Annotated in this window: 51 protein-coding genes and 3 tRNA genes; 45 read left to right on the top strand and 9 right to left on the bottom strand. The window is 37.4% G+C overall.

Annotated features, from left to right (window positions below; translation table 11 throughout):
• The first annotated feature begins 171 nt into the window (after positions 1–171).
• The 8 genes from WC906_01960 to WC906_01925 all read left to right on the top strand — a co-directional run bounded on the left by WC906_01960 (position 172) and on the right by WC906_01925 (position 9175).
• The gene (locus tag WC906_01960) at positions 172–795 is read left to right on the top strand and encodes a DedA family protein (protein ID MFA5777178.1); all 624 of its coding nucleotides are present in this window, start codon (positions 172–174) and stop codon (positions 793–795) included.
• Positions 796–813: 18 nt separating this feature from the next.
• A complete protein-coding gene (gene tpiA, locus WC906_01955; GenBank protein ID MFA5777177.1) occupies positions 814–1578 on the top strand; it encodes a triose-phosphate isomerase in 765 nt (254 codons plus the stop codon).
• Positions 1579–1704: 126 nt separating this feature from the next.
• Positions 1705–2568, top strand: coding sequence for a class II fructose-bisphosphate aldolase (locus WC906_01950; GenBank protein MFA5777176.1), 864 nt, complete (start codon positions 1705–1707; stop codon positions 2566–2568).
• 282 nt (positions 2569–2850) lie between these two features.
• A complete protein-coding gene (locus WC906_01945; protein ID MFA5777175.1) occupies positions 2851–5031 on the top strand; it encodes a PBP1A family penicillin-binding protein in 2181 nt (726 codons plus the stop codon).
• Positions 5028–5594 carry a SprT family zinc-dependent metalloprotease gene (locus tag WC906_01940; protein ID MFA5777174.1) on the top strand — a complete coding sequence of 189 codons (567 nt, stop codon included), beginning with the start codon at positions 5028–5030 and terminating at the stop codon, positions 5592–5594. Before WC906_01945 ends, WC906_01940 begins: the two co-directional genes overlap by 4 nt.
• Before the next feature lie 40 nt (positions 5595–5634).
• The gene (locus tag WC906_01935; GenBank protein ID MFA5777173.1) at positions 5635–6603 is read left to right on the top strand and encodes an NADH-ubiquinone oxidoreductase-F iron-sulfur binding region domain-containing protein; all 969 of its coding nucleotides are present in this window, start codon (positions 5635–5637) and stop codon (positions 6601–6603) included.
• Between the two features lie 130 nt (positions 6604–6733).
• Positions 6734–8464 carry a [FeFe] hydrogenase, group A gene (locus WC906_01930; protein MFA5777172.1) on the top strand — a complete coding sequence of 577 codons (1731 nt, stop codon included), beginning with the start codon at positions 6734–6736 and terminating at the stop codon, positions 8462–8464.
• Positions 8465–8653: 189 nt separating this feature from the next.
• Positions 8654–9175: a hypothetical protein gene (locus WC906_01925; GenBank protein ID MFA5777171.1), complete on the top strand. Its 522-nt coding sequence runs from the start codon at positions 8654–8656 to the stop codon at positions 9173–9175.
• 189 nt (positions 9176–9364) lie between these two features.
• On the opposite strand, the gene WC906_01920 is transcribed toward WC906_01925, so the two are convergent.
• The gene (locus WC906_01920; protein MFA5777170.1) at positions 9365–9541 is read right to left on the bottom strand and encodes a L28 family ribosomal protein; all 177 of its coding nucleotides are present in this window, start codon (positions 9539–9541) and stop codon (positions 9365–9367) included.
• A gap of 205 nt (positions 9542–9746) precedes the next feature.
• Between WC906_01920 and WC906_01915 the strand changes: the two genes are divergently transcribed.
• The 28 genes from WC906_01915 (at position 9747) to map (ending at position 27895) form a co-directional block, all read left to right on the top strand.
• The gene (locus WC906_01915; GenBank protein ID MFA5777169.1) at positions 9747–10445 is read left to right on the top strand and encodes a site-2 protease family protein; all 699 of its coding nucleotides are present in this window, start codon (positions 9747–9749) and stop codon (positions 10443–10445) included.
• Positions 10446–10530: 85 nt separating this feature from the next.
• A complete protein-coding gene (gene rpsL, locus WC906_01910; GenBank protein MFA5777168.1) occupies positions 10531–10953 on the top strand; it encodes a 30S ribosomal protein S12 in 423 nt (140 codons plus the stop codon).
• 5 nt (positions 10954–10958) lie between these two features.
• Complete coding sequence (rpsG, locus tag WC906_01905; protein MFA5777167.1) at positions 10959–11426, top strand: 30S ribosomal protein S7; 468 nt, start codon at positions 10959–10961, stop codon at positions 11424–11426.
• Between the two features lie 12 nt (positions 11427–11438).
• Positions 11439–13520, top strand: a complete 2082-nt coding sequence (fusA, locus tag WC906_01900) for an elongation factor G (GenBank protein MFA5777166.1) — start codon at positions 11439–11441, stop codon at positions 13518–13520.
• A 177-nt stretch (positions 13521–13697) separates the two neighbouring features.
• A complete protein-coding gene (gene tuf / locus WC906_01895) occupies positions 13698–14891 on the top strand; it encodes an elongation factor Tu (protein ID MFA5777165.1) in 1194 nt (397 codons plus the stop codon).
• A 60-nt stretch (positions 14892–14951) separates the two neighbouring features.
• Complete coding sequence (gene rpsJ / locus WC906_01890; protein MFA5777164.1) at positions 14952–15305, top strand: 30S ribosomal protein S10; 354 nt, start codon at positions 14952–14954, stop codon at positions 15303–15305.
• Between the two features lie 105 nt (positions 15306–15410).
• A complete protein-coding gene (gene rplC / locus WC906_01885) occupies positions 15411–15980 on the top strand; it encodes a 50S ribosomal protein L3 (protein MFA5777163.1) in 570 nt (189 codons plus the stop codon).
• Between the two features lie 8 nt (positions 15981–15988).
• The gene (rplD, locus tag WC906_01880) at positions 15989–16642 is read left to right on the top strand and encodes a 50S ribosomal protein L4 (protein MFA5777162.1); all 654 of its coding nucleotides are present in this window, start codon (positions 15989–15991) and stop codon (positions 16640–16642) included.
• Positions 16643–16717: 75 nt separating this feature from the next.
• The gene (gene rplW, locus WC906_01875) at positions 16718–17125 is read left to right on the top strand and encodes a 50S ribosomal protein L23 (protein MFA5777161.1); all 408 of its coding nucleotides are present in this window, start codon (positions 16718–16720) and stop codon (positions 17123–17125) included.
• Positions 17126–17146: 21 nt separating this feature from the next.
• Positions 17147–17977, top strand: a complete 831-nt coding sequence (gene rplB, locus WC906_01870) for a 50S ribosomal protein L2 (GenBank protein MFA5777160.1) — start codon at positions 17147–17149, stop codon at positions 17975–17977.
• 105 nt (positions 17978–18082) lie between these two features.
• Complete coding sequence (gene rpsS / locus WC906_01865) at positions 18083–18427, top strand: 30S ribosomal protein S19 (protein MFA5777159.1); 345 nt, start codon at positions 18083–18085, stop codon at positions 18425–18427.
• A 23-nt stretch (positions 18428–18450) separates the two neighbouring features.
• Positions 18451–18999, top strand: coding sequence for a 50S ribosomal protein L22 (gene rplV, locus WC906_01860; GenBank protein ID MFA5777158.1), 549 nt, complete (start codon positions 18451–18453; stop codon positions 18997–18999).
• Positions 19000–19113: 114 nt separating this feature from the next.
• Positions 19114–19758: a 30S ribosomal protein S3 gene (rpsC, locus tag WC906_01855; protein ID MFA5777157.1), complete on the top strand. Its 645-nt coding sequence runs from the start codon at positions 19114–19116 to the stop codon at positions 19756–19758.
• An 18-nt stretch (positions 19759–19776) separates the two neighbouring features.
• Positions 19777–20184, top strand: coding sequence for a 50S ribosomal protein L16 (gene rplP / locus WC906_01850; GenBank protein ID MFA5777156.1), 408 nt, complete (start codon positions 19777–19779; stop codon positions 20182–20184).
• Between the two features lie 11 nt (positions 20185–20195).
• Positions 20196–20393, top strand: a complete 198-nt coding sequence (gene rpmC / locus WC906_01845) for a 50S ribosomal protein L29 (protein ID MFA5777155.1) — start codon at positions 20196–20198, stop codon at positions 20391–20393.
• A gap of 18 nt (positions 20394–20411) precedes the next feature.
• Positions 20412–20642 carry a 30S ribosomal protein S17 gene (gene rpsQ / locus WC906_01840; GenBank protein MFA5777154.1) on the top strand — a complete coding sequence of 77 codons (231 nt, stop codon included), beginning with the start codon at positions 20412–20414 and terminating at the stop codon, positions 20640–20642.
• A 4-nt stretch (positions 20643–20646) separates the two neighbouring features.
• Positions 20647–20952, top strand: coding sequence for a 50S ribosomal protein L24 (gene rplX, locus WC906_01835; protein ID MFA5777153.1), 306 nt, complete (start codon positions 20647–20649; stop codon positions 20950–20952).
• A 118-nt stretch (positions 20953–21070) separates the two neighbouring features.
• Positions 21071–21436, top strand: coding sequence for a 50S ribosomal protein L14 (rplN, locus tag WC906_01830; protein MFA5777152.1), 366 nt, complete (start codon positions 21071–21073; stop codon positions 21434–21436).
• Between the two features lie 2 nt (positions 21437–21438).
• Positions 21439–21984 carry a 50S ribosomal protein L5 gene (gene rplE / locus WC906_01825; GenBank protein ID MFA5777151.1) on the top strand — a complete coding sequence of 182 codons (546 nt, stop codon included), beginning with the start codon at positions 21439–21441 and terminating at the stop codon, positions 21982–21984.
• 108 nt (positions 21985–22092) lie between these two features.
• Complete coding sequence (locus WC906_01820; GenBank protein ID MFA5777150.1) at positions 22093–22278, top strand: type Z 30S ribosomal protein S14; 186 nt, start codon at positions 22093–22095, stop codon at positions 22276–22278.
• 115 nt (positions 22279–22393) lie between these two features.
• Entirely contained in the window at positions 22394–22807 is a 414-nt protein-coding gene (gene rpsH, locus WC906_01815; protein MFA5777149.1) for a 30S ribosomal protein S8, read from the top strand.
• Positions 22808–22936: 129 nt separating this feature from the next.
• On the top strand, positions 22937–23479 hold the full coding sequence (gene rplF / locus WC906_01810; protein MFA5777148.1) for a 50S ribosomal protein L6: 543 nt from the start codon (positions 22937–22939) through the stop codon (positions 23477–23479).
• A gap of 91 nt (positions 23480–23570) precedes the next feature.
• Complete coding sequence (gene rplR / locus WC906_01805) at positions 23571–23915, top strand: 50S ribosomal protein L18 (protein MFA5777147.1); 345 nt, start codon at positions 23571–23573, stop codon at positions 23913–23915.
• 83 nt (positions 23916–23998) lie between these two features.
• Positions 23999–24484, top strand: a complete 486-nt coding sequence (rpsE, locus tag WC906_01800) for a 30S ribosomal protein S5 (protein MFA5777146.1) — start codon at positions 23999–24001, stop codon at positions 24482–24484.
• Positions 24485–24495: 11 nt separating this feature from the next.
• Positions 24496–24915: a 50S ribosomal protein L15 gene (rplO, locus tag WC906_01795; protein ID MFA5777145.1), complete on the top strand. Its 420-nt coding sequence runs from the start codon at positions 24496–24498 to the stop codon at positions 24913–24915.
• A gap of 179 nt (positions 24916–25094) precedes the next feature.
• Complete coding sequence (gene secY / locus WC906_01790) at positions 25095–26366, top strand: preprotein translocase subunit SecY (GenBank protein ID MFA5777144.1); 1272 nt, start codon at positions 25095–25097, stop codon at positions 26364–26366.
• Positions 26367–26479: 113 nt separating this feature from the next.
• On the top strand, positions 26480–27121 hold the full coding sequence (locus tag WC906_01785; protein ID MFA5777143.1) for a nucleoside monophosphate kinase: 642 nt from the start codon (positions 26480–26482) through the stop codon (positions 27119–27121).
• A gap of 6 nt (positions 27122–27127) precedes the next feature.
• Complete coding sequence (gene map / locus WC906_01780; protein MFA5777142.1) at positions 27128–27895, top strand: type I methionyl aminopeptidase; 768 nt, start codon at positions 27128–27130, stop codon at positions 27893–27895.
• 49 nt (positions 27896–27944) lie between these two features.
• On the opposite strand, the gene WC906_01775 is transcribed toward map, so the two are convergent.
• Entirely contained in the window at positions 27945–28373 is a 429-nt protein-coding gene (locus tag WC906_01775) for a hypothetical protein (protein MFA5777141.1), read from the bottom strand.
• Positions 28374–28437: 64 nt separating this feature from the next.
• Between WC906_01775 and ruvX the strand changes: the two genes are divergently transcribed.
• The 7 genes from ruvX (at position 28438) to WC906_01740 (ending at position 35128) form a co-directional block, all read left to right on the top strand.
• Positions 28438–28860 carry a Holliday junction resolvase RuvX gene (ruvX, locus tag WC906_01770; GenBank protein ID MFA5777140.1) on the top strand — a complete coding sequence of 141 codons (423 nt, stop codon included), beginning with the start codon at positions 28438–28440 and terminating at the stop codon, positions 28858–28860.
• A 104-nt stretch (positions 28861–28964) separates the two neighbouring features.
• Positions 28965–29186: a preprotein translocase subunit SecG gene (gene secG, locus WC906_01765; protein ID MFA5777139.1), complete on the top strand. Its 222-nt coding sequence runs from the start codon at positions 28965–28967 to the stop codon at positions 29184–29186.
• Between the two features lie 73 nt (positions 29187–29259).
• Complete coding sequence (locus WC906_01760; protein ID MFA5777138.1) at positions 29260–30918, top strand: ABC transporter substrate-binding protein; 1659 nt, start codon at positions 29260–29262, stop codon at positions 30916–30918.
• Positions 30919–30935: 17 nt separating this feature from the next.
• Entirely contained in the window at positions 30936–31544 is a 609-nt protein-coding gene (locus WC906_01755; GenBank protein ID MFA5777137.1) for a glucose-6-phosphate isomerase family protein, read from the top strand.
• 79 nt (positions 31545–31623) lie between these two features.
• Positions 31624–33006 carry a mannose-1-phosphate guanylyltransferase/mannose-6-phosphate isomerase gene (locus tag WC906_01750; protein ID MFA5777136.1) on the top strand — a complete coding sequence of 461 codons (1383 nt, stop codon included), beginning with the start codon at positions 31624–31626 and terminating at the stop codon, positions 33004–33006.
• Between the two features lie 111 nt (positions 33007–33117).
• Positions 33118–33201 (top strand) — tRNA-Leu (locus WC906_01745).
• A gap of 94 nt (positions 33202–33295) precedes the next feature.
• A complete protein-coding gene (locus WC906_01740) occupies positions 33296–35128 on the top strand; it encodes a ribonuclease J (GenBank protein MFA5777135.1) in 1833 nt (610 codons plus the stop codon).
• 75 nt (positions 35129–35203) lie between these two features.
• Here the strand turns inward: WC906_01740 and WC906_01735 are convergent, their stop codons facing one another.
• A complete protein-coding gene (locus tag WC906_01735) occupies positions 35204–36469 on the bottom strand; it encodes a hypothetical protein (protein ID MFA5777134.1) in 1266 nt (421 codons plus the stop codon).
• A gap of 102 nt (positions 36470–36571) precedes the next feature.
• Here WC906_01735 and trpS point away from each other — a divergent pair, with 102 nt between their 5' ends.
• Positions 36572–37555: a tryptophan--tRNA ligase gene (gene trpS, locus WC906_01730; protein MFA5777133.1), complete on the top strand. Its 984-nt coding sequence runs from the start codon at positions 36572–36574 to the stop codon at positions 37553–37555.
• 291 nt (positions 37556–37846) lie between these two features.
• Here the strand turns inward: trpS and WC906_01725 are convergent, their stop codons facing one another.
• A complete protein-coding gene (locus WC906_01725; GenBank protein ID MFA5777132.1) occupies positions 37847–39211 on the bottom strand; it encodes a phosphomannomutase/phosphoglucomutase in 1365 nt (454 codons plus the stop codon).
• A gap of 208 nt (positions 39212–39419) precedes the next feature.
• Positions 39420–41582 (bottom strand): ATP-dependent DNA helicase RecG, encoded by a 2163-nt coding sequence (gene recG, locus WC906_01720; protein ID MFA5777131.1) that lies wholly within the window; start codon positions 41580–41582, stop codon positions 39420–39422.
• Between the two features lie 57 nt (positions 41583–41639).
• Between recG and WC906_01715 the strand changes: the two genes are divergently transcribed.
• Positions 41640–41711, top strand: a tRNA-Arg gene (locus WC906_01715).
• A 14-nt stretch (positions 41712–41725) separates the two neighbouring features.
• Here the strand turns inward: WC906_01715 and WC906_01710 are convergent.
• The 4 genes from WC906_01710 to WC906_01695 form a co-directional block, all read right to left on the bottom strand.
• Positions 41726–42286: a hypothetical protein gene (locus WC906_01710; GenBank protein ID MFA5777130.1), complete on the bottom strand. Its 561-nt coding sequence runs from the start codon at positions 42284–42286 to the stop codon at positions 41726–41728.
• 143 nt (positions 42287–42429) lie between these two features.
• The gene (locus tag WC906_01705) at positions 42430–43755 is read right to left on the bottom strand and encodes an NUDIX domain-containing protein (protein MFA5777129.1); all 1326 of its coding nucleotides are present in this window, start codon (positions 43753–43755) and stop codon (positions 42430–42432) included.
• 32 nt (positions 43756–43787) lie between these two features.
• A complete protein-coding gene (locus WC906_01700) occupies positions 43788–44726 on the bottom strand; it encodes a DHHA2 domain-containing protein (GenBank protein MFA5777128.1) in 939 nt (312 codons plus the stop codon).
• A 90-nt stretch (positions 44727–44816) separates the two neighbouring features.
• Positions 44817–44903, bottom strand: a tRNA-Ser gene (locus tag WC906_01695).
• Between the last annotated feature and the right edge of the window lie 165 nt (positions 44904–45068).

Raw genomic sequence — 45068 nt, 5'->3', positions numbered from 1 at the left:
CGACGCTCTTCCGATCTCGGCGACTTGGGCGGGATTCGAGCTTCAAACTGGAATTGAAATTTCCACTATCCAGCCGGAGGCAGCAGCAGAATATTTAAGAAAGCAATTATAATAAGAATTAGATTTATCGATTCTCCCGTTAAGCGGGATTGCTCGAGATGATATGAATTTATGGTTTCAAGTATTATTGAAGTTTTAGCCGGTTTTATAATTTGGGGTATTAATCTTTTGGGGTACTCCGGAGTAGCATTGATGATGGCAATTGAAAGCGCTTGTGTTCCTCTTCCTTCAGAAATAATTATGCCTTTTTCCGGATATCTAGTTTCAACCGGAAAGTTCAGTTTATTGGGAGTTTCTTTGGCTGGAGCGATTGGATGTGTTTTGGGTTCGGCTTTGGCTTATTGGGTGGGGTATTATGGAGGGCGTCCGATGGCGGAAAAATACGGAAAGTATATTTTGGTTACCAATCATGATTTGGATATTGCCGACAGATTTTTCAATAAGTATGGCAATACAGCTGTTTTCATTTCTCGCTTGCTTCCGGTAGTCAGAACGTTCATTTCTCTTCCGGCTGGAATTGCCAAGATGAATTTTGGAAAATTTGTTGCCTATACGTTTCTTGGATCTTTGCCATTTTGCTATTTACTGGCTTTTGTTGGGAAAAAACTGGGAGACAATTGGAATACTCTTGGTGTTTATTTCCATAAATTTGACATAGTGATCGGAGTAGTAATTCTTATTGGAGTGATTTGGTTTGTGAAAAGGCATATTGAAATAGTCAAAAGTTCAAAGTGAAAAGTTAAGAGTTTATTTATGAAATATGTAATTGGAAATTTAAAGATGAACTTAATATCTCAAGCTGAACTTGAGAGGTATTTTAAGGCGTTTAAAAATGAAATAAAAGGCAAAAATTTTAAGAATACCGGAATAGTTGTCTGTCCGCCATCCGTTTTTCTAAAAGAATTTATGCGGGAAATAAAAAGCAAAAAAGTCGCAATTGGCGTTCAAAATATTTTTTGTGAAAGGTGCGGATCATACACAGGAGAAATTTCTTCGATTATGGTTAAAAACATTGGAGCGGAGTATGCGATTGTCGGACACAGCGAAAGAAGAAAATATTTTGGAGAAAATAATAAGATGATAAATTTGAAAATAAGATCCCTAGTGAAGGAAAGAATGACGGCAATATTTTGTTTTGGAGAAACATTGGAAGAAAGAGGGGCGGGACGAACTAGCCGGATAATTTCCAGTCAGGTTTTGGAAGGTCTTGAGGGGGTAAATCCTTCGGGGCTTGAAAGAATAATTTTTGCTTATGAGCCGGTTTGGGCAGTCGGAACTGATTCAACGCCGACAAGCAATGGAATAATGGAAGTAAAAATTATGATCAGAAAAATATTAGCCGAAAAATATGGGATAAAACATTCCGAGAAGGCAAAGATTTTGTACGGCGGTTCAGTCAAAGAAAAAATATTAAAACAAGTCTGCATCGATCCTGGCATGGACGGAGTTTTGGTTGGGAGAGAAAGTTTAAACCCGCACGAATTTTTGAAAATAGCCGAGATATTGAATAATTTCTAATTTTCAATTTCTAATTTCTAAACAATCTCCAATTATTTAATGACTAAATTTCTAAATTTTTTAATAAATTGTTAAATTGAAAATTGTTTGAAAATTGAAAATTAAGAATTAAAAATTAAATCCGATATGATTACAAGTGTCAAAGAAATCTTAACAAAAGCTAAAGATGGCGGATACGCTGTCGGTGCTTTTAATACTCTCAATCTGGAAGTAACGCACGCCATTGTCCAAGCTGCGAAGGAAATGCGTTCTCCCATAATTATTCAAATAACCGAAAAAACAATGGAATATGCCGGAGGAAGAGCAATTTTTAATCTGGTTAAAAATATCTCCGAATTCTATGCAGCAGAGATTCCGATAGGGATACACCTTGATCATGGCCATAGTTTTGAAGCGATTAAAAGAGCTATTAATATCGGATTTACTTCTGTTATGTATGACGGTTCTCGAAAAAAATATGAGGATAATTTAATGAGCACGAAAGAAATCGTCGATTTTTGCCACGAAAAAGGAGTGGCTGTCCAGGCTGAACTCGGATGTGTTCCATATTTAGGCGAGATTGAGATAGTTGATGAAGAATGGGTAAAATATATGACTGATCCCGGACAAGCTGAAGATTTTATCAAAAAAACTGGCGTGGATGCTTTGGCGGTGGGAATAGGAAATGCGCATGGATTTTTCAAAGAAAAAAAGAAACCAGATTATGACAGGCTCGATATGATAAGAAAAGCCATAAATATCCCTTTGATTTTGCATGGAGCATCAGATTGGGAAAATGGAAAGGTTGTCGAGGCTATCCAGAAAGGAATCTCCTGTTTTAATGTTGATACTGCTATTCGTTTGTCTTTTGTGAATAGCCTTGCAAGCAATGTAATGAAGCAAGGGCCGATAAATTTAGATGCTCGGAAATTTTTAGGAGATGCGCGGAATTCCGTGACGAACGTGGTAAAGGAGAAAATAAAAATGTTCGGAAGCGACAGCAAAGCGTAATTTTGCACGAAACTGTAAGCGCATTTGTGGTGCTCCGTCTCAAAAGGGCTTGAAATATTTTAAGCTCTTTTGTGTTATAATGTCAGGGTGAAGAAATATGCTAAAAACGCGTATATTTTTCTGGGGCTGGGAACAGTCTCAGTTGTTATGCATAATGTGGTCTCAGCTCTTATTCACAAAGAAGAAGGGGTGTTTTTTGTTCTAACGTTTGTTTTTATGGTTATTTTTATAGTTTCGCTTGTCTATAATGTAATTTATTTAAAAGGAAAAAATAAATAGCTTATGGTAATTCTGCCGTTTTTAAAAAAGAAGAAAAAAATAAAACCCTGGGTAAAAGGAGTTCTCTGGATATTTTTTTGTTTTCTTTCGCTTATTTTTACAGTAGGTTCCAGCTTCGTCGTGTATTTTTTCTTCAATACTCCTCAAGCAGAATTGATGCATAGAAAAGTTGCTCAGACCAGCACGATTTACGATCGAACGGGGGAGCATGTTCTTTACGAGATGCATGGCGAAGAAAACCGAAAAGTTATTTCGCACGACGAGATTCCGGATGTGATGAGACTGGCGACAATTGTGGTGGAAGACAATAATTTTTATTCGCATCATGGGGTTGATCTGGTTTCAATTTTAAGATCGATAAAAGCCAATGTCCAAAATAGCGGATTGTCCCAGGGAGCTTCAACTATTACTCAACAACTGGCGCGAAATGCTTTTCTCACTCGAGAAAAAAGTTGGGAAAGAAAGATGAAAGAAGTCGCTTTGGCCTTTAAAATAGAAATGAGATATTCAAAGGATGAAATTATGGATTTTTATTTGAATGAAATACCCTATGGATCCAATACTTATGGAATAGAATCGGCCTCTCAAACATTTTTTGGGAAAAAATCCAAGGATTTAACCATCGATGAGGCGGCGATGCTGGCCGCGCTTCCCAAAGCCACCACGACTTATTCTCCCTATGGAAGCCATACTGATCTTTTGGAAGCCAGACAGAAATTTATATTGGGGAAATTGAAAGACCAAGTTGCCACCGCAGAGCAGAAAAAAGCAGTAGAAGATGCGATGCAAATCGATACTCTGGCAAGAGTCCAACCGCTAAAGGAAACAATCGATGCGCCGCATTTTGTGATGTATGTCAAAGAACAATTGGAAAAAAATTATGATCAGAATATGATCGAGCAAGGAGGGCTCAAGATTTATACCACGCTTAACTGGGATATGCAGAAAAATGCCGAGTCAATAGTCAAAAACTATGTACTTGCGAATGGAATTAAATATAATTTTTCCAATGGAGCAATGGTGGCAGTTGATCCAAAAACGGGAGATATTTTGGCGATGGTTGGCAGTCGTGATTATTATGATGCTCAAATTGACGGGAAATTTAACGTAGCTACAGCCAAAAGGCAACCGGGTTCTTCTTTTAAGCCGATAGTGTATGCTAAAGCTTTTGAGAAAGGATTTCAGCCGGAGACGATGCTTTTTGATGCGCCGACTAATTTTGGTCCGGATGGTTCGGGAAAAGATTACATTCCGAATAATTACAGTGGAAATTTTAATGGATTGGTTCCGATGAGAAAAGCTTTAGCCGGATCGCTGAATATTCCGGCAGTAAAGACATTATATTTGGCAGGAATAAGCGATACTATTGAACTGGCCAAGCGTCTTGGGATTACAACCTTAACCAGAACCAATACTTATGGTTTGTCTTTAGCTTTGGGCGGAGGGGAAATGGAACTTACGGAAGAGACTTCTGCTTTTTCGGTTTTTGCCAATGACGGAAAAAGAAATCCAGTACGTTCTATAACTAAAATTGTCGAAAGCAATGGGAATGAAAAAAATATGGATCTTCAGGAGAAGCTCGTGATGGATCCTCAAGTGGCAAGAAAGGTGGCGTCTATTATGTCAGACAATAATTCTCGTTCTTATGTTTTTGGAACTAATAATCCGCTCAATATTCCCGGAAAAACTGTGGCTGCAAAAACCGGAACTACTCAGGATTTTCGGGACGCATGGACCGTGGGGTACACTCCTTCAATTGCAGTTGGTGTTTGGGCGGGGAATAATGATTATAGCCCGATGAAAGAAGGAGCAGATGGAATTTATGTGGCGGCGCCGATGTGGAGAAAATTTATGGATTATTATTTTGCGAATAAACCCGCCTACGCTAAAGATTCGATGGGCGAGCAGGATGAAAAATTTCTCGATTATATCAAAATGTCTTCGGACAAGATGTTTATAACGGGAAATGCCGGTTGCAGTTTGGATAATAATGCAGATAATAGCAGCAGCAAAAAGAAAAAGAAAAAAGATGATAAATGTAAAATAGAGCATGATATTCTTTATTATATCGACAAGGACGATCCGCTGGGACCGACAGAGCCGAATTATAATGATCCTATGGCGGCTCGATGGGATGCGGGGATCGGACAAGGAGGCGATAACAGCAGCGATAAGAAAAAATGATGAACAAAGAAATCATAATAAATGATCGGAAGGTATCCTATAATCTTCGAAAAAGCCGGCGGTCGAAAAATATGAAGATAACTATCCATTGCGACGGGAATTGCGTTGTTTCGGCTCCGCAATGGATTAGTAATTCTTCCATAGAAAAGTTTATTTTTGAAAAAGCCAGGTGGATTATTGAAAAAATTGAAGCTTTTCAAGAATCAGGAATTGGAAAAAACAAATTATTACATCAGCGCAGTAAAATAGAGTATAAACAAAATAAAGAAGTAGCCTTTAATTTAGTCAAAGAAAAACTGGAAAATTTTAATGCATTCTATGATTTCAGTTACGGTAGAATAAGTATCAGGAATCAAAAAACGAGATGGGGAAGCTGTTCCAAGAGCGGAAATCTTAACTTCAATTACAAACTAATTTTTCTCCCGGAAAAATTGGCAGACTATATTATCGTCCACGAGCTTTGCCACCTCAAAGAATTTAATCATTCGAGAAGATTTTGGAATTTGGTAGCCAAAACTTTCCCTGACTGGCGGGAAATAAAAAGAGAAATGCGGAAAATGTAGCTTGTTTTGAAATTTCTTTTTGTTTTGGTATAATGGGCTTATGAATATCATTCAAAAAATAAAAGATGCGAAATTGACTGGGCGGGGCGGAGCTGGTTTTCCGACATGGCAAAAATGGGAAGCGGTGAAAAATGCTCCAGGAGAGAAAAAATATATTATCGTAAATGGTTCGGAGGGGGAGCCGGGAGTTTTGAAGGATGGTTTTATCCTGGAAAATTATCCGGAAGAATTGATAAACGGAGTAAAAGTGGCGCTCGAAACTTTTGAAAATAGCGAAGCTTACATTTATCTGCGCAAGGATTATTACGACAAGTATAAATCAAAGTTAGTTGAGCTTTCCAGGGATTTTTCAATAACCTTAACTCGCGAACCGGGAGGATATCTTTGCGGAGAGGAATCAACTCTGATTGAATCAATTGAAGGGAACCGATTTGAGCCAAGAGATAAGCCTCCGTTTCCAACCGAAAAAGGCTTATTTGGAATGCCAACTTTAGTGAACAATTTGGAAACTTTTTATTGGATTTCGAAAATTGCCAAAGATGAATATCACAGCAACAGATTCTATTCTTTGAGCGGAGATATTGCTAATCCGGGAGTTTTTGAATTTTCCGAAGATTTATCAATTGAAAAAATTCTCAAAGAAACCAATAATTTTCCGGAAAAAGAATTTTTTGTTCAAGTTGGCGGAGGAGCGAGCGGGATTATTTTAACCCGGGAGGAATTAGAAAATAAAGTCACCGGAGCCGGAGCGATTATCGTTTATGACAAGGAAAAGACTGATCCGAAAGCGCTGATGAAAAAATGGATCGATTTTTATTTTAACGAAAATTGCGGAAAATGCGTTCCCTGCCGAGAAGGAGTTTATCGGATCAAGGAATTATTGGAGAACGATAATTTGGATTTAGAAAAACTAAAAGATATAGTTTTTGTTTTGGAAGAAACGAGTTTTTGCCCGCTGGGAAAAGGCGTGGCAATGCCGTTTGAAGGATTTCTGGGGAAAATTTATTAAATTTTATGTCATTCCGGGCTTGACCCGGAATCTACGCTATCGAATTACGCTAGTCTGATATTTATATATTAAGCTTGTGATTATCGTTTATGTAGATTCCTGCTTTCGCAGGAATGACATCAGAGTATCTATGGAAAAAGTAACAATAAAAATTGACGGAAAAGATTATCAAGCGGAAGAGGGCGATACTATTTTGAAAATTGCCCACAAAAACGGGATCAAGATTCCGTCGCTTTGTTTTCATCCGGATGCAAAAGCCAGATCGAATTGTCGGATGTGCGTGGTGGAAATTAAAGGAAATAAAAATCTTCAAACGTCTTGTTCGACGAAAGTAACTGAAGGAATGGAAATTATTACTGATTCAGGAAGAATTAAAAGGGCAAGGAAAATAAATCTGGAACTTATTTTTTCTCAGCATCAGGAAGAATGCGATGATTGCGTGTCGCTGGATAGTTGCAGGCTCTTGAAATATCAAAAAGAATTTGGGGCTGAAATTAACAAATTTCCTGACAGAAAAAAGAATAGAAAAATTGTCCAAACCGGGCCAATTGTTTTTGATTGGACCAAATGCATTGATTGCCGGCTTTGCGCCGATGTTTGTCCGGTAGAATTTCTGGAAGTGGAAAATCGAGGAGCGGATATTGCCATTGAAGCATCTTCCGATGAAAAAAAAGAATGCATAAACTGCGGACAATGCATCGTTCATTGTCCGGTGGGAGCCATTGAAGCGGAAGGGGAATTTGAGGAAATTGAAAAACCATTAGCTGATAAAAGCAAAACAGTTATTATCCAGTTTGCTCCGGCGATTCGATCGAGTATTGGAGAAGAATTTGGAATGGAAGCGGGTTCAATCGTAACCGATCAAATGGTAGCGGGAATGAAAAAATTGGGATTTAGCAAGGTTTTTGACACCTCGGTGGCGGCCGATTTTACGACTTATGAAGAAGCGCAGGAACTGCTCGAAAGAGTAAAAACCGGAAAAAATCTTCCGGCCTTTTCTTCCTGCTGTCCGGCTTGGGTGAAATTTTTGGAATTCTATTACCCGGAATTTATTCATAATCTCTGCACCTCCCGTTCTCCGCAAATAATGATGGGAGGAATTTTAAAAACTTATTGGGCGAAAGAAAATAATGTTGATCCGAAAGACATAATAGTTGTTTCGGTAATGCCTTGCACTGCCAAGAAGTTTGAAGTGAAGAGAGAAGAAATGAAATTGGAAAATGGATGCTTTCCGGTGGACTATGTTTTGACGACCAGAGAAATGGCGAGATTATTCAAAAAACATAACATAGATCTCAAAAATATTGAACCGGAAAAAGCTGACAATCCTTTTGGCGATCCGTCTGGAGCGGGAGTAATCTATGGAGCAAGCGGTGGAGTTTTTGAATCGGCTTTCCGAACAGCCTATTTTATGGCAACTGGAAAAAATATGGAAAATGTGGACGTGAAAGAAATTCGCGGTTTGGAAGGAATAAAAATAAAGGAATTGAAATTGGGAGACACTATCTTGAAAGTGGCGGTGGTAAGCGGAATTAAAAATGCGCAGAAAATGCTGGAAGAATTAAAGAAAAATCCAAGCGCTTTTCACGCAATGGAGGTGATGGCTTGTCCGGGAGGATGCATTGGCGGCGGCGGACAGCCGATTCCCAACACTCCGGAAATTCGGAAGAAACGGGCCCAGGCATTGTATCAAGTAGATGCGGAAAAGAAGATGAGGCTGGCGCACGAAAACCCATCAGTTCTTGAAGCCTATGAAAAACATTTTACCGACAAAGAAATAATCCACAAAGTTCTGCATACCAGTTATCAGCAGAGGAAAAAGAGTGAAGTCAAGGAGCTAAAAAGTTCAAGAGGGGATTAATAATAAAGAAAAAAGGAGAGCCTGAAAAGCACTCTTCTGGCATAAATCATTATAGTTGCGATTTCTCGCCAGTGCTGTTGCACCAAAAAATAGAAATGATTTTATGCTTATTAAGATTTAAGCAAATTGTACTAATAATGTCAATAGAAGTTAAATATTAGTTTAATTTTTTTATAAAATTTATTTTATATGCTCAAAGAAAAAGTTCTAACGATATTTGTTGTAAAAGAAAAGTTTTTTCCGTATGCACTCAAGTTTACGGCGCTTTTGGGGATTTCTATTGCAGCACCATTTTTTCATTTTCAAGCGGTGACTGGAACGATTGTTAATGCAGTGCTAATTATGGCGGTAATAATGCTCGGAAGAAAAGAGGCGATTGTGATTGGAATTTTTCCCAGTTTAATCTCGGTGGTTACCGGACTTCTGGTTCCAGCCGTCGTTCCACTCATTCCTTTTATAATTTTTAGCAATGTAATTTTAATTTTCGCAGTTAGTTTTATCGGAAAGGAAAATTACTGGAAAGGTATTGTTTGGGGAAGTTTTGTCAAATTTGCCTTCTTGTCTATTTCCGGAATTATTTTGGTCAAAGTTTTTGAGTGGAATAGCATGGCAAAAATTATTGCCATGATGTTCAGTTGGCAGCAACTTCTGACCGTGCTTTCCGGAGGAATTGTCGCTTATGCGACGCTTAAGGTTTTGAAAAAAATATAGCTTATATTAAAAATCTTGAAAAATAGCAATTTTCAAAAAACGGTCTCGACGGAAGCTATCTATTAGCGGCACTCTTTGTCCGAACTCTGCTTCAACCATTTTTTGAAAATTGCTATTTTTCTTTAATTTTTGCATAAAAAACTGCCGCATTAAATGCGGCAGTCGAAACGTACTTATTTATGTAAGTAATTATTTACTTACCTTATTTTTTGTCTTTACGCATTTGGTGCAGATTTTGGTAGTTTTCCCGTTGATTTTCTTTTTCTGAATATTGATTTTAACTTTTCGAAGGCTAGCAATATTGGAATGGCTTCTAGTTACCCCGGATTTTGTTCCTCTGCCGCAAATTTCACAAACTCGAGACATAAAAAAGTTGAAAGTTTATAAGGTTTATAAAGTAAAATTAAGTTTATAAAGTTATAAGGTTATAAAGTTAAAAAGTATTTTACGAACTTTAAAACTTTACGAACTTTAAAACTTTACGAACTTTCAACTTTATAACTTTATGAACTATTATATTTGATTTATTACGCAATTTAAGGTAACATAATAAAGTATTTTTTGCAATAGTATGAATCAAGCGGTAATAATCTTTTTCCAAATAGCCATATTGGTGATGTCTGTGGTAATTCATGAGGTTTCTCATGGGCTCATGGCTTTTAGGCTTGGTGATCCAACGGCAAAATATGCCGGAAGGCTTACTTTGAATCCGCTTAAACATTTGGATTGGTGGGGATCTTTTGTTGTACCGCTTATAATGATTCTAACTTTCGGCGTCGGATTCGGGTGGGCAAAACCGGTACCCTACAATCCATATAATTTGAAAGATCAGAAAAAAGGACCGGCTCTAGTCGGACTGGCCGGACCGCTTTCCAATATTGCTGTCGCTCTCTTTTTTGGTCTTATTGCCCGATTCATGCAAATGAATTCCTTGATGAAACTGGATATAATACGAAATCTTTTGAGTAGAAATTATGAAAACTTGGCAATCAATATATCCGGTTCGCTGTCGTCTATTTTCTTTCTTATTTTTTCAATGATTGTTGTTATTAATGTTTTTCTGGCATTTTTCAATCTTATTCCCATCCCTCCCCTTGATGGATCTAAATTATTGTTTGCAATACTCCGGCTTAAAACCGAAACCATAATCATGTTTGAACAATTCGGATTTATCTTCCTTCTAATTTTTATTTTTGCCTTTTCCGGCGCGCTCGGTTATTTTCTGAATCTGATGCTTGGCCTGTTTTTCTACTATGTGGTGGGAATATAAGCCAGAACATTGACAACTTTTAATATATTCTGTAATATTAATTTTGCTAGCTTACTAGCGGATTTTTTAATAATGTGAAATTACTATGCCAACGATCAATCAGTTAAAAAAGCATCCGAGAAAATCAGTGAAGAAGAAAACCAAGTCACCGGCAATGGCGAATATTTTTAATAGTATTAAGAATCGTCCTGTTGCTTCGCAGGGACCATTCAGAAGGGGAGTTTGCATTAAAGTCGCCACTACTACGCCGAAGAAACCGAATTCGGCACTTCGAAAAATTGCTAGAGTCAGACTTACCAATGGAATGGAAGTTACCGCTTATATTCCGGGGATAGGACATAATTTGCAGGAACATTCGATTGTAATGATTCGAGGTGGAAGAGTACAAGATCTTCCAGGAGTTAGATATCATGTTGTCAGAGGCGTGCTTGATGCTGCAGGGGTAGATAAAAGAAAAAAAGGAAGAAGCAAATATGGAGCTAAAAGACCTAAAGAAACTAAAGAATAATATATATGGCAAGAAGAAAACGAGTTTTTAAAAAACAATGGAATCCTGATCCGCGCTACAGCAATCTTTTGGTGGGGCGTTTTATTGGTCGGATAATGAAAGATGGAAAGAAAAGCGTAGCCGAAAGAGTGGTTTATGAATCTTTTGACGTTATTCACGAAAGAACCAAAAAAGGCGGACTTAATGTCTTCGAACAAGCAATAAAAAATATTTCTCCTCTTTTGGAATTAAAATCCCGAAGAGTTGGAGGAGCGAACTACCAAGTTCCGATTCCGGTTCAGGGAGAACGAAGACAAACACTCGCAATGAGATGGATTATCGATGCTTGCCGAAAGAAAAAAGGAAAGAAAATGGCGGAGAAATTAGCCGATGAATTTATTGATGCTTCAAATAAAATTGGAACGGCGATGAAAAAAAGGGAAGATGTCCATAGAATGGCAGAAGCCAATAAAGCTTTTGCTCACTTCGCGTAAACTTAACGAAATATGCCAAGGAAATACCCTATAGATAAATATCGAAATATTGGCATTATCGCCCATATTGACGCTGGTAAAACAACAACTACCGAGCGTATTTTGTATTACACGGGAATTACTCATAAAATTGGAGAAGTGCATGAGGGAGAGGCAGTAATGGATTGGATGGAACAAGAAAGAGAAAGGGGGATTACTATTACCAGTGCTGCTACCACTTGTTTTTGGAGAGATTGCCAGATTAATATTATTGATACTCCGGGACATGTGGATTTTACGGTTGAAGTGGAGAGATCGCTTCGCGTGCTTGATGGCGGTGTAACGGTATTTGATGGAAAAGAAGGAGTGGAACCGCAATCGGAAACCGTCTGGAGGCAGGCAGAAAAATATGATATACCAAGGCTTTGTTTTATCAATAAAATTGACAAAGAAGGAGCTGACTTCGAATATTCATTGGGATCAATTTGGAACAGGTTGACTCCGCATGCGGTGGCAGTTCAAATTCCGATTGGAGAAAGAGGAGACTTTTCCGGAGTAGTAGACCTTATGAGAATGAAAGCGGTTTACTTTGTGGGAGATAAAGGAGAAAAGCTTGAAGAAAAAGAAATTCCAGAGGAGCTTTTAAGCAAGGCAAAAGAATGGAGAGAAAAAATGATTGAAAAAATTGCCGAAACCGATGATAAATTAACTGAAAAATATTTAAGCGGAGAAGAAATAACCGAAGAAGAACTTAAAAAGGCTCTTCGCGTTGCTGTTATTCAAGCCAAAGTGTTTCCTGTATTTGTCGGAACCGCGCTTCGCAACAAAGGAATACAGCTGGTTTTGGATGCTGTCATTGATTATCTTCCGTCTCCGGCCGATATTCCTCCAGTTAAAGGAACTGATCCGAGAAACGGAGCAGAGATAGAAAGAAAAGCTTTGGACGGGGAACCATTCTCGGCGCTGGCTTTTAAGGTTGCCACCGATCCGTTTGTCGGACAGCTGACATTTTTTCGAGTTTATTCAGGAATGATTAAAGCCGGATCATATGTTCTGAATTCCACTAAAGATGAAAAAGAAAGGGTTGGACGAATACTCCAGATGCACTCTAATCACAGAGAGGAAATTGAGGATCTTTATTCCGGTGGAATTGGAGCGCTGGTCGGAATGAAAGTTACTACAACTGGAAATACTCTTTGCGACATAGACAAACCGATCCTTCTTGAATCCATAACTTTTCCCGAACCGGTTATCGATATCGCCATTGAACCGAAAACCAAAGCTGATCAGGAAAAAATGGGATTGGCGCTCAAAAAACTTTCCGAAGAGGATCCGACTTTCAGAGTTAGAAGCGATGAGGAAACTAATCAAGTTATTATTTCCGGAATGGGAGAGCTTCATTTGGATATTCTAGTCGATCGAATGAAAAGAGAATTTAAAGTTGAAGCCAATATCGGACAGCCTCAAGTAGCTTATCGAGAAACAATAAAAATTTCTGCTGAAGCGGAAGGAAAATATATCAAGCAATCCGGAGGAAAAGGACAATACGGACATTGTTGGATTAAAGTCGAACCGCAAGAACCCGGCAAGGGATTTGAATTTGACAATAAGATTAAGGGCGGAGTTATTCCTCAGGAATTTATTTCTCCGATTGAAAAAGGAGTTAAGGAAGCAATGAATAGCGGTGTTTTAGCCGGCTATCCGGTAGTGGACGTAAAAGCCACTTTGTATGATGGATCATTTCATGAAGTTGATTCCTCGGAAATTGCTTTCAAAATTGCCGCTTCAATGGCATTTCAAGAAGCCACTCGAAGAGCTAAACCGGTTATTTTGGAGCCAGTGATGAAAGTCCAGGTTATTACCCCGGAAAATTTTATGGGAGATGTGGTGGGAGATGTTAATGCAAAAAGAGGTATCATCAAAGAAATTAATGATAGAGGAGAAGGCAATGCCAGAGTGAAAGTAATAGACGCGGAAATTCCATTAGCTTCAATGTTCGGTTATGCCACCCAGCTTCGAAGTATGACACAGGGACGCGCCAATTATGCCATGGAATTCGGACACTATGCCGAAGTGCCGACTAATATCGCTGAAGGGATAAAGAGTAAGAAATAGAAAATTGCATTTTAGGCTTGACACAGTTAAAATTAGTTGTTAGGATAGCAAAGGTTTTTGACACCATTTTTATTTGTGTTAAAATATACTTACATTATCGTAATTTGTTAAATTAAATATTTACTATCAATCGGGGGATTTTTTTGTTTCCTGGCTGAAGTATAAAAATCAAAAATTATGGCAGCAGAAAAATTTGAAAGAACTAAGCCTCATGTCAATGTCGGAACCATTGGTCATGTTGATCACGGAAAGACTACTCTTACCGCGGCTATTCTTCATGTACTGAGCTTTAAGGGCTGGGCAAAACCAAAGGGAGTGGATGAAATTGACAAAGCTCCTGAGGAAAGAGAAAGAGGAATAACCATTGCAACTGCTCACTGTGAATATGAATCTGAAAAAAGGCATTATGCTCATGTAGACTGTCCGGGACATGCTGATTATATCAAGAACATGATTACCGGAGCCGCTCAAATGGACGGAGCAATATTGGTAGTAAGCGCTACTGATGGACCTATGCCTCAAACCAGAGAGCATATTCTCTTGGCTCATCAGGTGGGAGTTTCAACGATTGTTGTTTTCGTTAACAAAGTTGATATGGTTGACGATCCGGAACTTGTTGATTTGGTAGAAGCGGAAGTTCGAGAGTTATTGTCGAAATATGAATTTGACGGAGACAATGCTGTGATAATCAGAGGTTCAGCACTTAAGGCGCTTGAAACAAAATCAGCAGATGATGAAGCTGCAAAACCAATATTTGACTTGGTTGCCGCTCTTGACGAAAAAATTCCTGAACCGGTTAGAGATATTGACAAGCCATACCTGATGCCGATTGAAGATATATTTTCAATTGAAGGTCGAGGAACAGTGGTAACCGGAAGAATCGAAAGAGGAGTAGTGAATATCAATGATGAAGTGGAAATTGTCGGACTCAAACCTACTCAAAAGACAGTAGTAACCGGAATCGAAATGTTTAACAAATCTCTTGACAAAGGAACGGCCGGGGATAATGCCGGAGTCCTTATTCGAGGAGTTAAAAAAGAAGATGTGGAAAGAGGGCAAGTTTTGGCCAAACCGGGATCAATCACTCCTCACACTGAATTCGAAGGAGAAGTATACATTTTAACCAAAGAGGAAGGCGGAAGACACACTCCATTTTTCAAAGGATACAAACCTCAATTTTATATTAGAACTACTGATGTTACCGGAGAAGTAATCTTGCCGGAAGGAACGGAAATGGTGATGCCTGGAGATACTGTAAGTCTTAACATAAAATTGATTGCTCCGGTCGCTATGGAAGAAGGAATGAGATTCGCGATTCGAGAAGGCGGAAAGACAGTTGGCAGCGGAGTAGCAACCAAAGTTATCAAGTAGTCTTGAATAAACTAAATGAGCATAACCTTGAGGGTTATGCTCATCCATGTCCATTCAAGGATGAATTATTTAAAATTTAGTCAAAAAACTGAAATGCAAAAATCAGAAGAAGGCACAAGAGTTCGTATAAAAATCAAAGCCTACGACAACAAAATTATTGACCAATCAGCCAAGAAGATAGTGGAAACAGCTGAAAGAAGCGGCGCAAAGATTACCGGACCAGTTCCGCTTCCAACCGAGATCCATAAAGTGACCGTCAATAAGTCGACTTTTGTTCATAAAGACGCCAGAGAGCAATTTGAAATGGTTATCCACAAAAGGCTTATTGATATTTGGAATCCGACTGGAAAGACGATAGAAAATCTCACAAGCCTTGATTTGCCGGCAGGAGTTGACGTAGAGATAAAGATGTGATAAAATATATATCTAGTTAAAGTCCTTATTATAGGATACTCAACTAGCTAACGTTCCGATTAATCGGGATTGGCTGGTGAAAGCCAGTTTTTTGTTTGAAAAAATATGACAAAGTTTATACTCGGGAAAAAATTAGGAATGACGACTATTTATGATGAGAATAAAGGGGCTTTGAATGTGACTCTTATTGAATGCGTTCCTAACAAAATTTCATTCATCAGAACTCCTGAAAAAGATGGATATAGCGCTGTTTTGTTGGAAGTAGATAAAACTATCAATAAAAAAGCCAAGAAAGAATTCAGGGTTAAAAATAATGCGGAAATAAAAACAGGAGATGAAGTTAAAGTTGACATTTTTGAGATGGATGAGAAAGTTAAGATTACCGGAATTACCAAAGGAAAAGGATTTCAAGGAGTAATGAAAAGACATGGTTTTCACGGATCTTCAAGCACGCATGGCCATAAACATGATCTTAGAGCTCCCGGTTCTGTCGGAGCGACCTATCCGGAACACGTGATGAAAGGGAAGAGGATGGCCGGAAGAATGGGTGGAGAAAAATCATCAGCCAAAAATTTAAAAATAGTTTATATCGATAAAGATAAGAATATATTGGGAGTCAAAGGAGCAGTTCCGGGCGTAGTTGGAAGAATAGTAGAAATAACTAGTGTAGATTAGAAATTTATATGATTAAGGCAGCAGTATACAATTTGGAAGGAAAGAAGATTGAAGATATAGAATTGTCCGATGCTGTTTTTGGGTTGAAAAAAAATGACGAACTTTTGCATCAGGCGTATGTAGCCATTTTATCAAACCAAAGACAAGTTTTGGCTCACACGAAGGGCAGAGGTGAAAGATCAGGATCAGGGAAAAAACCCTGGAAACAGAAAGGAACCGGGAATGCCAGAGTAGGATCAGTTAGAACTCCAGTTTGGAGAGGGGGAGGAATTGTTTTTGGTCCGACAAAATACAGAAATTTCAAGAAAGACATAAACAAAAAAATGATGAGAAAAGCAATTCTCTTGGCCTTGAGCGAAAAAGTAAACAGTAAAGAGGTCGTGATTTTAGATAAAATAGAACTTGCCGAAAAGAAAACCAAGAAATTTTCCGAAATTGTTGGAAATTTGAAAATTAAAGGCAGTATTCTTTTTGGGTTCTCGGCCAGTGAAAAGGATTTGAGATTGTATTCCAGAAATTTGAAAAAAGCTGATAATGTTATGACTAGCGATTTGAATGTTTTCGATATAATGAATCACAAGAATTTGGTCTTGAGCAAAGAGTCGGTAAAATATTTAGAAGAAAAGTACGGCAAGAAAATCACGAAACAATCGCAAAAATAATCACGAATAATCTCGAAAAAAATAATAAAAAAATTTCGTGATATTTCGAGAAATAATTAGTGTAAGTTTAGGGATATGGCAATCGTAGAAACTAAAAAAGAACTTTCCCTCAATGCTTCGCATAGCGATGCAGGCGGGGACAAGAAGAAAAAGAAGGTTGCAGCTGAAAAAGCTAAAACTTCATTTGCCGGCAAGGCTGATTTTGCTTCCAGATTTTTGCTTGAGCCCTGGATTACCGAAAAGTCGCATCAAGAAATGGCTCAGAATAAGTATGTTTTTAGGGTCAGCAAAGATTCAAATAAAATTAGCATAAAAAAATCAGTAGAGGATTTATATAAAGTTACTGTTTTTGATGTGAATGTTATAAACATCCATCCCAAAAAAAGAATTTATGGAAGAACTAAAGGTTTCAAATCCGGATTCAAGAAAGCGATAGTAAAACTGAAAGCAGGGGATAAAATCGAATTATTCGAGGGAGTATAATAAAAAATCAGTAAAGCATATATGGCAATCAAAAAATACAGAAGAAATCATGCAGGAAGAAGAAATATGTCGGTAGTGAAACCGGATGATTTGACCGATAAAAAACCGGAAAAATCTTTAATGGCAATACTATCAAGAAAATATGGAAGAGCTAGAGGAAAGATTTCAGTAAGGCATAAAGGCGGAGGACACAAAAGAAGATATCGCTTGGTTGATTTTAAAATGGATAAGTTTGATATTTCCGGAAAAATCGTAGCCATCGAAAAAGATCCGAATAGGAGCGCTCTGATTGCTTTGGTTGTCTATAAAGACGGGGAAAAAAGATATGTTTTGGCATCTGAAGGAATGCAGAAAGACAAAGAAATAATTTCAGGAGAAAATGTTCCAATTAAGAAAGGAAACAGGACAAAATTAAAAAATATTCCAGTCGGAACTGTCATTTCAAATATAGAAATTCTGGAGAAAAAAGGAGGGCAAATTGCCAGAAGCGCAGGAAGCGGAGCAACTATTATGGCAACAGATGAAAAAATGGCTCAGATAAAACTTTCATCAGGAGAAATACGGTTAGTAAATAAAGAATGTTATGCTACAATAGGTCAAGTGAGCAATTTTGAACATAGTTCAATTAATTTGGGAAAAGCAGGAAAAAGCAGATGGTTGGGAAGACGGCCGGCAGTTAGAGGATCAGCGATGAATCCAGTGGATCATCCTCACGGAGGAGGAGAAGGAAGACAAGGGATCGGACTTAAACATCCAAAAACTCCTTGGGGCAAGCCTGCACTCGGAAAGAAAACAAGAAAGAAGTTTAAATATAGCGATAGATTCATATTAAAGAGAAGAGTTAAAAGATAAATCACGAAACAATCGCAAAAATAATCACGAATAATCTCGAAAAAATTAGAAAAAAATTTCGTGATAGTTCGGGAAATAATTAGTGTAAGTTTAGAGAATTATATTATGTCAAGAAGTCTCAAAAAAGGTCCATTTATAGACGAAAGACTCATCAAGAAAATAAAAGACAAAAAACCTGGAGATAGAAACGTTATTAAAACCTGGTCTAGAGCCTGCACGATTTCTCCAGAAATGATTGGATTTACTTTCGGAGTGCATAATGGCAAGGAATTTATTTCGGTTTATGCTACCGAAGAAATGGTAGGGCATAGATTGGGAGAATTTTCTCCAACCAGGAAATTCACAAGACATGGAGGAAAGATGCAGAAAGAATTGGAAACTGCCGCGAAACAGAAAGAATTAGATGCGGCTAAAGCTGCCAAATTAGCAGATACTAGCAATAAAAAATAGGTTAAATAATTTAAAAGATTAAAATGAAAGTTATAGCTAAGCTCAACAATTTAAGAGTATCTCCAAGAAAGGCAAGACTTGTGACGGATTCTATAAAAGGGATTGATGTTAATGATGCCATTATAAATCTTGGAAATTTGATAAAAAGATCGAGTACCCCGATAGAAAAACTTTTGAAGAGCGCTATTGCTAATGCAGAAAATAATTTTGGATTAGACAAGAATAATTTATACATATATGATATTCGGGTAGGCGAAGGTCCGACTTTAAAGAGATGGCTTCCGAGAGCCTATGGAAGAGCGACGGGACTTCTCAAAAAATCATCAAAAATAAACTTGGTTCTGGAAGAAAGAATTGAAGGGAAAAACAGAAAAACAAAAGAACAAATGGACAAAGAAAAGAAAAAAAGAGAGGAACAGAGGAAAAAAGCAGAAAAAGAAATGATAGAAGAAAGGGAAACTGAAGCTAAAAAAACAACCGTAGCTCCTACAGCCGGAAAGATAATAGAAGAAAAGAAAAGCGCAGAAGGAAAGGGATGGGCAAAAAAAATATTTAGAAGAAAATCAGCATAAATTTAGTTCAAGAAACAATCGCGAAAAATATCTCGAAAAATCACAAATAAAGTTAAAAAATAATTTCGTGATGTTTAGGGAAATAATTAGTTTAGTTTAGAGATTTATATTATTATGGGACATAAAGTTAATCCAAAAGGACTGCGAATAGGAATTACAACGAACTGGAGATCCAGGTGGTTTGGCGGCAAAGAATATTCTAAAAATTTGAGAGAGGATATTCAAATTAGAAGATTTGTAATGAAACGCTGGAAAAGCGCAGCTATTGCTGATGTCGAAATCGAAAGATCGGCTGGAACTTTAAAATTGATAATTCAAACCTCTCGTCCTGGAGTTTTAATCGGAAGAGGCGGAACCGGAATTGAGGACATCAGCAAGCTGGTAAAAAAAGAATTTTTTGCCGGAAAGAAAATAGATTTAAAAATAGAAGCTCAAGAAATAAAACAATTCGAAGAAAATGCATCGCTGGTTTCCCAACAAATCGCAGAACAGCTTGAAAAAAGAATGCCCTTCAGAAGAATACTCAAATCATCCATCGAACAGGTTATGAAATCAAAGAATGTCAAGGGAGTAAAATTGGAAATTTCAGGACGGCTTGGCGGAGCGGATATGTCGAGAAGAGAATGGCTTTCAAAAGGATCGATTCCCCTCCATACTCTCAGAGCCGATGTCGATTTTGCAAGAGCTACCGCTAACACAACCTATGGAACCACAGGAGTAAAAGTTTGGATATACAAAGGAAAAGTATTTAATAAATAAGATGAGAGAAAAAATCGCATGTTAATGCCGAAAAAAGTAAAACATAGAAAAGTCCAAAGAGGCGGAAAGATTAGAGGCATGGCCACAAAAGGAAATGAGGTCAGCTTTGGAAGTTTCGGACTCAAGGCAATGGACGGAGGACTAGTTTCTGCTCGCCAGATTGAAGCAGCTCGGCGCGCCATGACTAGATACATAAAAAGAGGCGGAAAGATTTGGATAAGAATTTTCCCGGATAAACCGATGACCAAAAAAGGAGATGAAACTCCTATGGGAAAAGGAAAAGGAAGTGTCGATCATTTTGTCGCTAAGATTAAGGCCGGGAGGGTATTATTTGAAATGGATGGAGTTTTAGAAAGCGTAGCTAGCGAAGCAATGAGGCTCGCGTCTCACAAATTATCGGTCAAAACTAAATTTATAAAAAAGTAGAATTTTTTAATATGGCTGAAAAGAATAAAGTAAAATTTGAAGAAATAAGCAAAGGAGAAATTGAAAAGTTTCTCGAGGATGGGCAAACAAGGATTACCAAGCTCAGATTTGATATTTCTTCGAAACAGATAAAAAATCACAGAGAATATCGAAATACGAAAAGAGACATTGCCAGAGCTATGACCGCACTCAAAAGCAAGGAAGAATAATTAATGACGATATATTTTATGGATAAAAAATTAAAGACAACTAGAGGAAGAGTAACCGGAGACAAAATGGATAAAACTATTATTGTGTCAGTGGGCAGCTTTAAAACTCATCCCAAATATATGAAGAAGTACAAATCAACCAAGAAATACAAAGTCCATGATCCGGAAAATAAACATAAGATTGGAGATGTGGTTGAGTTTTCTGAGTGCAAGCCAATTAGTAAAGATAAAAGATTCAAAATAGTTTAATTTTATGAGAATAAGAAAAGGCGATCAAATTCAAATAATTGCAGGGAAAGACAAGGGAAAAAGCGGAAAAGTTCTGCGCGTTATTCCCGAGAAGTTTAGGATTGTTGTTGAGGGTTTGAATCTGATAAAAAAACATATGAAGCCGAAAAAAGGAGGGGAAAAGGGCCAGAGAGTTGAAATTCCTGCATCAATCAATATTTCAAACACAATGCTCGTTTGCTCTAAATGCGGAAAATTGACCAGAATTGGTTTTAAAGTCGATAAAAATGAAAAATTAAGAATTTGTAAAAAATGTAAAAGTGAAATATAAAAATTTAAATCACAAAACAATCGCGAAAACAATCGCGAATAATCCCGAAAAAATCAAGAGACAAATTGTTTGGTGATATTTCGAGAAATAATTAGTGTAGTTTAGAGAATTTATTAATATGATTCAAGCAGAAACAAGATTAAAATCAGCTGATAATACGGGAGCCAAGATTATTGAATGTTTCAAGGTTCTAGGCGGTTCCAAGAGAAGATATGCCGGTATTGGAGATATTGTTGTTGCTTCAGTTAAATCAGCCGAACCGAGAGGAATGGTCAAAAAAGGTGATAAAGTTAGGGCGGTTATAGTCAGAACAAAAACTCCGCTTCGAAGAAAAGACGGTTCTTATATCCGATTCGATGAAAATGCAGCGGTTATTGTCGATGGAAAGGAACCAAAAGGAACTCGTATTTTTGGGCCAGTCGCCAGGGAATTAAAAGAAAAGGGATATGGCAAGATAATTTCATTAGCTCCAGAAGTATTATAAATATGAAAATAATTCCAGCTAAAATTAGATATAAAGAAACAGTTGTTCCGGAAATGAAGAAAATTTTTGGATATACCAATGATATGGCAGTTCCCAAAATAGAGAAATGCGTGATTAATGTCGGAACGGGAAATATTCTTAAGGAGACTGAAAAAATTGATGAAATCGTTGCTTCTTTCAACGAAATTTGCGGACAAAAAGCGGTGAAAACAAAAGCCAAAAAAGCTATAGCCGGATTTAAAATAAGAGTGGGATTGGAAATTGGAGTGAAAGCAACGCTAAGAGGAAAAAGAATGTGGAATTTTATCGATCATTTGGTAAATTTTGCTCTTCCTAGAACTAGAGATTTTCAAGGAATAGAACTTAGATCAATCGATGATAATGGGAATATGAACTTGGGAATAAAGGAACACATTATCTTTCCTGAAATATCGCCGGAAAAAGTAAAAAATATTTTCAGTTTTCAAATTAATATCACAACCGATGCAAAGAGCAGGAAAGATGCTATAGAGCTTTTTAGGCTATTAGGGTTTCCGATGAAACAATAATCACGAAACAATCGCGAAAATAATCGCGAATAATCCCGAAAAATTAAAAATAAATTGTTTAGTGATATTTCGAGAAATAATTAGTGTAAGTTTAGTGAATTAAAGTATATGGCAAAGACCTCAACAATTGCAAGATCAAAGAAAAAACCTAAATTTTCCACGAGGGCTGTTAATCGTTGCTGGAAATGCGGAAGAAAACGAGGATATCTTAGGAAATTTGACCTTTGCAGAATTTGTTTTAGAGAATTAGCAAGTAAAGGGGAAATCCCGGGAGTACGAAAATCAAGCTGGTAAAATGATAAATCGCGAAACAATCGCGAAAAATATCTCGAAAATCACGAAATAATAAAAGTAATAAGTTTAGTGATAATTCGGGAAATAATTAGTCTAGTTTAGTGAATATACAATTATGTTAGATCCAATTAGCGATATGTTAACACGAATAAGAAACGCTCAGAAAGCCGGGCATAGCGAGGCAGTTTTTCCATTTTCCAATTTAAAATTGGCTGTTGCCAAGATTTTGGAAAAAGAAAATCTTGCTGATTTTGTCGAAGTGGTTAAGAGCAATGAAGAAAGCAAATTTGATAGGATAAGAATAGTTTTGAAATATGAAAAAGTTGGAAATAATAAAAAAATACCAGTTATCACTGAAATAAAAAGAGTGAGCAAAGAAGGGAAAAGGATATATCTAAAGAAAGATGAGATTAAAAAAATTAAAAATGGATTCGGTATCGCTGTAATTTCGACGTCAAAAGGCGTAATGACCGGAAAAGAAGCAAGAAAATTGGGATTAGGCGGGGAATATATTTGCGAAGTTTGGTAATGATTTGAATCACGAAACAATCGCGAAAATAATCGCGAAAATAATCGCGAATAATCCCGAAAAATTAAAAATAAATTGTTTAGTGATATTTCGAGAAATAATTAGTGTAAGTTTAGAGAATTTACTAATATGAGTAGAATAGGAAAAAAACCAATTGAGATTAAAAGCGACGTTAAAGTCGAGCTTAAAGACGGGATTGTTAATGTCGCCGGTCCTAAAGGCTCTTTGAATTTTAAATTTAGCGATGAAATGGAAATTAATATTTCCGAAAAGGAAGTTTCTGTTCTCAAAAAAGGGAATTCAAAAAATGTTTCAGCTCTTTGGGGAACAACTGCTAGGATAATCGAAAATATGATCAAGGGAGTAACGGAAGGATATCAAAAACAGTTGGAACTTAATGGTGTGGGATATAGAATGGCAATTCAGGGGAAGAAAATTAATATGGCGTTAGGTTTTTCTCACCCGGTAATTGTTGATGTTCCGGAAGGAATTGAAGCAAAGATCGAAAATAACATTATGACAATTTCCGGAATAGACAAACAAGAAGTCGGCCAATTTGCTGCTACCATAAAAAAATTCAAGCCCGTTGAGCCATATAAAGGGAAAGGATTCAGATATGTCGGCGAAATAGTCAGAAGAAAAGAAGGAAAGAAATCCGGGTCAACAAGCTAGTTAAACGTTGAAAACGTTCAAGCCGCTCAAAACGTTCAAAGCGATTTGAATGAGCAAAGCGATAGAACGCTTAGAACATTAGAACAAATTTATGATTATAGATAGGAAAAAATTAAGAGAGAAGCGAAAAAGGAGAATTAGGGCCAAGATTTTCGGCACAGCCAAAAGACCCAGGCTTTGTGTTTTTATCAGTCTGAAAAAAGTTTATGTCCAAGCTATTGATGATAAGAAAGGCAACACTATAGTATCAGCCGATCTCAAAGAAGCTAAAGGAAAAAACAATATCGAAGGATTGAGGAAGCTGGGCAAGGTTGTTGCGAAGAAATGCATCGATAAAAAAATTTCTGAAGTGGTTTTTGATAGAGGCGGATACAAATATCACGGGAAAATTAAAGCATTTGCGGATAGTGCAAGAGAAGGCGGACTTAAATTTTGATAGGTTGATTCATATAAGTTTAAGATAAAATAATTAGTGATATTTAGAGAAATAATTAATGTAGTTTAGTGAGCTATATCATTATGAGTAGAAACAATAACGGAAAATTCAAGAAAAGGGAAAAACCGGAGTTTGAACAAAAACTTCTGGATCTTGCTCGTGTAACCAGGGTAGTGAAAGGCGGAAGAAGATTTCGATTTAGGGCAACTTTGGTTATCGGGGATAGAAAAGGGAGAGTGGGAGTGGGTGTTTCCAAGGGATCTGATGTTTCTGATGCAATTGAAAAATCTTATAATGATGCCAAGAAAAATATTATAAACGTGAAAATGAGCGGCAAAACCATTCCTCATGATGTATTGATTAAGCTGGGAAGCGCAAGGGTAATGCTTAGACCGGCGCAAGAAGGGCGGGGAATAATTGCCGGAGGAGCGGTTAGAGCCGTTGTTGATTTAGCAGGAATTCATGATATTGTTTCGAAATCGATGGGAACGTCTAACAAATTAAACGTAGCTAGGGCGACAGTAGCCGCATTAAAAAGTTTAAAAGAGAATAAAGCTAGCCAAGCTTAATTAAAAATTTTATGCAAATTCACGAATTAAAACTTAAGAATAAAAAGAAGAGAAAGACTATCGGAAGAGGCGGAAAAAGAGGGACTTATTCCGGCAGAGGAAACAAAGGGCAAAAAGCCAGATCAGGAGGAAAAGCCATAGATCCTTTGTTTGAAGGTGGAAGATCTTCTTTAATTGAAAGACTCAAAAAGGTCAGAGGATTTAAATCCCCGCATTCCAAAAAAATTAACATAAATCTCATTGATTTGGAGAAAAATTTCAAAAATGGCGATACGGTTAGTATTAAAAGTTTAATGGAAACCGGTCTTATAGGCAAAATAGAATCAAGAAAAGGAATAAAAATACTTGGAACAGGAAAACTTACAAAGAAACTTGTTATAGATAAAGAAATATCGATGTCTGAATCTGCTAAAAAAGCCATAGAGAAATAACTTACGCGTTTGGTTGTCATTCCTGGCTTGACCAGGAATCTACGCTTTCAAATTTCACCAATCTAATGCTTATACATTAAACTTGTGATTATCGTTTGTGTAGATTCCTGCTTTCGCAGGAATGACATAATTATTATTGAAATGCGTAATTCCTAAGAGAAATAAAAAAGGTTAATTAGATGTTTGAGAAATTAGTTCAAATTTTTAAAGTAAAGCAACTTCGAAACAAGATATTTTTCATACTTGGACTTTTGGTGGTATTTAGGATTGCAGCGGCCATTCCGGTACCGGGAGTGAACACGCAGCAGCTTAAACAACTTTTTGAAGGCAACCAGTTTTTGGGACTTCTTAATATTTTTTCCGGAGGCGGGCTTAGCAATATCTCCATTGTTCTTTTGGGCGTTGGACCATATATCACCGCTTCTATCATAATGCAGCTTTTGACGATGATCATTCCGCGTCTGGAACAGATTTATAAGGAAGAAGGCGAAGCGGGAAGGCAAAAATTTAATATGTGGACCAGATGGATTACGATTCCGCTGGCAGCGCTTCAGTCTTTTGCAATGATCAGCCTTCTTCGTTCCCAGCAGGTCTTGGGAGATCTCACTCAATTCAATATTATAATGATAATAATTATCGCTACTACGGGTACTGTATTTTTGATGTGGCTAGGAGAGCTTATCACCGAAAAGGGAATTGGCAACGGAGTGTCTCTAATAATTTTCGCGGGAATAGTGGCCAGTCTCCCGGGAAGCTTAAGCCAGCTTTTTTCCGTTTTTGATTCTACCAAATTTTTTACTTATTTAATTTTTGCAATAGTGGCGATTATTACCATAGCTGGAGTCGTTATGGTTTCCGAAGGACAGAGGAACATTCCTGTTTCTTATGCCAAGAGAATAAGAGGCAACAAAATGTATGGCGGAGTTTCTTCTCATCTTCCTCTTCGCGTTAATCAAGCCGGAGTAATCCCAATTATCTTCGCTATTTCCATAATGCTTTTTCCCGGAATGATAGCCAATTTTTTGATGCAAGTGAAAAATACGACAATAGCAAACATTGCTACTTCTGTGAATAATATTTTTCAGAATCAGTTGTTTTATGGAGTGATGTATTTTATTCTTGTCGTACTTTTCACCTATTTTTATACAGCCGTGGTCTTTGATCCTCACCAAATTTCCGAAAATCTCCAAAAGCAGGGAGGATATGTTCCGGGTATACGCCCAGGAAAAAATACAGCCGATTATCTCTATAAAATAATGAACAGGATAACCCTGACAGGGTCATTGTTTCTTGGTTTAATTGCGGTATTGCCTTTGTTTATCAGGGCTGTGAGCGGAATAAGCACAATTGCGATTGGCGGAACCAGTGTTTTGATTGTTGTTTCAGTTGTTATTGAAACAATCAAACAAATTGAAAGTCAGCTGGTTATGAGAGACTATGAAGGATTCTGATAGAAACTAATTAACACGAATTATAGGCGAATTTACACGAATCACGAATATAAATTTAACAATATTTTGTGGTTAATGTAAATTTGTTTTTAATTTGTGAAAATTAGCGATTTATGAATTTAATTATCTTGGGGCAACAAGGAAGCGGGAAGGGGACGCAAGCGTTATTTCTAGCGGAGCATTTTGGCGCAACTCATATCGAATTAGGGAGAATGCTTCGAAAAATGGCGAAAGAAGATAGCGAACTGGGAAGAGAATTGCATGAAATTGTCCATATTAAAAAAGAATTAGTTTCTGATGAGGTTGTTTTGAGATCTCTGATAGAAGAGTTCAGGAAAGTTATTCCAGAAAAAGGAATTATTTTGGATGGAGCTCCTCGCAGAGTTGAACAAATAAAAGAAGTAGAGCAAGCTTTTGCTGATTCGGGAAGAAAAATAGACAAAATAATATTTCTGAATATTTCCGACGAAGAATCAATCGAGAGAGTTTCCCGGCGATATAGCTGTCCAAAATGCCGTAAGCATTTTGTTTTGGGGGAAAATTTACAGGATCCCAACGATCTATGTCCGGATTGTGGAAGCTGTGTGGAAAAAAGAAAAGATGATACGGAAGAGGGTATCAAAAAAAGATTATCTATTTTTCGAGAGCAAACGCTTCCAGTCGTGGAATATTATAGAAACAAAGGTGTATTAATAGAAATTGATGGAACAAAAAGTAAGAAAGAAGTTTTTGATGATATCATAAGCAAGATATAATAATCTATGGTTACCATTAAAACCGGGGAGCAAATAGGAAAAATCAGAGAGAGCTGCAAGAGGCTCGCGCTGGTAATGAATGAGATTGAAAAGAACATAAAAATTGGAATTGATACTCTTTCTCTTGATAAAATAGCCGAAGATGCGATACTGAAGCTGGGAGGAATTCCGGCTTTTAAAAATTACGGATCCGATGTCGGTGATCCATTTCCGGCTTCAATTTGCGCATCTATCAATGACGAGATAGTTCATGGAATTCCTTCGGAAGAAATAATTCTCAGGGAAGGGAATATTTTAAAAGTGGATGTAGGAATGAAATATGAAGGAATGTTTTCTGATATGGCCAGGACTTTTGCGGTAGGGAAGATTGATAAGAAAGCGCGAAAACTTATTGAGATAACGGAAAAATCTTTTTGGGAAGGAGTTTCTAAAATAAAAAATGGCGCAATGCTGAGCGATTATTCAAAAGCGGTTCAAAAATATGTTGAGCAGAATGGTTTTTCGGTGGTGAGGGATCTGGTCGGACATGGAATAGGAACCAAGCTTCACGAAGATCCGCAGGTTATGAATTATTGGGGAAAAGGCTATTATCAAGATTTGAAATTAAAATCCGGAATGGTTTTGGCGCTTGAGCCGATGGTTAATGAAGGAAGCTACCATTTGACTATCGAAAAAAACGGCTGGGTATTTAAAACCAAAGATGGGAAACTCAGCGCACATTACGAAAACACGGTTTTGGTTACTGATGATGGATATGAAATTTTGACAAAATAAAATCCCCATCTCCACGCCAGCAAATGCTTTTGTGAAAATGGGGAGTTGGTTACGGCGCGAGCTTTGTTAAGCTCACAACCGGAGCTGGTCGAACGTCAAGGCGGTACGCCTCAGCGAAATTCATAATCCTTCGAATGGAATCCCTCTTGATGATTCCATTGGAAAGATCCCGTTTGACATCCCAGTAGACTGAATCTTCGTATCCAGCAGAGATACAAAGTTCAATCCATTTCCTGGCCATCCTTACCTCTTCTTTGGTGAGATAGTTTATTTTTTGACCAGGAATGAGTTTTTCCATTGCGGGATTTGCTTCCCGCAACAGATTGACATCTTGCCGAATTCCAGAAACTTCAGAAACGGTTCTGGCGATTCTCTGCCAGCCATCTCCTTTCCGAATAGTGTACTCAGCTGACTCAGCAACTGAGCTAAGGCAAAAGGCAATAGCGCAAACAAAAATAAAAAAAGAACCTTTTTTCATGATATGTGTCCTCCTCGTTGTTTTTTATTTTTGCAACCTATAATACTATCATATATTTAACTTTATGTCAATAGATGAAAAAAACCTTAATATAAGCCATATTTTGGGCATTGATTATGGAAAATCAAATGTTGGCTTGGCTTTGGCGGATAGTGAGACAAAGATGGCCTTTGCTTATGAAACCCTAAAAAACGACAAAAATCTGATGGATAATTTGAAAGAAATTATAAATAAAGAGAATGCAAGCAAAATAGTAGTAGGAATTCCATCATACTCAACAGAAGGAAGTGTTGAAAAAGAAGCTAAAAAATTAGGGGAATTTCTTCAAAATAGCTTAAAAATTGAAGTTTTCTATCAAAATGAGATGTTTACCACCAAAATAGCGCAGAGGAATTTGATAGAAAAAGGGATGAAGGGAGTCAACAAATTCGATGACAATGAGTCGGCCAGAATAATACTCCAAGAGTGGCTGGATAATAGAAAATAGTTGCCATTTTTTGCTTCAATAAAGCCAAAATATTACAATGTGAATTGACGGATTGCGCTTGTTTTGATACACTTATATAAGTTTTAAATGTTAAATTTGATTAAATGAAAATTTTAAATATAGCTCAAATTGCTGTTAGTTTGCTTTTGATGGTATCGATCTTGCTTCAGAACAGGGGATCCGGACTTTCGGCTACTTTCGGAGGAGATTTCGGCGGATATTATACCAAAAGAGGAATGGAAAAATTCTTGTTCTATCTTTCAATAATCCTGTCTGTCGGATTCTTGGGATTATCAATAGCCAGTTTTGTTTTATCAAATAAATAGATAAATCTTTAATTTTAAACATATTAGTACCGCTGAAAAAATTAAGTTTTTCTTTTCTAGGAACTGGCTCAAGATGAGCAAGTTTCTTAATTTCAAGGAGAAATTGGTAGTTGTTACTTTAATCTTTATAATTATCGGTTCTCTTGTATTCTGGTTATCAAGTCTTTATATCGGTTTCACGAAGCCTATCCCTAAAAAAGGAGGAGAATATGTCGAAGGAGTTGTCGGTCAGCCTTTGTATGTCAATCCATTGCTTTCGCAAACAAGCGAAGCTGATTCTGATTTAGTTCAGCTTATTTATAGCGGACTTTTTAAATATGATTCGGAAGGAAAATTAGAGAAAGATCTAGCGGAAAGTTATGAAATTTCTGAAGACCAGAAAACATATACAGTGCATTTGCGAGAAAACTTATTTTGGCATGATGGAACTCCGCTAACTGCAGAAGACGTTTTTTTCACTGTAAGCGTTCTCAAAGATCCAGCCTACAAGAGCCCTTTGAGGCAAAATTGGCAGGGAATTGATGCCTCCAAAATTGATGATTACACCTTGAATTTCAACATCAGCAGTCCATATTTCGGATTTCTTAATAATCTGACAGTCGGCATACTCCCCAAGCATATCTGGGGAAACATTGCTCCGGAAAAATTTTCTTTGGCCGATTATAACTTAAAGCCGGTTGGGTCCGGGCCGTATAAAGCTGTCGATTTTCAAAAAAGTTCAACCGGGGAAATTCTTTCCTATAATCTAAAAGCTTTCGATAAATATTACGAAGGAGAGCCGTATATTTCCAGAGTTGTTTTTAATTTTTATCCCGATGAAGACGCGATGCTTGCGGCATACAATAAAAAAGAAATCAAAGGGATGGAAACTATTGATTCTGATAAGATCGGCAGCATAAAAAACAAAAAAAGCACAGTAGTGAAAGAGATTAACTTCCCCCGCTATTTTTCTATATTTTTTAATAAGACGAAAAGCATTCCATTGGCTAGCGATTCTGTAAGATATGCACTGTCTCATGCGGTCAATAGGAAAGAAATAATAAAGCAAGTGCTCAAGGATAAAGGAGTGGAAATATTTTCTCCCTTCCTGCAGTCAATGAATGAAACTAATGGCGATATAGATAAAAGGGATTTTGATTTGGAAAGGGCGAGAGAACTTTTGGATCAAGCTGGATGGAAATTGAAAGACGGGGAAACAATAAGAGAAAAAAATAACGTTAAGCTCCAATTTAAAATTTATACTGCTGATTTTCCGGATCTTGTCGAAACAGCGGATATCTTGATCAAACAATGGAAGGAGATTGGCGTAGATGCAAGCGTAGAAAGCTTGTCTGCTATCGATTTGCAACAGAACTATATTCGTCCTCGTGAATATGAAGCTCTTCTTTTTGGACAAGATTCAAGTTTTGAACCGGACATTTATTCTTATTGGCACTCAAGCCAGAAATCCGATCCAGGATTTAATTTAGCGATGCTTGACAATAAAGATGCCGATAACTTGCTTCGCGATATAAGGCAGGAGCTAGATATGGAAAAAAGAATAGAAAAATATAAGAAGTTTCAAAAAATCATATCGGACGAAGCGTTAGCGGTTTTTCTCTATAGCCCGTATTATCTTTATCCTGTTTCAAGCGAAGTAAAAGGAATAGATGTGAAAAATATAAATTCTCCTTCGAATAGGTTTTGCAATATCAATAAGTGGTATATCAACATAGCGAGAGTTAGAGAATAATCAATAAAAATAAAAATATGAAAATTGACTTCACAAATGCTGGCAAGCATTATGCGTCTAGGACTCATGAAAAAATGAAAGAAGTCCTTATGGATATTCAAGGCGCGGGACCTGCCGTTCATTATTATATGATCCGAGGAGGGTCGCATCAGAAAAATATAACCGTTTGGGAGCCAGGAACAGTATCCGGAGAATACATAAAAACATACGGACATTATCATGTGGGAGATTTGAGCGAAACATATCAAATTGTTTATGGCTATGGAGTCGCGCTTCTTCAAAAATTAGCCGAAAATGAAAATGGGGAAATGATTTCAGATATTGTAGAGGAATTTAAGGCAATCCCGGTTGAAGCGGGGCAAACTGTATTTATGCCCTCTAAATTCGGCCACCTGCTGGCCAATATTGGAGAAACATATTTCGTTACCGCTGATGACAGCCCGGTAGATTTTGAAGACAAGGATCCGGCTAGTTTTCCGGGACACGCAGACTATGAACTGGTAAAAAAAATGAGAGGTTTTGCCTATTATGTCGTTGAGCATAATGGAAAACCGGCTCTCAAAAGGAACCCTCTTTACAAAAGTATTGCCAAAGAAGATCTGGGCGGCTTGACAATGCTAGAATAACGTGCTAGTATTAGACATCTAAGTTATTCTTCTATATTTCAGTCTAAAAAAACTTCAAATATAAATTAAAAGCTTTTTTATGTATTGCATTATTCTTTGTGGAGGTTCGGGAACCCGGCTTTGGCCATTATCCCGAAAAAACTTTCCTAAGCAGTTTTTGAAGCTTTACAGTGACAAGTCGCTTCTTCAAGAGACATTTTTGCGGATGAAAGAAGTTGTTCCGCAAGAAAACATATACTTCGTCACGAACGAAGAAAACCAATATAATGTTCTGAATCAAATTAAAGAGGTGTATGAGGATTTTAAGGAATCTCGAGTTATTCGAGAACCCAAAAGCCTTGACACCATGCCTGCGATAACATTGGCCGTTAAATATCTCCAAGAAATTATTAAGATAGATGAGATGGCTCCAATTATCGAGGTTCATTCAGATCATTATATTGGCGACAAGGAAAATTATGTGAAAATTGCCAAAAATGCGCTTTCCAAGGTGAAAAACAATTTGGGAGCGATCGGAATTATTCCGACCATGGCGCATACCGGCTTGGGATATATTAAAAAAGGAGAAAAGATAGATGATTATTTCAAAGTCGAAGCGTTTAAAGAAAAGCCCGACAAGAAAACCGCGCAAGAATTTGTGGACAGCGGGCAATATCTCTGGAATGCGGGAATGTATCTTTTTAATACTAAGACTTTTTCCGAAGAGCTCGAAAGATATGTTCCGGAAATTTATTCAGCTTTTTCGAAAAGCTATGAAGATTTTTGCGCTAATTTTTCAGATCTTCCGTCAGTTGCCATCGATGTGGCTCTCAGCGAAAAATCGGACAGGATGGTTGTGTTTGAGGGGGAATTCGGCTGGAGCGATATTGGAAGTTTTGACGTTTTGGCGGAAATACTCAGCCAGAAAAAAGATAGCAATCCAAAACATCTTTCCATTGACTGCAAAAATGTTTTTGTCCATTCGGTAAACAATGGGCTAGTTGTCACTTCCGGAGTGGAGGATATAATTATTATCGAAAACAATGACAGTATTCTGGTGCAAAAAATGGGAGAAAGCAATGACGGAGTAAAAAAAGTGGTTGAATACCTCAAAGAGAAAAAAATGCCGGAACTTAGTGACAGTATAATTGTTTACCGGCCGTGGGGTAAATATGAAGTATTGATAGACAAATTAGGATACAAAGTAAAAAAAATTACTGTTAATCCGGAATCAAGACTGAGCCTGCAATCGCATAGAAAAAGAACGGAAAATTGGATTGTAGTAAAAGGTAATGCCAGAGTTTTCAACGGAGGTTCCGTGGCTGATATTAAAGAAGGGGAAGGCGTATTTATACCGATTGGAAGTAAACATCGGCTGGAAAATATGGGAAAAGAAATACTGGAAATTATTGAAGTGCAAACAGGAAGCTATCTTGAGGAAGACGATATTGTGCATTACGAGGATGATTATAACAGGGAATAAAACTTTGGATAATTTTCAATTTTCAAATACCAATTTTCAATGAAATCACAATGATTTAATTTTCAAACATTGTAAATTTTTTAATTGAAAATTCATTGAAAATTTATCGCTGGGCTTGTGGTGGAATTGGTATACACGTACGTTTCAGGTGCGTATGGGCGTAAGCCCGTGAGAGTTCAAGTCTCTCCAAGCCCACATCTTCTTAACTTTTTAAAAATTAAAAATAGATCATGCTTTGTGGCGTAAATTTTTATGTTCCATGTTCCATGCTTTATGTTTTATGAAAAATATGAATACAACAAGAAGAAAACCAAAAAAAGGGTTTGATTTGCCCCGCGACGGATCGCTTTCAAAAGTGCCCCAGCAAATGAAATCAGGAGAAAGAAATCGTCCTCAAAAAAATAATCCGCAATTGAATTATCAAAAAATTCAATCAGCCGGAGAAAAACCCAAGGGGAATCTCCGTATTACTCCAATGGGAGGAAACGAAGAAGTGGGAAGAAATATGACCATATTTGAATATGATGGGGACATCATAATTTTGGATATGGGAATAATGTTTCCCGAGGAAGATATGCCGGGAATTGACTATATCATTCCCAATATAAGCTATCTCAAGGGAAAAGAAAAAAATATCCGAGGAGTGATTTTCAGTCACGGGCATCTTGATCATATCGGAGCGGCTCCGATTTTACTTCGGGAACTCGGTTATCCGCCGATTGTCGGACGCGATTTAACGCTGGCCTTGGTCAAAAAAAGGCTGGAAGATTTCGAAAAAAATTCCGTTCAGAATCTCAAAATCATCAGAGTGAATTCAGTTTCCGACAAAATAAGATTGGGAAAATTTGCCATTGAATTTTTCGATGTGGAACATTCAGTGATGGATGCGGTCGGAGTGATTATCAAAACTCCGGACGGAACAGTTATTCATCCGGGGGACTGGACGATGGACAAAAATCCGGATAGAAACGAGGCAGTTTCTTACGGACACCTTGCCAACCTTCCTTCTCCGCGGATACTTATGCTGGAAAGTCTGGGAGCTACTGACACGAAACCGGTTAGTAAATCAGAGGTTGAAATGTACAAAAATCTGGATGAACTAATAAGTACAGCCAAAGGGATGGTGATTATTGGAGCTTTTTCTTCTCAGATTGAGCGAATTGGAAAGATTATTGAATATGCGGAAAGCATCGGCAAGAAAGTGGCTTTAGATGGATATAGTATGAAGATGAATATTGAAATTGCCAAGGAATTGGGCTATATCAAAGCGCACAAAAAAACTTTGATTTCCGTGAATGATATTCACAAGTATTCGAGAAATAAAGTGGTGGTTATTTGCACCGGAGCTCAGGGCGAAGGAAATGCGGTGCTTTCTCGAATTGTTAATGATGAGCATCGTTTTGTGCAAGTTTTGAAAGATGACACAATTATATTTTCCTCATCGATTGTCCCAGGAAATGAACGCACAGTGCAAAGACTCAAAGATGATTTGTATCGAAAATGCGACAATGTGATTCATTCGGAAATCTTGGATGTTCACATTAGCGGTCATAGCAATGCAACTGATATTCAGGAAGTTTTGCGTGAAATCAAACCGGATTTCTTTCTGCCGGTCTATGGCAATCACTATATGCTCAAGGAAGCGGCCAAATTGGGAGAAAAAGTCGGCATTCGAAAGGAAAATATTTTCGTTTTGGATAATGGAGAACAGCTTGAGGTGCATGATAGAAAAGCCAAGATATTTGCGAAAAAAGTTGATACTAATTATGTGATGGTTGATGGACTGGGTGTGGGTGATGTGGGTGAAGTGGTTCTTCGCGATAGGCAGGTTTTGGCCAAGGATGGGATGTTTACGATTGTGGTGATTATTGACAGGGCAACGAAAAAAATTATCGGCAATCCGCAGATTACTTCTCGCGGTTTCATCTATGTTAAAGAAAATTTTGATTTGGTAAATGCAACCAAAAAAGTGGTGGAAAAAGTCATTCACGACAAAACTTCTCCGGATATGAACATCAACTGGGATTATGTGAAGAACAACATCCGCGAATCAGTCGGCTCATTTCTCTATATGAAGACACAAAGACGTCCGATGATATTGCCGGTAGTTATTGAAGTGTAAAATCTTTGTATGGTCTCAAAAAACGCCCCGATTATTTTCGGAGCGTTTTTGTTTAATGAAAGAAATAAAAGAAAACTAATCTTCAAATTCAATGCTTTTCAGCATAGAGTCATATATTTCTATAATGTCGCTAGTAAGCGAAGCGCCAACATTAGTAAATCCGTATAAAATCGAATGTTTTGTTCCATCATGAGAGAATTGAGTCAAGAGAAAAATCTTATTTCCTCTTTTGAAATATTTTGTTGTTGCTTGTTCGCAAGAAACTTTAATTTCCTTGGAGTAATACAGTTCCCATGTTCCAGGGATTTCGATGTCTGCGAATTTCTTACTTTTCCACTGAAATCTTTCACCTTCATCCGAACCAAGGAATGTTATTACATCGTCCGGATTTATTCTTTCGTCTAAACTTACAAAGCTAGACTGTATCCAATTGTTTGGAATGCGGATTAAATATTTATGCGTCTTGTTGTAGTAAGCTTCGTAACCTTCAATAGCTGACTTATCTTGATTGGTAAGCGCTGACTGGCACATTGTTCCTTTTCGGGGGATAATCTGGATAGTTTTCAATATTTTTTTGGCTGTTTCCAATTCTGGAACGTTCGCTATATTTGAGTTGCTTTGATTGTTGATAGAAAAGGATGCATTAAAAAAATGCTTTTCATCTTTAGTTTGGGATGATCCAGTGCTTGGAAAAAATAATTCTAAGGTTTTTCCTTCAAATACAAGCTTTGTTATATCCGTTTCTTTGCCTAATATGGTAATTTTTCCATCTTTAACAAAGTCTCCAGCTCCAATTCCCGTACGACCGGAAATAGAAAATGGATCGTTCTTTTCTTTGATTCCCCAGTGAAGAAAATATTTTTCTCCAGGGCTGTAAATAACGATTGATTTTACATTTTGTTCAATGACCTCGTTGTAACCGGATGATTCCTCAACCTTCCAATCGGCCGGGTATTTTAATTTATAGCCAATTTCGCTATTGATATAAGTTTTCCATCCCACGTATTCATTAATTTGGCCGTTGTTGCTCTGGCCACTTTCTTTCTCAGATGTTTTGTCGTTGGAGTTGGCGCTAGTATATTTTTCGGAAAAAAGATCAAAACCGCTATCCGTTTCGTTTTTATCTTGAGAAGAATTTTCTGGAGTTGCTTGTTGATTCACTTGTTGGCTAGTCTTATCGGGCTGGCCTTCCTTCGCGTAATTGCTAAAGCTTATGTAAAATATATATCCCGATAGGATTAGTATGATAGCAATAGCTGCTATCATCGGAATACTTGCTTTTTTTGGCACTTCAGATTTGTTTTCATTCAGGGGCGCATTGGTTTTGTTTGTTTCTTCCATATTTATTTTTTATTTTTTTATATTTATATTATACCACATTTTTGTTTTTTGATGAAAGCGATTTGGTTTGCCAGAGACGTAAGAATATTATATTATAATATTATGAGTAAAAAACGTATATTCTCGGGAATTCAACCGAGTGGGAATTTGCATATTGGAAACTATCTGGGAGCTATCAAAAATTGGGTCAAGCTTCAGGACGAATTTGAGTCAATTTTTTGCGTGGTGGATATGCATGCCATTACTGTTCTGCAAGATCCGGAAGAACTGAAAAAGAAAACGATTGAAGTAGCCAAAGCCTATTTGGCTTCAGGGATCGATCCGGAAAAATCTAGCATCTTTATCCAGTCGCAAGTTTCACAGCACGCTGAATTGGCTTGGATTTTGAATACAGTTGCAAAAGTGTCTGAAATGGAAAGAATGACGCAATTTAAAGATAAATCCCAGAAAAATCAAGAAGGAGTAGGAATGGGTCTTTTTGATTATCCAGTTTTGATGGCGGCGGATATACTTCTGTATGACACAGAAAAAGTTCCAGTAGGAGAGGATCAGGTTCAGCACGTGGAAATGACAAGGACTTTGGGTAGAAGGTTTAATCAAAAATTTGGAGAAACTTTTGTGATCCCGGAACCGCATATTACGAAAGAGGGGATGAGGATAATGGGATTGGATGATCCGACAAATAAAATGTCAAAGTCAGCCGAGTCGGAATATAACTATATCGCTCTCACGGATGATGCGGAGGCGATTCGAAAGAAAATCAAGAAAGCGGTGACAGATTCAGGTAGTGAAATAAAATATCAAGACGATAAGCCAGCTTTAAAAAACTTAATCAATATTTATTCTGCTTTTGCCGATAAAGCTCCGGAAGAAATTGAAAAGATCTATGAAGGCAAGAGTTATGCGGAATTTAAAGATGGACTAGCGGAAATTATCATTGAAAAACTAAAGCCAATTCAGGAAAAAATGAAAGCGTTAAGTGATGAGGAAGTTTTAGAAATTTTACGAAAAGGTGCGGAAAAAGTCCGGCCGATTGCTAAAGCGAAGCTGGATGAAGTGAAGAAAAGAGTCGGGTTCATATTATAGTTTTTTTACTTTTCTATTTTAAAGGAGCTGCGGTTTTCCGCAAGCTCCCGTTTTTTCATCGAAGATCTAGCCATTTTTGTACTAGCGGTATTCTTAGAACTAGCACCGCTAGACCGGTGAACACTGCTCCCGTTAAGCCTTGCAGCCACACTTCTTCCCATTTCGCTAATCCTTTTATTAGATCGTGCAAATCCTTCGAAATTAATAAAAGAAACAGAAAAATGAGAATTAAAGAAATATACAAATCATCCCTTCTTTTTTTCATTTGAAATCCTCCTTATTATCAAAAATTTACTTTCTTATTAAATTCAATAACTCATCTCTCTTTTCTTCCATCAGTTCTTTCGACTTAGCTTCGACATTCAAGCGGATGACCGGTTCGGTGTTGGAACCGCGGAGGTTGAAGCGCCAATTTTCATATTCAATCGAAACCCCGTCTATTTCATCGATGCCTTTTGAGCCGGTGGAATATTTTTCTTTGGCTTCCGATATTTTGGATTTCACGTCGGACACTTCGCTGTTGATTTCCCCGCTCACGAAATATTTTTTCCAGAACATTTCAGTCATAATTTCCGAAAGCGTTTTGCTTTGAGTGGAAAGAAATTCCAGCATCATTACAAAGGGAATGAGGCCGTTGTCGCAATAAAAATAATCTTTGAAATAATAATGGGCGCTCATTTCGCCGCCAAAAACAACGTTATCCTTTCGCATTCTTTCCTTAATGAAAGTATGCCCGGATTTAGTAACAATATCTTTTCCTCCATTTTCTCTGGCAATATCTTGAATTGCCCAAATGAGTCTTGGGTCATGCAGAATGGTTGCTCCCGGATTTCTTTCAAGAAGAATTTTTCCAAGGAGAGCCGTAACAAAATATCCTTCAATGAATTCTCCTTTTTCCGTGAAAAAGAAACATCGGTCGGCATCGGCATCCCAAGCTACGCCAAAATCAGCGCCATTTTCAATAACTAATTTGGAAATTTCTTCCCTGTTCTCAGGAATGAGCGGATCGGGACGGCCTTTCGGGAAATTTCCGTCTGATTCCCAGTTTATTTTTACAACTTCAATATCTGTTTCTTTCAGTAAAGCGTCGATTGCTCTTCCTCCAACACCGAAGTTAGGATTAGCAATAATCTTAAATTTCTTAAATTTGGAAAAATCAGCGAATGTTTTTACTTTGGCAATATAATCATCCATAATATTTTTCTTCTCAATCAATTTCAAATTCTCCTCGGTTAATTCAAAATTAATGATTTCCAATTCATCTTCCATGGCAATATCGCGAATTTCAAAAAGTCCGGTGTCTGATGAAATCGGCCGTGATTCTTCCCGGACAAACTTAGCGCCGTTGTATTCCTTGGGATTATGCGAAGCGGTGATAGTAAACCCGCCAGAATATCCATAGTTAGCCACAGAAAAATAAAGCATATCGGTAGAAATTTCTCCGACATCAATGACTTTTACTCCCGAGTCCGTTACTGCTTTGATTGCAGCTTGCTTGAGGGCAGAGGATGAGAGGCGGACATCGCAGCCAATGACGACTTCGGACGGTTTCACGAATTCGCAGTAAGCTTTGGCAATTTTATACATATCCTGCTCGTTTATTTCGGAAGGATAAATTCCTCGGATGTCGTAAGCTTTAAAAATTTCTGATTTCATAGTTGTTTTAAGATAATTAATAAATTATTCTTATGAGTTACACTTTTGGTGTCATTCTGAACGCCGCGTGAAGAATCCCAGTATTTGCAAATAAAGCTTTTGTTATAATCGTTCGGGATCCTTCGCCGAGGTGGCTCAGGATGACGATATAAATTAATTCTACTCTTTCCTGAACAGTTTAGCAACTCTTTTCCTTCATTTAAGCCATTTATTCCAAATGAACTTTTTCGTCGAATTTTTGAAGGGCATCTTTGAGCAAAGGATGCTTTTTTAGTTCTATGTCGGATTGCAAAAGATTTTGGGATTCTTCGCGGGCGATTTGAATTAATTTTATATTAGTCAGATTTTCCATAGCGATATCGGGAATTCCGGATTGGCGGGTTCCGAAGAATTGTCCCGGACCGCGAAGCTCAAGATCTTTTTCGGCAATTTTAAAACCGTCATTGCTTTCCGCCAAAGCTTTCATTCGTTGCTTTCCTGAAGATGAGTCGCTGGAAGTAAAAAGGAAACAATAGGATTGATGCTCGCCCCGCCCGATGCGTCCTCGAAACTGATGCAATTGCGATAATCCAAATCGGTCGGCGTCTTCAATAATCATCACAGTCGCGTTCGGAATGTCGATTCCCACTTCCACGACAGCCGTGGCGACTAATATGTTTAATCTATTTTCAGCAAACTCTTTCATCACTTTTTCTTTTTCAACGGACTTTAATTTCCCGTGAACCAGTCCGACTTTTAAATCAGGAAAGATTTTTTCGGAAAGATTTTTGTGTTCTGAAACCGCGGCCTTTACTTCTGTGAGAATTTTGGAATCTTCAACCAGCGGCAGGATGACGAAACATTGCCGGCCTTTTTTCACTTCACTGCGGATAAAATTATATATTTTATTTCTTTCCAGAGGCGTTATTATTTCAGTAATTATTTTCTTTCTATTTTTTGGCATTTCATCCAGAACCGAGAGGTCTAAGTTTCCAAAAAAAGCGAGAGCTAAAGTGCGGGGAATAGGCGTGGCGGTCATTGTGAGAAAATGGGGAACAGTATTTTTCAGTCCATCATTTATATTTTCTATTTGTTGCTGCAAAAACGCTCGCTGGGCAACGCCGAAACGGTGCTGTTCATCGACTATTATCAAGGCTAAATTTTTAAAGCGGATGTCTTTTTGAATAAGAGAATGAGTGCCGATTACTAAATTGATGTCTCCTGTTTTGAGTTTGTCCAATAAATTGTTTCTAGATATTTTTGAGTAATCAGTAATTGGTAATTTGTAATCATGTTTTTTTATTTTTTCCGAATTGCTGATTACCGATTGCTGATTACTTTCTGAATTAAGCTGATAGGAATTGGTCAATAGAGATATTTTGAAATTATATTCAGAGAAAATTTTAATAAAATTACAAAAATGTTGAAGAGCCAAAACTTCAGTCGGCGCCATTATTGCAACCTGATATCCGGCATTCATAGCTTCCAGGGCGGAAATTCCCGCCACAATTGTTTTTCCGCTTCCGACGTCGCCATTCAAAAGCCTGTTCATCGGCTGTAATTTTTCCAAATCCTTGAGAATTTGAAAAGAGGCTTTTTTCTGGGCATTGGTCAGTTTGAATGGCAGGAAATCAACGAATTTTTTAATCAATTTTTCATCGAATTTAATTTTAGCTGATTTTTCTTTTTGCCAATTGGAACGGACTTGAATTGATTTTATTTGTACCAGAAACATTTCTTCAAAAGCGAATCTTTTTTGGGCAATCAGATATTCATTCTTGGAATTGGGAAAGTGGATGTATTTTAAAGCTTTATCAAGATTTGGCAGATGCAGCTTTTTTAAAATATCTTGCGGAATAGAATCTTCTATTTTTAAGTTTAGTTTTAGAAAACTTTGGATTTGCCAGCGGAGCCAGCGGGAAGTCAGGCCTTCAGTTTCCGGATAAATTGGAACCAGTCTTCCGGTGTTGGTTGGAGTCCGGCTTTCCATTTCCCAAACCGGATTCCCAAAATATAATCCGCTGGAGTCAGCGGAAACTTTTCCGCTGAGGCGCACATTTTTTCCTTCAGTCAGGCTATCGGAAATATAAGGCTGATTAAACCAGACAACTTTTATTTCTCCGGTTTCATCCTGAACTTGAGCTTCGGTGATATACATTTTTTTCTTCCAAGTTTTTGATGTTTTTATTTTCGCTGCTGTTCCTTGAATGGTAACAATCTGGCCATTGGCTATTTCGGAAATATTAGAAATTTTGGAGAAATCGTCATATCTAAAAGGCAGGTGAAAAAGCAAATCGTAAACGGTAAAAATTCCCATTTTGCTCAAATTTTTGGCATATTTGGGGCTAATGCGGGGGATAGTTTCAAGTTGTGTCTCGACGTCAATTGTCATATACTTCAGTATATAGTATATTGAATTTTGTATAAAGTATTTTGGGGAAACAAAAAAGCACCCATAGTCCAACGGATAGAACGCAAGCTTGCGGAGCTTGAGATCGAGGTTCGACTCCTCGTGGGTGCACATTTATAATCTTTTTATCTGTGAAGCATGCTTTCGGCGGCATCAATAAAAGTGTGTTCCTGTTTTTCTTCCGGAATAAAATCGATCAAAATCTCTCGAATTTTTACCGGGTTTTCGTTGCCGATAGGAATATGGATATAGGGAGTAAAAGCGCTTTTACTTCGAAGGCTTAGCATTTTTTCATATGGCGGATCATAGAATATCCAAAATGATTTAATATTATCAAATTCATAGAGTTCATTTCCCGTGGATATCCCTTTGTGCGTGATATGGAAAGCTAATATTTGCGGCTCTTTTTTGAGATAAATGTATCCCACTATTCCTATGAGTATGAAAGTTATCGCTACAATTGGATTGTTGGTGACCAAAGAATAAATGATCAATACTGCCAAAAAAATAGCACTGAATAAATAGAATTTTTTTCCGACTGTGTACGGATCATGTTCGGGAGCGATCCATTTGTGAAAATAGGTATCATAATGTTCCTCTCTAGAATAGCTCAAAGATAGTTCCCTGATTTCTTCAACCTCTTCTTCTTTGTTTTCCTTGTTTTTTGTTTTTAGGTCTAATGGCATATTTTTTTGTTTAATTTTTGGCGGTACCTTTTGGACGAAATTCGAACTTTTTTAATTAAAATCCGGAAGCTTAATTCTTAAATCCAATCGCCCTCGCTTTAAAAAACCAGCTAAACATATGATTGGGTTCCGAAAAATCGTTATCAGGATTTCAACTTCGATATTAATGAAACCAAATGAACCAAATCTTCTTTGGCTAAATCTTGATAGTGACCAAAATTTTTGACAACCAAATGTGCTTCAGGATACATGTTAATCGCTCTGTCAGATAGTCTATATTTTACCTCTTGCGGTTTATCTTTTATTAAATCAGGAGATCTCTGTTGCATTCTTTCATCTCGCAAGTCATCAGGACTATATACCGCAATAATTAAAGATTGATCAAGTAAATCAGGTGGCATAACACTTCCTTTATTATTGATAATGGCATTATTCCTCGAAAAGATTGGGATCTTGCTTTTATCAACACCTAAGAAACCGTATCGCTCTTCACGATTTCCTTCCATTTTTCTCACCCAATGCATCTCAATATCTCCATTTTGAACCATCTCCTCAAATTCATCAGCATTTACAAATTGATTTTCCACAAGATTATCATTAGCTCTTTGTGGTCTAGTGATAACCCTTTTAGGAATTTGAAAAATTGAAGCGAGTGTCTCATCGGTCTTCATCGCGTCCCTAATCGCATCAACGAGTGTAGTTTTCCCAACAAGAGAGGAGCCAACAAAAATTATATCCGAAATCTGCTTGAGTTTTTCAAGATTTCTTGCTCGCAATCTGATGCTGCTTAAATCTCTCTGTTCCAAAATGTCGATCAGGCGGGATCCTTCTTCTTTAAGAATAGATTCTACTCTTGTCTCTGCTGTTTTTGCCCGATGCAAAAATCTCATTAATATTGCGACACTTCTTTCTTCTGAAAATTTATCTGGTTCCAAAATAAGTTTTTCAATTTCTTCTTCTTTAAACCAAACGACTTCAATATTTTCTCCGGTCTCCAACTCTTGTGTGCCTTGCTGGGATCTATCTATGGAGGCAACAAAATAATGCAAATCCCATTCTACTGTAGCGCCTAATTTTGAAATTGAATGATGCTCTAATGCATCCGGAACGAATCCCGTTTCTTCTTTCGCCTCCCTGAAAGCAGCCTGTTTTGCTTTTTCAATAATATCTCCCTTGATCTGTTTGAATTCATTAAATTCATCCAAGGAATCAAAAACCTTTCCGCCAGGTAAACGATAATCAAAATTCGAAAGTTCCCGTCGAAATTCTCGCGTGAGCATAATATTGCCATGCCCGTCTTTCATAATCAATCTTACGCCAGGGCTCCTGCGCACTTTTTCAAATTCAAAAGTTTTCCCGTCGATTTCAACCGGCTCTGAAACTACTTCAAATAATTTACCCTTATATCGGATTTCTTCTTTACTAGCGATTTTCTCTTTATTTTCTTCTTCAGGTTTATATTTTTCCATATGATGATTATATTATACTACATTTCCATTTATTAATAATGATTGGTTTTTTCTAATTCTTGTTTTAGCAATGGTACGATTTGTTTCCGCATAATTAATTGTGATTTTTCTGCTGAGATTCCAGAAAATTGTACTTTAAAAACTTTTTCCAAGAGTTTTTTGGTTTCAGAATCTTGGGCGACAAAAAAGTTTTTGGTATATTCAAGCTCAATTGTGTTTTGGAAAACAAAATCTAAACTCATTTTCCTTTTGATTTTTTCTAGCACTTGAACAATCTCGAAACCCCTCTCATCAAGAAGTTTTTTTGCACCAATCATTTCGATTTGAGCGATACCAACTTTTTTGTCACCCATAACAAACCACGCGAAATCGTCCTCAATTCTCTCGGCGAGTTTCTTACCTGATAAATCTGATTTTGCGATAAATAAATCTTTCCAAAAATCATCGGGCAATTTCGCAACCCCATTGAGCCACGTGGCTGCTTCCTTATCGCGGTCGTTGGTAATGTTTCCTTTGAAATTGAGAGTGTTTGAAATTATTGCCCCATAAACAAGCGTTGCGGATTCTTTGGAAATGGCAACATTTTTTTGCATAAATTTTTCCGCGACAAGAGTAGCGACTGCGCCGACAATTTCTATTTTCGCTTTGGCTTTGGGAAATTTATCCGCCTCGTGAACTTTTCGATGGTCAATGATTTCGATAACTTTCTCTGTGGCAATTTTACCTTCCAACTCATTGAGGTCGCTTGCGTCCATAAGTATCACTTCATCGAAATTATCTGCGTTTTTTATCATTGGCGGATATTTAAAGCCAAAGCGATCTAAAATATATTTTGCTTCGTCGCGTGGTTCGCCGATAATCCCGACAACAATATTTTTTCCTCTCTTTTGTAAAAATTCAGCATAGGCAATTACGCTAGCGATTCCATCAAGATCGGGGTTTACATAGCTTGTCACTAAAATCGGTTTCATAATGATTGTTAAATGAGGCTTTCAATGGAAACATTGAGCACCTTGGCATGGGAGGTCACCAACCCCAAAAACTTTAATTTTGAAAAATTGCGGAGGAGGTGAGATTCGAACTCACGGTACCGTTTCCGATACGACAGTTTTCAAGACTGTTCCCTTCAACCACTCGGGCACTCCTCCAACGGTTAAATCTTAACAGTTAAGCTGTTTTTTGTAAATTAAATCTTTGTGTTATAATTTAAACAGGTGAGCTCATTTAAATTGACCACGTTTTTTTCCAAACACCGACCTGAAATTAATCATCGAATATCCCAGATATCGGAACCCCATGAAAGTGCATTGCAG

Source organism: Parcubacteria group bacterium, assembly GCA_041657845.1.
GTDB lineage: Bacteria > Patescibacteriota > Minisyncoccia > Moranbacterales > JAKLHP01 > JAKLHP01.
The sequence above is the reverse complement of the archived record's forward strand: the minus strand, read 5'-3'. Positions and strand labels throughout refer to the sequence as shown.

Coding starts and splice junctions, on each gene's coding strand:
- WC906_01735 (MFA5777134.1), bottom strand. CDS start 36,469: ATGGAAGAAACAAACAAAACCAATGCGCCCCTGAATGAAAACAAATCT.
- rpsJ (MFA5777164.1), top strand. CDS start 14,952: ATGAATTATTTAAAATTTAGTCAAAAAACTGAAATGCAAAAATCAGAA.
- rplF (MFA5777148.1), top strand. CDS start 22,937: ATGAGTAGAATAGGAAAAAAACCAATTGAGATTAAAAGCGACGTTAAA.
- rplE (MFA5777151.1), top strand. CDS start 21,439: ATGAAAATAATTCCAGCTAAAATTAGATATAAAGAAACAGTTGTTCCG.
- rplR (MFA5777147.1), top strand. CDS start 23,571: ATGATTATAGATAGGAAAAAATTAAGAGAGAAGCGAAAAAGGAGAATT.
- rpsQ (MFA5777154.1), top strand. CDS start 20,412: ATGGATAAAAAATTAAAGACAACTAGAGGAAGAGTAACCGGAGACAAA.
- WC906_01940 (MFA5777174.1), top strand. CDS start 5,028: ATGATGAACAAAGAAATCATAATAAATGATCGGAAGGTATCCTATAAT.
- rpsE (MFA5777146.1), top strand. CDS start 23,999: ATGAGTAGAAACAATAACGGAAAATTCAAGAAAAGGGAAAAACCGGAG.
- map (MFA5777142.1), top strand. CDS start 27,128: ATGGTTACCATTAAAACCGGGGAGCAAATAGGAAAAATCAGAGAGAGC.
- trpS (MFA5777133.1), top strand. CDS start 36,572: ATGAGTAAAAAACGTATATTCTCGGGAATTCAACCGAGTGGGAATTTG.
- WC906_01760 (MFA5777138.1), top strand. CDS start 29,260: ATGAGCAAGTTTCTTAATTTCAAGGAGAAATTGGTAGTTGTTACTTTA.
- rplB (MFA5777160.1), top strand. CDS start 17,147: ATGGCAATCAAAAAATACAGAAGAAATCATGCAGGAAGAAGAAATATG.
- rpsC (MFA5777157.1), top strand. CDS start 19,114: ATGGGACATAAAGTTAATCCAAAAGGACTGCGAATAGGAATTACAACG.
- rpsS (MFA5777159.1), top strand. CDS start 18,083: ATGTCAAGAAGTCTCAAAAAAGGTCCATTTATAGACGAAAGACTCATC.
- WC906_01945 (MFA5777175.1), top strand. CDS start 2,851: ATGGTAATTCTGCCGTTTTTAAAAAAGAAGAAAAAAATAAAACCCTGG.
- rplV (MFA5777158.1), top strand. CDS start 18,451: ATGAAAGTTATAGCTAAGCTCAACAATTTAAGAGTATCTCCAAGAAAG.
- secG (MFA5777139.1), top strand. CDS start 28,965: ATGAAAATTTTAAATATAGCTCAAATTGCTGTTAGTTTGCTTTTGATG.
- WC906_01700 (MFA5777128.1), bottom strand. CDS start 44,726: ATGAAACCGATTTTAGTGACAAGCTATGTAAACCCCGATCTTGATGGA.
- WC906_01740 (MFA5777135.1), top strand. CDS start 33,296: ATGAATACAACAAGAAGAAAACCAAAAAAAGGGTTTGATTTGCCCCGC.
- rpsL (MFA5777168.1), top strand. CDS start 10,531: ATGCCAACGATCAATCAGTTAAAAAAGCATCCGAGAAAATCAGTGAAG.
- WC906_01930 (MFA5777172.1), top strand. CDS start 6,734: ATGGAAAAAGTAACAATAAAAATTGACGGAAAAGATTATCAAGCGGAA.
- rplC (MFA5777163.1), top strand. CDS start 15,411: ATGACAAAGTTTATACTCGGGAAAAAATTAGGAATGACGACTATTTAT.
- ruvX (MFA5777140.1), top strand. CDS start 28,438: ATGTCAATAGATGAAAAAAACCTTAATATAAGCCATATTTTGGGCATT.
- tpiA (MFA5777177.1), top strand. CDS start 814: ATGAAATATGTAATTGGAAATTTAAAGATGAACTTAATATCTCAAGCT.
- WC906_01725 (MFA5777132.1), bottom strand. CDS start 39,211: ATGAAATCAGAAATTTTTAAAGCTTACGACATCCGAGGAATTTATCCT.
- WC906_01960 (MFA5777178.1), top strand. CDS start 172: ATGGTTTCAAGTATTATTGAAGTTTTAGCCGGTTTTATAATTTGGGGT.
- WC906_01925 (MFA5777171.1), top strand. CDS start 8,654: ATGCTCAAAGAAAAAGTTCTAACGATATTTGTTGTAAAAGAAAAGTTT.
- rplN (MFA5777152.1), top strand. CDS start 21,071: ATGATTCAAGCAGAAACAAGATTAAAATCAGCTGATAATACGGGAGCC.
- WC906_01705 (MFA5777129.1), bottom strand. CDS start 43,755: ATGGAAAAATATAAACCTGAAGAAGAAAATAAAGAGAAAATCGCTAGT.
- fusA (MFA5777166.1), top strand. CDS start 11,439: ATGCCAAGGAAATACCCTATAGATAAATATCGAAATATTGGCATTATC.
- rplX (MFA5777153.1), top strand. CDS start 20,647: ATGAGAATAAGAAAAGGCGATCAAATTCAAATAATTGCAGGGAAAGAC.
- tuf (MFA5777165.1), top strand. CDS start 13,698: ATGGCAGCAGAAAAATTTGAAAGAACTAAGCCTCATGTCAATGTCGGA.
- WC906_01820 (MFA5777150.1), top strand. CDS start 22,093: ATGGCAAAGACCTCAACAATTGCAAGATCAAAGAAAAAACCTAAATTT.
- rplW (MFA5777161.1), top strand. CDS start 16,718: ATGGCAATCGTAGAAACTAAAAAAGAACTTTCCCTCAATGCTTCGCAT.
- WC906_01920 (MFA5777170.1), bottom strand. CDS start 9,541: ATGTCTCGAGTTTGTGAAATTTGCGGCAGAGGAACAAAATCCGGGGTA.
- WC906_01750 (MFA5777136.1), top strand. CDS start 31,624: ATGTATTGCATTATTCTTTGTGGAGGTTCGGGAACCCGGCTTTGGCCA.
- WC906_01755 (MFA5777137.1), top strand. CDS start 30,936: ATGAAAATTGACTTCACAAATGCTGGCAAGCATTATGCGTCTAGGACT.
- WC906_01775 (MFA5777141.1), bottom strand. CDS start 28,373: ATGAAAAAAGGTTCTTTTTTTATTTTTGTTTGCGCTATTGCCTTTTGC.
- WC906_01935 (MFA5777173.1), top strand. CDS start 5,635: ATGAATATCATTCAAAAAATAAAAGATGCGAAATTGACTGGGCGGGGC.
- rpmC (MFA5777155.1), top strand. CDS start 20,196: ATGGCTGAAAAGAATAAAGTAAAATTTGAAGAAATAAGCAAAGGAGAA.
- secY (MFA5777144.1), top strand. CDS start 25,095: ATGTTTGAGAAATTAGTTCAAATTTTTAAAGTAAAGCAACTTCGAAAC.
- rplO (MFA5777145.1), top strand. CDS start 24,496: ATGCAAATTCACGAATTAAAACTTAAGAATAAAAAGAAGAGAAAGACT.
- WC906_01915 (MFA5777169.1), top strand. CDS start 9,747: ATGAATCAAGCGGTAATAATCTTTTTCCAAATAGCCATATTGGTGATG.
- rplP (MFA5777156.1), top strand. CDS start 19,777: ATGTTAATGCCGAAAAAAGTAAAACATAGAAAAGTCCAAAGAGGCGGA.
- WC906_01710 (MFA5777130.1), bottom strand. CDS start 42,286: ATGCCATTAGACCTAAAAACAAAAAACAAGGAAAACAAAGAAGAAGAG.
- WC906_01785 (MFA5777143.1), top strand. CDS start 26,480: ATGAATTTAATTATCTTGGGGCAACAAGGAAGCGGGAAGGGGACGCAA.
- recG (MFA5777131.1), bottom strand. CDS start 41,582: ATGACAATTGACGTCGAGACACAACTTGAAACTATCCCCCGCATTAGC.
- rplD (MFA5777162.1), top strand. CDS start 15,989: ATGATTAAGGCAGCAGTATACAATTTGGAAGGAAAGAAGATTGAAGAT.
- rpsG (MFA5777167.1), top strand. CDS start 10,959: ATGGCAAGAAGAAAACGAGTTTTTAAAAAACAATGGAATCCTGATCCG.
- WC906_01950 (MFA5777176.1), top strand. CDS start 1,705: ATGATTACAAGTGTCAAAGAAATCTTAACAAAAGCTAAAGATGGCGGA.
- rpsH (MFA5777149.1), top strand. CDS start 22,394: ATGTTAGATCCAATTAGCGATATGTTAACACGAATAAGAAACGCTCAG.